The 57,671-nt window shown below is 46.2% G+C and carries 47 protein-coding genes and 3 pseudogenes (2 of these 50 only partly in view); 16 read left to right on the forward strand and 34 right to left on the reverse strand.

Annotated features, from left to right (window positions below; genetic code table 11):
- The 3 genes from BST85_RS09615 to BST85_RS09625 form a co-directional block, all read right to left on the reverse strand.
- Nucleotides 1-950, reverse strand: the 5' portion of a protein-coding gene (locus tag BST85_RS09615; protein ID WP_104813976.1) for an OmpP1/FadL family transporter. It extends 301 nt beyond the left edge of the window; only the first 950 of its 1,251 coding nucleotides appear in the window; the start codon lies at nucleotides 948-950; its stop codon lies beyond the left edge, outside the window.
- Between the two features lie 104 nt (nucleotides 951-1,054).
- Nucleotides 1,055-1,816 (reverse strand): alpha/beta fold hydrolase, encoded by a 762-nt coding sequence (locus BST85_RS09620; RefSeq protein ID WP_181040001.1) that lies wholly within the window; start codon nucleotides 1,814-1,816, stop codon nucleotides 1,055-1,057.
- Nucleotides 1,813-2,529 carry a pyridoxine 5'-phosphate synthase gene (locus tag BST85_RS09625; RefSeq protein ID WP_104813047.1) on the reverse strand — a complete coding sequence of 239 codons (717 nt, stop codon included), beginning with the start codon at nucleotides 2,527-2,529 and terminating at the stop codon, nucleotides 1,813-1,815. The genes BST85_RS09620 and BST85_RS09625 overlap by 4 nt, the downstream gene beginning before the upstream one ends.
- An 84-nt stretch (nucleotides 2,530-2,613) precedes the next feature.
- On the opposite strand from BST85_RS09625, the gene BST85_RS09630 reads away from it, so the two are divergent.
- From BST85_RS09630 to murI, 8 genes are all read left to right on the forward strand, one after another.
- Nucleotides 2,614-3,270 carry a CBS domain-containing protein gene (locus BST85_RS09630; RefSeq protein ID WP_104813048.1) on the forward strand — a complete coding sequence of 219 codons (657 nt, stop codon included), beginning with the start codon at nucleotides 2,614-2,616 and terminating at the stop codon, nucleotides 3,268-3,270.
- A complete protein-coding gene (locus BST85_RS09635; protein ID WP_104813049.1) occupies nucleotides 3,270-4,154 on the forward strand; it encodes an NAD kinase in 885 nt (294 codons plus the stop codon). Before BST85_RS09630 ends, BST85_RS09635 begins: the two co-directional genes overlap by 1 nt.
- 98 nt (nucleotides 4,155-4,252) lie before the next feature.
- A complete protein-coding gene (porG, locus tag BST85_RS09640; RefSeq protein ID WP_104813050.1) occupies nucleotides 4,253-4,945 on the forward strand; it encodes a type IX secretion system protein PorG in 693 nt (230 codons plus the stop codon).
- Nucleotide 4,946: 1 nt separating this feature from the next.
- Complete coding sequence (locus tag BST85_RS09645; RefSeq protein ID WP_104813051.1) at nucleotides 4,947-5,690, forward strand: undecaprenyl pyrophosphate synthase; 744 nt, start codon at nucleotides 4,947-4,949, stop codon at nucleotides 5,688-5,690.
- 7 nt (nucleotides 5,691-5,697) lie between these two features.
- Nucleotides 5,698-8,265, forward strand: a complete 2,568-nt coding sequence (locus BST85_RS09650; protein ID WP_245917674.1) for a BamA/OMP85 family outer membrane protein — start codon at nucleotides 5,698-5,700, stop codon at nucleotides 8,263-8,265.
- 35 nt (nucleotides 8,266-8,300) lie between these two features.
- Complete coding sequence (locus BST85_RS09655; RefSeq protein ID WP_104813052.1) at nucleotides 8,301-9,155, forward strand: OmpH/Skp family outer membrane protein; 855 nt, start codon at nucleotides 8,301-8,303, stop codon at nucleotides 9,153-9,155.
- Nucleotides 9,156-9,211: 56 nt separating this feature from the next.
- Entirely contained in the window at nucleotides 9,212-9,721 is a 510-nt protein-coding gene (locus BST85_RS09660) for an OmpH/Skp family outer membrane protein (protein ID WP_104813053.1), read from the forward strand.
- Nucleotides 9,722-9,790: 69 nt separating this feature from the next.
- Nucleotides 9,791-10,582, forward strand: a complete 792-nt coding sequence (gene murI, locus BST85_RS09665; protein ID WP_104813054.1) for a glutamate racemase — start codon at nucleotides 9,791-9,793, stop codon at nucleotides 10,580-10,582.
- A 253-nt stretch (nucleotides 10,583-10,835) separates the two neighbouring features.
- Here the strand turns inward: murI and BST85_RS09670 are convergent, their stop codons facing one another.
- From BST85_RS09670 to BST85_RS09680, 3 genes are read right to left on the reverse strand one after another with little or no spacing between them, the layout of a single operon-like run.
- On the reverse strand, nucleotides 10,836-11,360 hold the full coding sequence (locus tag BST85_RS09670; protein ID WP_104813055.1) for a gamma carbonic anhydrase family protein: 525 nt from the start codon (nucleotides 11,358-11,360) through the stop codon (nucleotides 10,836-10,838).
- A 1-nt stretch (nucleotide 11,361) separates the two neighbouring features.
- Nucleotides 11,362-12,093, reverse strand: coding sequence for a LytR/AlgR family response regulator transcription factor (locus BST85_RS09675; RefSeq protein WP_104813056.1), 732 nt, complete (start codon nucleotides 12,091-12,093; stop codon nucleotides 11,362-11,364).
- Nucleotides 12,094-14,301, reverse strand: coding sequence for a histidine kinase (locus BST85_RS09680; RefSeq protein ID WP_104813057.1), 2,208 nt, complete (start codon nucleotides 14,299-14,301; stop codon nucleotides 12,094-12,096). It abuts the gene before it with no gap.
- 195 nt (nucleotides 14,302-14,496) lie between these two features.
- On the opposite strand from BST85_RS09680, the gene BST85_RS09685 reads away from it, so the two are divergent.
- Entirely contained in the window at nucleotides 14,497-15,648 is a 1,152-nt protein-coding gene (locus BST85_RS09685) for a vWA domain-containing protein (RefSeq protein WP_104813979.1), read from the forward strand.
- Nucleotides 15,649-15,696: 48 nt separating this feature from the next.
- Here the strand turns inward: BST85_RS09685 and BST85_RS09690 are convergent, their stop codons facing one another.
- Nucleotides 15,697-16,701, reverse strand: a complete 1,005-nt coding sequence (locus tag BST85_RS09690; protein WP_104813058.1) for a PorP/SprF family type IX secretion system membrane protein — start codon at nucleotides 16,699-16,701, stop codon at nucleotides 15,697-15,699.
- A 152-nt stretch (nucleotides 16,702-16,853) separates the two neighbouring features.
- On the opposite strand from BST85_RS09690, the gene BST85_RS09695 reads away from it, so the two are divergent.
- Both BST85_RS09695 and BST85_RS09700 read left to right on the forward strand, forming a co-directional pair.
- Nucleotides 16,854-17,762, forward strand: a complete 909-nt coding sequence (locus tag BST85_RS09695) for a NifU family protein (protein WP_104813059.1) — start codon at nucleotides 16,854-16,856, stop codon at nucleotides 17,760-17,762.
- 51 nt (nucleotides 17,763-17,813) lie between these two features.
- Complete coding sequence (locus BST85_RS09700) at nucleotides 17,814-19,919, forward strand: thioredoxin domain-containing protein (protein ID WP_104813060.1); 2,106 nt, start codon at nucleotides 17,814-17,816, stop codon at nucleotides 19,917-19,919.
- A 4-nt stretch (nucleotides 19,920-19,923) separates the two neighbouring features.
- On the opposite strand, the gene tsaB is transcribed toward BST85_RS09700, so the two are convergent.
- The 15 genes and pseudogenes from tsaB to cyoE all read right to left on the reverse strand — a co-directional run bounded on the left by tsaB (nucleotide 19,924) and on the right by cyoE (nucleotide 32,992).
- Nucleotides 19,924-20,580: a tRNA (adenosine(37)-N6)-threonylcarbamoyltransferase complex dimerization subunit type 1 TsaB gene (tsaB, locus tag BST85_RS09705; protein ID WP_104813061.1), complete on the reverse strand. Its 657-nt coding sequence runs from the start codon at nucleotides 20,578-20,580 to the stop codon at nucleotides 19,924-19,926.
- Nucleotides 20,580-21,872, reverse strand: coding sequence for an efflux RND transporter periplasmic adaptor subunit (locus BST85_RS09710; RefSeq protein WP_104813062.1), 1,293 nt, complete (start codon nucleotides 21,870-21,872; stop codon nucleotides 20,580-20,582). Before BST85_RS09710 ends, tsaB begins: the two co-directional genes overlap by 1 nt.
- A 12-nt stretch (nucleotides 21,873-21,884) precedes the next feature.
- Nucleotides 21,885-23,330, reverse strand: coding sequence for a TolC family protein (locus BST85_RS09715; protein WP_104813980.1), 1,446 nt, complete (start codon nucleotides 23,328-23,330; stop codon nucleotides 21,885-21,887).
- Nucleotides 23,331-23,392: 62 nt separating this feature from the next.
- Nucleotides 23,393-24,553, reverse strand: a complete 1,161-nt coding sequence (locus BST85_RS09720; protein ID WP_104813981.1) for an efflux RND transporter periplasmic adaptor subunit — start codon at nucleotides 24,551-24,553, stop codon at nucleotides 23,393-23,395.
- A 28-nt stretch (nucleotides 24,554-24,581) separates the two neighbouring features.
- Nucleotides 24,582-25,850 carry an ABC transporter permease gene (locus tag BST85_RS09725; protein ID WP_104813063.1) on the reverse strand — a complete coding sequence of 423 codons (1,269 nt, stop codon included), beginning with the start codon at nucleotides 25,848-25,850 and terminating at the stop codon, nucleotides 24,582-24,584.
- Entirely contained in the window at nucleotides 25,843-27,090 is a 1,248-nt protein-coding gene (locus BST85_RS09730; RefSeq protein ID WP_104813064.1) for an ABC transporter permease, read from the reverse strand. The genes BST85_RS09725 and BST85_RS09730 overlap by 8 nt, the downstream gene beginning before the upstream one ends.
- Nucleotides 27,083-27,790: an ABC transporter ATP-binding protein gene (locus tag BST85_RS09735; RefSeq protein ID WP_104813065.1), complete on the reverse strand. Its 708-nt coding sequence runs from the start codon at nucleotides 27,788-27,790 to the stop codon at nucleotides 27,083-27,085. The genes BST85_RS09730 and BST85_RS09735 overlap by 8 nt, the downstream gene beginning before the upstream one ends.
- Before the next feature lie 161 nt (nucleotides 27,791-27,951).
- The gene (locus tag BST85_RS09740; RefSeq protein WP_104813066.1) at nucleotides 27,952-28,170 is read right to left on the reverse strand and encodes a hypothetical protein; all 219 of its coding nucleotides are present in this window, start codon (nucleotides 28,168-28,170) and stop codon (nucleotides 27,952-27,954) included.
- On the reverse strand, nucleotides 28,167-28,694 hold the full coding sequence (locus BST85_RS09745; protein ID WP_104813067.1) for a DUF420 domain-containing protein: 528 nt from the start codon (nucleotides 28,692-28,694) through the stop codon (nucleotides 28,167-28,169). The genes BST85_RS09740 and BST85_RS09745 overlap by 4 nt, the downstream gene beginning before the upstream one ends.
- A gap of 2 nt (nucleotides 28,695-28,696) precedes the next feature.
- A complete protein-coding gene (locus BST85_RS09750) occupies nucleotides 28,697-29,317 on the reverse strand; it encodes an SCO family protein (protein ID WP_104813068.1) in 621 nt (206 codons plus the stop codon).
- Nucleotides 29,318-29,319: 2 nt separating this feature from the next.
- Complete coding sequence (locus BST85_RS09755) at nucleotides 29,320-29,970, reverse strand: hypothetical protein (protein ID WP_104813069.1); 651 nt, start codon at nucleotides 29,968-29,970, stop codon at nucleotides 29,320-29,322.
- A gap of 117 nt (nucleotides 29,971-30,087) precedes the next feature.
- Nucleotides 30,088-30,470: pseudogene (locus tag BST85_RS09760) on the reverse strand (cytochrome C oxidase subunit IV family protein).
- Nucleotides 30,471-30,487: 17 nt separating this feature from the next.
- Nucleotides 30,488-31,470 (reverse strand): annotated as a pseudogene (locus BST85_RS09765) (cytochrome c oxidase subunit 3).
- A 44-nt stretch (nucleotides 31,471-31,514) separates the two neighbouring features.
- Complete coding sequence (locus tag BST85_RS09770) at nucleotides 31,515-32,099, reverse strand: cytochrome c oxidase subunit 3 (protein WP_104813070.1); 585 nt, start codon at nucleotides 32,097-32,099, stop codon at nucleotides 31,515-31,517.
- The gene (cyoE, locus tag BST85_RS09775; protein WP_104813071.1) at nucleotides 32,099-32,992 is read right to left on the reverse strand and encodes a heme o synthase; all 894 of its coding nucleotides are present in this window, start codon (nucleotides 32,990-32,992) and stop codon (nucleotides 32,099-32,101) included. The genes BST85_RS09770 and cyoE overlap by 1 nt, the downstream gene beginning before the upstream one ends.
- Nucleotides 32,993-33,105: 113 nt before the next feature.
- Here cyoE and BST85_RS09780 point away from each other — a divergent pair, with 113 nt between their 5' ends.
- On the forward strand, nucleotides 33,106-34,113 hold the full coding sequence (locus BST85_RS09780; protein WP_104813072.1) for an MBL fold metallo-hydrolase: 1,008 nt from the start codon (nucleotides 33,106-33,108) through the stop codon (nucleotides 34,111-34,113).
- Between the two features lie 18 nt (nucleotides 34,114-34,131).
- On the opposite strand, the gene BST85_RS09785 is transcribed toward BST85_RS09780, so the two are convergent.
- The 8 genes and pseudogenes from BST85_RS09785 to BST85_RS09820 all read right to left on the reverse strand — a co-directional run bounded on the left by BST85_RS09785 (nucleotide 34,132) and on the right by BST85_RS09820 (nucleotide 48,926).
- Entirely contained in the window at nucleotides 34,132-36,219 is a 2,088-nt protein-coding gene (locus BST85_RS09785; RefSeq protein ID WP_342750426.1) for a gliding motility protein RemB, read from the reverse strand.
- 137 nt (nucleotides 36,220-36,356) lie between these two features.
- Nucleotides 36,357-37,079: an energy transducer TonB gene (locus tag BST85_RS09790; protein WP_104813073.1), complete on the reverse strand. Its 723-nt coding sequence runs from the start codon at nucleotides 37,077-37,079 to the stop codon at nucleotides 36,357-36,359.
- Nucleotides 37,080-37,164: 85 nt separating this feature from the next.
- The gene (locus BST85_RS09795; protein ID WP_104813074.1) at nucleotides 37,165-37,893 is read right to left on the reverse strand and encodes an energy transducer TonB; all 729 of its coding nucleotides are present in this window, start codon (nucleotides 37,891-37,893) and stop codon (nucleotides 37,165-37,167) included.
- Between the two features lie 21 nt (nucleotides 37,894-37,914).
- A complete protein-coding gene (locus tag BST85_RS14780) occupies nucleotides 37,915-38,307 on the reverse strand; it encodes a VanZ family protein (RefSeq protein ID WP_104813075.1) in 393 nt (130 codons plus the stop codon).
- Nucleotides 38,279-38,656: a glycine cleavage system protein GcvH gene (gene gcvH, locus BST85_RS09805; RefSeq protein ID WP_104813076.1), complete on the reverse strand. Its 378-nt coding sequence runs from the start codon at nucleotides 38,654-38,656 to the stop codon at nucleotides 38,279-38,281. The genes BST85_RS14780 and gcvH overlap by 29 nt, the downstream gene beginning before the upstream one ends.
- Before the next feature lie 23 nt (nucleotides 38,657-38,679).
- Nucleotides 38,680-45,953: pseudogene (gene sov, locus BST85_RS09810) on the reverse strand (T9SS outer membrane translocon Sov/SprA).
- Nucleotides 45,954-45,956: 3 nt separating this feature from the next.
- Nucleotides 45,957-46,538 carry a Holliday junction branch migration protein RuvA gene (gene ruvA / locus BST85_RS09815; protein ID WP_104813077.1) on the reverse strand — a complete coding sequence of 194 codons (582 nt, stop codon included), beginning with the start codon at nucleotides 46,536-46,538 and terminating at the stop codon, nucleotides 45,957-45,959.
- 78 nt (nucleotides 46,539-46,616) lie between these two features.
- Nucleotides 46,617-48,926 (reverse strand): NADP-dependent malic enzyme, encoded by a 2,310-nt coding sequence (locus tag BST85_RS09820; RefSeq protein ID WP_104813078.1) that lies wholly within the window; start codon nucleotides 48,924-48,926, stop codon nucleotides 46,617-46,619.
- Nucleotides 48,927-49,279: 353 nt separating this feature from the next.
- Between BST85_RS09820 and BST85_RS09825 the strand changes: the two genes are divergently transcribed.
- From BST85_RS09825 to BST85_RS09835, 3 genes are all read left to right on the forward strand, one after another.
- Complete coding sequence (locus tag BST85_RS09825) at nucleotides 49,280-49,696, forward strand: hypothetical protein (protein ID WP_104813079.1); 417 nt, start codon at nucleotides 49,280-49,282, stop codon at nucleotides 49,694-49,696.
- 5 nt (nucleotides 49,697-49,701) lie between these two features.
- Nucleotides 49,702-50,109: an RDD family protein gene (locus BST85_RS09830; RefSeq protein ID WP_104813080.1), complete on the forward strand. Its 408-nt coding sequence runs from the start codon at nucleotides 49,702-49,704 to the stop codon at nucleotides 50,107-50,109.
- An 89-nt stretch (nucleotides 50,110-50,198) separates the two neighbouring features.
- Nucleotides 50,199-51,350, forward strand: coding sequence for a hypothetical protein (locus BST85_RS09835; RefSeq protein WP_104813081.1), 1,152 nt, complete (start codon nucleotides 50,199-50,201; stop codon nucleotides 51,348-51,350).
- On the opposite strand, the gene queG is transcribed toward BST85_RS09835, so the two are convergent.
- Genes queG through ruvB form a run of 3 tightly spaced genes read right to left on the reverse strand, consistent with a single transcriptional unit; the run spans nucleotide 51,347 to nucleotide 54,653 of the window.
- The gene (gene queG, locus BST85_RS09840) at nucleotides 51,347-52,270 is read right to left on the reverse strand and encodes a tRNA epoxyqueuosine(34) reductase QueG (RefSeq protein ID WP_104813082.1); all 924 of its coding nucleotides are present in this window, start codon (nucleotides 52,268-52,270) and stop codon (nucleotides 51,347-51,349) included. The genes BST85_RS09835 and queG overlap by 4 nt on opposite strands.
- A 3-nt stretch (nucleotides 52,271-52,273) precedes the next feature.
- Nucleotides 52,274-53,620 (reverse strand): cytochrome P450, encoded by a 1,347-nt coding sequence (locus tag BST85_RS09845; RefSeq protein ID WP_104813083.1) that lies wholly within the window; start codon nucleotides 53,618-53,620, stop codon nucleotides 52,274-52,276.
- A gap of 10 nt (nucleotides 53,621-53,630) precedes the next feature.
- Nucleotides 53,631-54,653: a Holliday junction branch migration DNA helicase RuvB gene (gene ruvB / locus BST85_RS09850; RefSeq protein ID WP_104813084.1), complete on the reverse strand. Its 1,023-nt coding sequence runs from the start codon at nucleotides 54,651-54,653 to the stop codon at nucleotides 53,631-53,633.
- A gap of 120 nt (nucleotides 54,654-54,773) precedes the next feature.
- Here ruvB and BST85_RS09855 point away from each other — a divergent pair, with 120 nt between their 5' ends.
- Nucleotides 54,774-56,966, forward strand: coding sequence for a DUF5916 domain-containing protein (locus BST85_RS09855; protein WP_104813085.1), 2,193 nt, complete (start codon nucleotides 54,774-54,776; stop codon nucleotides 56,964-56,966).
- A gap of 2 nt (nucleotides 56,967-56,968) precedes the next feature.
- On the opposite strand, the gene BST85_RS09860 is transcribed toward BST85_RS09855, so the two are convergent.
- Nucleotides 56,969-57,671: the 3' portion of an MATE family efflux transporter gene (locus BST85_RS09860; protein WP_104813086.1), read on the reverse strand. It continues 689 nt past the right edge of the window; only the last 703 of its 1,392 coding nucleotides appear in the window; its start codon lies off the right edge, out of view; its stop codon occupies nucleotides 56,969-56,971.

Below are 57,671 nucleotides of genomic sequence, written 5' to 3' on the forward strand. Positions count from 1 at the left end.
AATCCAAAACGGTAGGTTGAGGCGTTCTTGTAGTTTCTTGGGTTCACCGAATCAGGAATGTTCGGATCGGCAAAATCGATGTCCAGGGACTCGTATACATCCCAGAAAGTTCGGTTAAAGTCAAAGGCAAAGGTCCATTTGTCACAGAACTCGTAAGAAAGCCCAACTGTCATCTCGGCCGGTAGCGGTAGCGATGCGGAGATGGCCGTGTCATTGAACGGTGTCAAAGGCGAGTTTGGAATATTCTCAAACTCTGCTGTTCCGTCGTCAGCATCCAGGATGATCTCTGAACGATAGGTCGCACCTATAGTTAGTTGCTCTGTTGGCTTTAGCGTTGCACTGGCAACCCAACCCCAGTTAGTTACTCCAGAGGCATCGATAGTAACCTCAGAACGGTTCCCCTCCAGATCGGTCAGGGTACGGCTCAGATTTCTGTTGAAATTAACATTTCCGGTTACCCAGATCGGCCCTCCACCGATACTAAAGTTGTCCGTGATCTTGAACGATACGGTAGGCTGCACAAAGATGGCTCGCAATTCGATGTTGTTCACCAAATGAGAACCGGCCCAATCATCTTCGTATTCAACTCGGCTTCCGTAAGGAGTGTAAACTCCAAGTCCAAAGGTCAACCAGTCGTTAGCCTGGTAAGAGGCATACAAATAAAAAGGAGTCCCTACCGGACTGTCCGTCTCGGCAAAGGCTCCGGTTGAGGTATTTTGATAAGCCACATTGGAGAAGACACCAGAAACTCCGGCAGAGATATGCAGTTTGTCTTCCAGGAAGGCTAGTCCTGAGGGATTAAAAAATACGAGTTCACTGCTGTTGATCACAGCTACTCCCGTGTGACCCATAGCCAAGGCCTTTTGCCCTTGTAAGCTAACCCGATATCCCCCTGCAAAAGCGAAGGTACTGGCAAGCACAAGAACAGCACTCAGAAGTACTTTCTTCATAATGATTTTGGTTTGAATTAAGTTTTCGTTTAGGTTTTCAATTCCGCAAAAAGCGGTCACAAATTACGATTTATTATGCGTACATAATAAATTTCGGTACAATTTTATAAAAATTTCGTAACAATACGGTAAAATTCGTCTGGTTTTTCAGCATGAAGCCAATGACCGGCATCATTTATTGTATCTAGCTCATAATCAGCAAAGTGATGGCCGATCCCCATTTCATCTATCTCTAATATATAGGAAGAACGTCCGCCTCTGAGGAATAGTGTAGGCCCGGTATACATGGAATTCTGATCTAAAGCTTCTCCCACTTGGCCGGCATATTGTGTTAAAACAGGCAAATTGATCCGAAGACCAAGCTTGCCTTTTTCCACCCAATACAGATTTTTCAGCAAGAACTGCCTGACTCCCGGTTCCTTTAAATACTGAGCCAGTGCCTTATCCGCTTCCCCCCTGCTTTTGATCTGATCAAAATCCAGGGAACTCAATGCCTTTAGTATATCCTGATGATGAGATGGATACTCCTTGGGTGCTATGTCGGCTACAATCAATTTTTCCACCCGTTCCGGATGCTGTACCGCAAACTCCATGGCTGTTTTCCCTCCCATGGAATGCCCCAGCAACATGATCCTGCCTAGCCCATAATGATCCAGGTAGGTCAATAGATCCGTTGCCATTACACCATAATTGAATTCCGGGGAGTGGAAACTACGGCCATGATTTCGTTGATCCACTAAATGGACCTGGTAGCCATCTGCAGCAAACCGATTCCCGAGGGTTTTCCAATTATCCCCCATTCCCAGGAAGCCGTGAAGGATAACCAGTGGTTCTCCCTCACCCATGATCTGGCTATGAAGAATCATTCGGCCAGCCTTTTCAGATATTGACCAATGACTGTTTCCAACCCGTGATAAAGGCTTTCACAGATCAGCGCATGCCCAATGGAAACCTCCTTTAAATGAGGGACCTGCTGAGCAAAATAGGAGATGTTGTCCAAGGAAAGATCATGACCGGCATTCACACCCAGTCCAAGCTCCTGGGCCAATAAGGCACATTGAGCATATGGCCTGACCGCGTCAAAGTTTCCTTTGGCATACTCTGTGGCAAAATCCTCGGTGTAAAGCTCGATCCGATCCGTACCTACAGCTGCAGCGCCGTCTATCATCTCCGGTACTGGGTCCACAAAGATGGAGGTTCTGATTCCCTCTCGCTTAAAAACGGAGATCACCTCGGTCAAGAAATCCTTATTAGTCAAGGTGTCCCAGCCAGCGTTCGAGGTGATGGCATCAACCGCATCCGGTACCAAGGTTACCTGTTGAGGTTTGACCTCAAGAACCAAGTCCATAAAAGACTTGATAGGGTTCCCCTCTATATTGAATTCTGTGGTCACTACCATTTTCAGATCCCGGGCGTCCTGGTATCTGATATGCCGTTCGTCCGGCCTGGGGTGAACGGTGATCCCTTGAGCTCCAAAGCTTTCGATATCTCGAACACATTGCACAAGATCCGGCACATTGCCTCCCCTGGCATTGCGCAGGGTGGCTATTTTATTCACGTTGACACTCAGTCTTGTCATCACTTCAATTTGCCCGCAAAAATACGAACTACTTCCTCGGGTTTGGCCCAGATTTTGCCTATTTTGCATAAAAATTAACGCCTTTTGAATACCCAGGATTACATCATTAACGACGTTGAACCAATTGGTCTTGAAGCGAGCATTGCCAGTGTGCAGGACACCTTCAATCAATTGACCTATTCGCATGTGGCCATTTTGGAAAATGGTGAATACTTGGGCTGTTTGATGGACACCGATGTGCACTGTTTTGATGCAGACAAGACCGTTGCCGATTACCGATATGCTGCCGAGGCCTTCTTTGTCTTAGAAGACACGCATTGGCTGGACATATTGGAAGCCTTTGCCGTTTATGGCTCTAACATCATGCCTGTATTGGACCCGGACCACAAATACCTGGGATATTATGAGCTTGCAGACATCATGCATCTCTTTAACGACACTCCATTTCTGAGTGAAACCGGAGGTATAATTGTCGTTGAGAAGGGACAAAGGGATTATTCCTTTAGTGAGATCTGCCAGATCGTCGAAGCCAATGAAGCGCGTTTGTTAGGTGTCTTTATCTCACATTTAACGGACGACATGGTGCAGGCCACGCTTAAAGTCGGTCATTCCGGCATCAATGAGATTGTGCAAACTTTTCGCCGCTATGACTACGAGGTGATCTCCAGCCACGATGAGGATAAATTCATCGAAGACCTGAAAGAGCGTTCCCGTTACCTGGACAAATACCTGAACATATAATGAAGATCGGTATCTACGGCCAATTTTATCATTCCGAATCGGAAATGTACATCCAGTTGATCCTGGACTCCTTGCAGCACAAGGATGTCGAAGTGGTGATCGAGGAAAAGTTCCTGGATATCATCGATAGGAATCAACATATATCGGACTCATTTTCCAAGTTGTCCACCTTCACAGAATTAGACAGCAGTTACGATCTGTTCTTTAGTATTGGTGGAGATGGTACGCTTTTAAAAGCTATCACCTTTGTACGGGATATGGGTATCCCCATCGTCGGGATTAATACTGGTCGGTTAGGATTTCTGGCCACCCTGCAGAAAGAAAAGATATCGGAGGGTCTGAATCAGATCATCAACGGGCAGTATACTGTTTCCGAGCGCAGTTTGATCTCCTTGGAGACCGATCCACCAGTTGACGAATTCACCCCCATGAATTTCGCCCTGAACGAAGTAGCCATAAACAGGCGGAATACGACCTCCATGATCCGCGTGGACACTTATGTGAATGACAATTACCTGACCTCTTACTGGAGTGACGGTCTTATCGTGGCAACTCCTACGGGTTCTACAGGATATTCACTGAGTTGCGGTGGACCGGTAATAGATCCCAATGCCAAGAATCTGGTACTGACTCCAATTGCCCCGCACAACCTCAATGCCAGGCCCTTTGTGATCCCAGAGGACAGCAAGATCACTTTAAAGGTAAGTGGAAGAGAACCCACCTACCTGGTTTCACTGGATTCTCGGATAGGAACGCTGACCAACGAAACCACCATGAACCTGCAACTGGCACCCTTCCGAATCAAGTTGGTACAACTAACGGCAGACAGCTTTATAGATACCCTCAGACAGAAATTACTTTGGGGCGAAGACAAGCGCAATTAGGCAATATTTCGATGGAATTCTAGTTTACCTCATAGTCATTCCCTATCCAGAGGTAGAGGAGTTCAGTTTATTGTTATATTTGCAAACTTTCAGGGAGAATGAGGTATTTTTTATCGGCTATTTTATTGGTAAGCATTTCGTTTTCAGGGATCTCTCAAACCTACGAGGTCGGACTGCTGGCCGGTGGTGCTAACTACATTGGAGATGTAGGAAGGACCAACTACATCCTTCCCAATGAACTGGCCTTCGGTGGGATCTTCAAATGGAACCGCAGCCCTCGACACTCTTTTCGTGGTAGTATTATGTTTGCTAATATCAGCGGAGACGATAGTAAGTCTAGTGACGCACGGCGGGTAGAACGAGGTCTAAACTTTAAGAACACCATTACCGAATTCGGATTGGGCTTAGAATATACCTTTTGGGAATTCGACCTGCACGCTGGAGAACCTCAATCCACTCCTTATTTATATTCAGGAGTTCATTATTTCCTATTTAAAGAGTTGAGACGATTGGGAGACGAGATCAGCGACTACGATAGCAATTCCTCTTTTGCCATTCCAATAGCTCTTGGTTATAAAGCCACAATTGGCACCCGCTTCATCTTGGCCGGGGAGATCGGGGCCAGATATACCTTTACAGACAACCTGGATGGGAGTAATCCAACAAAAGGGGCTCCGGGCAACAATGATGACATCAAATTTGGGAACCTGAATAATAACGACTGGTACGTTTTTACCGGGATAACCCTTACCTTTGCATTCGGGCGACAGCCTTGCTACTGCAACTTTTAACATGACCTTTCTCGAACAAATTGATCGCGAACGTTTACCTGTTCATCTCGCTGTAATTATGGACGGCAATGGACGGTGGGCTAGCCTGAAGGGCTTGTTCCGTGCCAGTGGACACGAACGAGGTGCTAAGGCCGTTCGGGAAATTGTTGAGGCCTGTGGTAAAATTGGCATCCCTTATCTGACCCTTTTTGCCTTTTCTACGGAGAATTGGACCCGCCCCAGACTGGAGGTGGAGACCTTGATGAAATTGCTTGTTTCTTCCTTAAAAAAGGAGATCAAAACTCTGCAGGAGAACCAGATTAGATTGAATGCGATCGGCAACCTGCAAGCCTTGCCCAAGGCAGCGCACAGGGAGCTGATGGGGGTGATAGAGCAGACAAAAGGGAACGATAGTATGACCCTGACCCTAGCGCTTAGTTATGGTTCCCGGCAAGAAATCACAAAAACTATTAAAGAGATTAGTCTTAAAGTTAAAAATAACCTAATTTCGCCCGCGTCTATTGATGAAGAGATGATTAATAATCATCTTTACACGCGTGATTTACCGGATGTTGATTTGCTTATCCGTACCAGTGGAGAACAGCGAATTAGTAATTTCCTTTTGTGGCAGATCGCTTACGCCGAACTGTATTTTACGGAAACCTTATGGCCGGATTACACCAAGGATCATCTTTACGAAGCAATTGTGGATTATCAAAGCAGAGAACGCCGCTTCGGAAAGACAAGCGAACAACTTAAACAATAGTAAGGTATTGAGTCTTTATAGGAAACTATATTCTACCCTCCTTCTTTTTATTCTCTTTGTTTGCCTGGGACAGGCCCAGGAGCAGCAGCTTGATGCAGGAACAAGGTACACCTTGAACTCGATAAAAGTAACAGGGGCTCAGAGTTTTAACGAAAACACGGTGATCGCCTTTACCGGTTTAAAGAAGGGCGACCAGTTATTCATCCCTGGTGAAAAACTGAGTGCAGTGACCAAAAAACTTTGGGAGCAAAATCTCTTTAGTGACATTGCGTTCTATGTAACAGATATCCAAGGCAATCAAGTTGACCTGGAATTGTATATCGTGGAATTACCCAAGCTGGGTGAGATCCGTATAGAGGGACTGAAGAAAGGGAAAGTCAAAGAGGCCATCAAGGACAACAATCTGGTTGCCGGTGTGAAGATCACCAAGAACCTGATTACCACCACCAAGAACTACATCCGCAACAAACTTCGTGAAAAAGGTTACTTCAACAACAATGTAATCGTTACTACTACCCCGGTCGTGGATAGTACGGGCCAGGAAACCGCTCAGAACATGCGTATCGTGGTCGATAAAGGACCTCGAGTCAAAGTAAAGAAGATCGAATTTGTAGGAAACGAACAATTCTCTGACGCCAAGTTGAAGGGCGCCATGAAGAAAGTAAAGCAAAAGAACCCGGCCCGTTTCTGGAAGAGATCCAAATATACCGAGGAGCTGTTCGAAGAAGACAAGGCCTTGATCATTGAAAAGTATAAGGCTAGCGGTTATCGAGATGCACGAATCACTCAGGATTCCATTATCGATATTGATTCCAAGAACATCGCCATCCAGATGAACATGGAAGAAGGTCAGCAATACTATTTTGGTGACATTCGCTTTATAGGTAATAGTGTCTACACCGACGCGGCCTTGAGACAGTATTTGGGGATCCGTCGCGGAGAAGTATACAACGGGGTGTTATTGCAAGAACGAATTGCTGACGCTAGCGACCCTGAAGCTCAGGACCTGACCAACCTTTATCAGAACAATGGTTATCTCTTCTCTCAGATCAACCCTGTGGAAGTTGCCGTAAGAGGGGACACTATCGATTTTGAGATCAGGATTAGAGAAGGTAAACTGGCCTACTTCAATCACGTGACAGTAGTAGGTAATGACCGGACCAATGACCATGTGATCTACCGCGAGCTCAGAACAAGACCGGGACAGAAATACAGTAAACGGAATGTTGTACGGACTATCCGGGAATTGGGACAGCTCGGATTCTTCGATGCGGAGCAACTTAGCCCGAATTTCAAGAATGTTGATCCAAATTCTGGTACGCTTGACCTGGAATATTCTGTTGTAGAAAAAGGTTCCAGCCAGATCGAACTTCAAGGTGGATACGGTGGTGGTGGATTTGTAGGTACACTCGGATTGTCATTTAACAACTTCTCTCTGCGTAATATATTTAATGGTGAGGCGTATAAACCTTTGCCCATGGGAGATGGTCAAAAATTGAGCCTACGCGCCCAGGCCAGTAGTTTCTATCAGACCTACAGTATTTCCTTGACCGAACCTTGGTTAGGTGGTAAGAAACCTGTGCAGTTGAGCACCAGTTTCTCACATACTATTCAGTATCTCTTCGATTTCAACACTCGGGAGAGAGACAGCGATCGTCGCTTCCTGATTACGGGTGGTTCCATCGGATTGGCCAAGCGACTGCAATGGCCAGATGACTACTTCCAGTTATCTCAAGCGATCAGTTTCCAGCATTACAATCTTAAAAACTACAATACTGGCTTATTTACCTTTGGAGATGGTTATTCCAACAACCTCGCTTATACCATCGGTATTACCAGGAATAATACGGCCACTAACCCGATCTACCCGACCTTGGGATCGGAATTCAGTATCACGGCCAAACTGACCTTACCCTATTCCGCCTTCAGTAGCAAGGACTTTAAAGCCCTCAGAAACGAACGTGAAGAACTAGAAGACTTCCTTTTGGAGAACCCCGGAGATGTGGACGCAACCGAAAGGATAGCCGAGATCGACCAGGATCGTTTCGATTGGCTGGAGTATTACAAGATCAAATTCAAAGGGACCTGGTACACCACTCTGGTGGACAAATTGGTATTGCGTTCCAATGCCGAATTCGGATTCCTGGGTGCATATAACAATGCCCGTGGAATAGTACCATTTGAACGATACTTCCTTGGAGGTGATGGGCTGGGAGCATTCTCATTAGATGGTCGAGAGGTGATCCAGTTAAGAGGGTATCCAAACCAGTCGCTTTCCCCTATAGATGGAAATACCATTTACAACAAATTTTCGTTAGAGTTAAGATACCCGATCACCTTGAAGCAATTGGCCTCGATCTATGCACTGACCTTTGCTGAAGCAGGGCAGTCTTATGACGGCTTTAGAAATTACAATCCCTTCGATGTCAATAGGTCTGCTGGCGTAGGATTACGTATATTTATGCCCGCATTCGGTCTGCTAGGTATCGATTTTGGATATGGATTCGACCCTGTACTGGGCGGAACCGAGCCCAATGGTTGGGAAACACACTTTATCATTGGACAGCAATTTTAGATTTGGCACGATATTTTCTTAAACAACCGACGAAGATGAGAACCACATTCCTACCCTGGTTGGTATGTGTTTGCCTTTTAGCAATCACTACTACCCAAGCCCAACGTGGTACCCGTATTGGTTATGTCGATATGGAGTACATTTTGGAGAACGTTCCTGATTACCAGGAAGCCAAGACCATGCTGGATGGACGAGTACAGGGATGGAAGCGGGACATCGAACGGATGAACCAGGAGATCGACCAGATGAAATTGAACCTGGCCAACGAGCGGGTTCTGCTTACTCCGGAACTGATCGAAGAACGAGAAGAGGAGATCCAGATCAAGGAAGAAGAGATGTTGGAATATCAGCAAAACCGCTTTGGCCCAGGCGGAGACCTGGACATTCAAAGACGGCAGCTGGTCCGACCCATCCAAGATCAGGTTTTTAACATCGTTCAGGACATAGCCGAAAGCAGGAAGTATGATTTTATCGTAGATCGGTCTACAGACCCATCTATGCTATTCGCAGCCAAGAAAAACGATGTGAGCGAGCAGGTGATCAGACAGATCAACCGTGCAGCCAAACGAGAAGAGGTCAGCTCTAAAAAGGAGAAAGAAGAAGTTGAAGCACGTGATGCATTGACTGTAGAAGAAGATGCGGCCATCACCGAACGCGAAGAAGCTGTTCAGGCGAAAAAAGATGAAAGAGAAGCTCTTTTGGAGGAACGTCGCCGGGTAAGGGATTCTATCAAAGCTGCTCGGAAAGCAGAATACGATGCCCGCCGGCAGAAACTGATTGAAGATCGTCAACGCCGCAAGGATTCGATCGAACAGGCTCGCCAAAATGGCAACAACCCGCCAGATGGTGAAGGTGAAGGAGAGGACGGAGATAACGGAAATGGCTGGTAAGCCCAAGATTTAACTAAATAAACACCCTAAATAATTCTATTTAAATTATTACAATGATGAAAAAGTTCAGACTTATCGCGGTAGCTGCAATGCTGTTTTTTGGAGCAACTACCCTGACTCAAGCTCAAGACAAGGTCGCTCACATCGATACCCAGGCGCTTGTTGAAGCAATGCCTGAGATGAAAGCTGCCGAAAGTCAGCTGGAAAAACTGCAGAAGACCTACGATACTGAGATCAAGGCTATGGCCAAGGAATTGGACGCCAAACTGAAGCAGTATGAAGTAGAGGCAGAAAGCAAGACCGAAGAAGAGAACAGAAAGCGTTTCGAAGAAGTACAAGGTATGCAGACCAACATTGGCGCCTATCGTCAGCAGGCCCTGCAGGATCTAGATCAGAAACGAGTAGATCTTTACACACCGGTTCTGGAAAAAGCCCGTACTGCCATTCAGAAGGTGGCTCGTGCCCAAGGGATCCAATACGTATTTGACTCAACTCAAGGTAGCGGAGTCATCTTGGCCGACGGAACAGACCTGATGGCCGATGTAAAGAAAGAACTGGGAATCTAAGTCGAGTCCCACCACAATACTAAGCTGCCCATCGGAAACGATCGGGCAGTTTTTTTATCTTGCAAATCCGTGAAAAAAACTGCTCCCATTGGCCTTTTTGACTCCGGGATCGGGGGAACCTCCATCTGGCAGGAGGTACATACTCTCCTGCCACAAGAGAATTCCATCTACCTGGCAGATAGTGCTCATGCCCCCTATGGAGAACGCAGCAAGGAAGAAATCATCAACTTGAGCAAAAAGAATACCGAGCTGCTAATTGATCTAGGTTGTAAGTGTGTAATTGTGGCTTGCAATACGGCAACAACCAATGCAATTTCCACACTAAGAGCAACCTATGAGATTCCTTTTATCGGTATAGAACCTGCTATTAAACCAGCAGCCAAGAGCAGCCGTGTTAACCGTATAGGAGTTTTAGCAACTCAGGGTACGCTGAGCAGTAGTCTGTTCCACACCACCGCACTGGATCATACCTCAGGGGTGGAAATGATAGAGGTGGCGGGGATCGGATTGGTACAACTAATTGAATCGGGGAAACTGTATAGTCCTGAGATGACAAGACTACTGACCAACTACAGTACGCGGTTCAAAGAAGCAGAAGTAGACCAGGTCGTACTGGGCTGCAGTCATTATCCCTATTTGATCCCGCAACTGCAAGAATTACTGCCAGATAATATCCGCATAGTGGATTCTGGCGAGGCGGTAGCAAGGCAGGTCAAGAACGTACTTACTCAATCCGATTTACTCAATACTGAGCTCCAAACTCCTGAATTGCAATTTTATAGTAATGGTGAGATCGAGGTACTGCGGAATATTTTAACAGGCGTAACTGATCCGCTGAAGGTGGATTTTTTGGAGTTTTAAAACTTACTCCCTCGCTTAACGCTTAACCCTTAACGGCTAACACATTTTTCCACCTTGGGGCCCCTATTCCCCTTCCGGGGGCAAATTAATCCTTATCCATATCGATGCCAAGAACAACTAAAACTGATGTAGTCAATTCATAAATTGTGTAGTCCAGATTCTTGTAAAGCCCCTAGGTAGTAGGTAGTAGGTAGTAGGTAGTAGGTAGTAGGTAGTAGGTAAAGTAAGTTTTTCCTTGCTCACTGCTCACCGCTCACTCTTCACTAAACCAACTGGAATATTTCACATAGTTATTGGCGATCCGATCGATCTCTCCTTCGATCAACTCCGCAGAGATGTCCTTTACCTTTTTGGCTGGGACCCCGGCATAGATCGTTCCGGACGGTACATGCGTGCCTTTGGTCAATACGGCCCCTGCTGCAATGATGGAATTAGACTCCACCACACAATCGTCCATCACTATACTTCCCATCCCGATCAGTACATTATCATTGATCGTACAGCCGTGAACGATAGCGTTATGGCCGATGGACACGTTATTGCCAATATTGGTTGGTGACTTCTGGTAGGTGGCATGGATCACCGCACCATCCTGTACATTGACCTTATTGCCCATTTTAATGTAGTGAACATCGCCACGGATAACGGCATTGAACCAAACACTGCATTGATTTCCCATCACAACGTCTCCCACGATAACGGCATTGGCCGCCAAATAACAGTCATCTGGTATCTGAGGACTCTTGCCTCTTACGTCTTGAATAATTGCTTTTGACATACTACTCGAAATATGATAACAGTTCTTTCTTCCGGGCAGGACTAACCATGATCTCCTTGCCGTTATTCAACACTACACTACCTCCCTTTCCCTTCCGGTATTGGGTTATGGCTCCCACATTGACCAGATAGGATTTATGCACACGGACAAATCCATTACCATTTAAAGCATCTTCGAAATACTTCAAGGTCTTGGAGACCAATTTCTTCCTGTCCGTAGTGAAGATATGGGTGTAATTATCGTCAGCCTGGCAATAAAGAATATCTCCAATTTCCAATACTTCAAATCCCGATTGAACCGGTATGGTCATCTTGCCCGATGTAACCTCAGATTTTGGCTTAAGGACCTTTTCAGCCAATTCGGCCTCCTTCTGCCTAATGGCCTTGACATAGTCTACCGCTTCGATCAATTTGTCGATCGATATGGGCTTGAGCAAATAGTAGGCAGCATGAGCGTTTAATGCGTCAATGGCGTACTGATCATAAGCCGTAACAAAAATGGTCTCAAAGCTGCGCTCTCCAACTTGATCCAGCAGATCAAAAGCATTTCCATAAGGCATTTCTACGTCCAAAAAGACCAGATCAGGGCTTGTACCACGGATCAGTTGCAGGGCCTGTTCTACATTTTCCGCCTCGCCCAAAATCTCGACCTGTGGGCAGTATTTCCCCAGATAACCCTTTAAGATCTCCCTGCTGGTAGCCTCGTCCTCTACGATAATGGTCTTCAACATCATTTAGTCTTTCTTTAAAATTAAGGTAACCTGGGTGCCACGACCGTCACTTTCCAGATCGGATATGGAAACATCCACTTTATCGCTATACATCGTATTGAGGATGGCGATTCGCTTCTTGATATTCCCCATACCTTTGGAATTCTGTTTCTTTTGATGGTCTGTTTTCAAAGCTTTGGAGTGTTCTCTACCAATGCCGTCATCCTGTATCAACACCTCTACTCGTTCAGTGTCCAGTTGGCGGAAACGGATCAACAGATTGCCCTTTTCTTCTTTATATCGCAAACCATGCCATACCGCATTTTCTACATAGGGTTGCAACAACATAGGCGGAATCACAAACTGATCAACCTGCAAGTTCGGGTCCACCTCGAAGTGATAATCAAACTTATCCGTAAACCGAAAGTGTTCCAACTTCACATAGAGTTGCAAAAGCTCGATCTCCTTGGCCAGGGGAATAAAATCCTCTTCACTGTTTTCCAACACGGCCCTCATTAGTTGGGAGAATTCGCTCAGGTAACGATTTGCCGCACGCTCATCACTTTGAGCGATATAGCTGTTCACTGAATTCAGCGCGTTGAAGATGAAATGCGGATTCATTTGAGTACGCAAGGACTTCAGAGCCAGGAGGTCGTTGGCATAACGTTGCTGTCGTGCTGTTTTACGCTGTGTAAAAGCCGTATAAAGCAGCAACAACGCAATAACTACCAAAGAGCCTATGATCCACTTTTGTATCCTATTGTTCTTTTGGATCAACTCCTGGTTGTCTACGGCCAGCTGATACCGACTCTCGTTCAGCTCTCTCTCGTTCTCCAGACTGATTATTCGATTTTGCCGAAGCGTGATCTCCCGGTTAAAACGAGCCGCCTGAGACAGTTCCTGTTCCTTCTGAATGTAGAGCTCGTCTACCACCGAAACATATTGCTGATAGGTTTGAGCAGCCTTATCCAGGTCGCCAAGATCGCGGTAGATCTCCGAGAGCTTCCGTGTGGCATCCTTTTGGACGATCAGATCTTGTTTCTGATCGGCTTCGGAGATACTCTTCTCCAAGAAGGGGATCGCTTCGTCGTATTTATCCTGGGCTACATAAGCATTCGCGATCTTATAATTCTGATTTTGGACCGTCAAGGGATTAATGCCATTGGCATCGATAATTGAATCACCGATCTCCTCTATATCGTCTAAGGCTTCTTGCCGCAGCTGAATCTCTTTGTCAAAATTCTGATTGGAATTGTAGAAGTCCGCAACTCTGTTCTTTTCGGCAGCAGACCGCCTGGTGTTCTCTCTTCCCGCCAGGTCCAGGGAGTTATCAAAGAAGGTAATGGCCTCCTCCAGCTTTCCTTCCTGTGCATAAGATTCCGCGATTTTGGAATTCAGGTCGGTAATCTTGGGTGTAATTTGCCTGGAATTGGCAATCCGAAGCCCTAACTGATAATTCTTCAAGCTCTGTAAGGGATCTGAGATGGAAGCATATACATCACCCAAACCTTCATACACTTCAATTTGCTGGTAGGGACTAAGTTCCAGGTCAAGCAGGCGTTCAAACTCGCCAATACTTTCCTGGTAATTCCCATTTTGACGAAAATTATCAGCCAATTTGATGCGTACGGCCTTGTCTTCTGCGTATTCCAGGCTGCGTTTGTAATTGGAAATGGCCAGGTCATTTTGACCCCAAAAGGCATTGATATCGCCCAGAGTTGAAAAGGCTATGGCATTGCGGTCATCATCTCCACCTCCTTGTATGGATTCCAGAGCCAGGGTCACAAACTCTATGCTCCTTCCAGCATCGGATCTCAAATAGGCCTTGGCAGAGTCAATTGCAGTTTCAAACCCCAATGGATTGCTCGCTTGTTCTGCCAGTTTCTTTTCTGTTGAGGCAAGGGTTGGAATAGGCTCAGCCCGGACCATGACCCGTTGTCTGTCTACCACCTGATAGTAAACCGTTTCGAAGGCATCTGAGCGGAAGATCAGTTCGTCACCCACCGATGCACGGATGCTAAACTCTCCAGCCCTATTGGTCGTGGTGTATTCCTTACCGGCAATCTCCACATTGACCTTGTCAATAGGTTGATCGGTTTCCATATCCACCACCTCTCCCTTGAGCATAAAGGTAGCTGGAGCCTCCAACTCTACACCGATCCCGGACTCCTCCTGGGCGCAGAGTTGTGAAGCAAGTGATAGAAATGACAATATGAATAAACAAAGCCTCATGGACTGTAAACATACATACTTTAAGGGGTTTTTAGAAATAGGTTACAGGCCAAAACCACCGGAAACAGGACCAAAATGACCCTTTGGCTAATCGTATTATTCGCTTTCCTCATTCAAACGGACAGTTCCCTCAATACGACTATTTATGGCAGAATTCTCGCTGTAGGTTAGGTGTCAAATACTAAATCATTCATCATGAAAAATTGGAAAACACTGGCATTAGCCTTTTCACTTCTGGGTTTGGTCGCATGTAAAGCCGAAACTGAAAAACCCATCGCCCAACTGGCCGAGATCGAAAAATCCCCTATTACAAAACAGCATTACATACGCGTAGCCCTGCTGCTGGATACCAGTAACAGTATGGACGGACTTATAGACCAGGCCAAAGCTCAACTCTGGGAGATCGTTAATGAACTCTCCTATGCTCGCTGCCGTAACCAGCGTCCTGATCTGCAAATCGCACTTTATGAGTACGGAAACGACAACCTCAGCTCAGGAAGTGGATATATCAGGAAAATACTCGGGTTTACCTCAGACCTGGACGATCTCTCCAAGGAATTATTCTCTCTGACCACCAATGGTGGTAGTGAATTCTGCGGTACGGTCATACAAGCCTCTCTGAAGGATTTGGACTGGGGTAATGATGACGATGATCTGAAGATGATCTTCATTGCAGGTAATGAGCCTTTCACCCAAGGCAATGTAGACTACAGGGACGCGGCCTCCATGGCCAAGGAGAAAGATGTGGTGGTTAACACCATTTTCTGCGGTGATTACCGTCATGGAGTGGATACGCATTGGCAAGATGGTGCCCGCTTGACATACGGAGACTATATGTCTATTGACCACAACCGCCAAACTGTTCATATCGACTCTCCTTACGATGACCTCATCCTTCAGCTAAATATAAAACTGAACAAAACCTATGTTCCCTACGGTATTCGTGGAAAAGAGAAGGTGGCCATTCAGGTTGCCCAAGATGCGAACGCAGAATCTTACGGCAAGGCCAATGCCGTGGGCAGAACCATCAGCAAAGGATCCAAATTCTATAAGAATAGCAGCTGGGACTTGGTAGATGCCATGGAGGAAGAGGCAATCGTCATCTCGGATATAGAGTCTGATAACCTGCCCGAGGAATTACAGGACATGAACGAAGAGGAACTTACCGAGTATGTGAAAGAAAAATCTGCCGAGCGCGAGGCTATTCAAAGTGAGATCAACGAACTGAACGAGAAGCGTCGGAAATTTGTAGCCGATAAGAAGAAGGCTACGGACAACGGACTGGAAAGTGCCTTGATCAATGCCTTGAAAAAACAAGCCGGTAAAAAGAACTATACCTGGCAATAGGCAGCTGCCGCAGGCCTTTGGGTTTATGTTTGTTCCCGGAGGCCTGTTCTAATTTATGGCCGGACAGTCGCAATCGTACGGTTCCCGGCTTTTGCCAAAGTCGTATCCCAAGGTAAGCTGATGAAATCCGCCACTATCAAACCGAACATTGCCAATCTGATAAGAATAGGTATAGGCGAATAGGAAGTTCTTGTAATTCACTCCCAATACCGGAGTGATATATTGCAGTCGCTGATCCTCAATAGCTGTTCCATCCACATATTCCGCCCCATCGAAACTGGAACGATAGGACAATCCGCCCCACAGGGTCCCGAAGTCCAGGGTTCTGTAAACTTTGGCATTGATATCAACAAAAGATTCACCGGTACGTTCTACCAACTGGAACATCGCAGAAGGTTCTATATCCCAATCCCCTTTATCGATCAGGTAAGCGGCAGACAGTATATAGCGTCTCAGGTTACTGGATTCAAATTCTTCCGTAAAATTATTCCTGTTCTGAAGCAGCACATTCTTTACCGTAAAATGTCCAGAGAAGTTGAGGTAGTTGTAAGAGGCTCCAATATCGATATTGAAATAGGAACTACTTTGAAGGACACCGGAGATAACCGGGTCAAAATCGTTTATATCAAAGGAAGATTCATCCAATTGCGATTGTACCAATCCTACATTGATTCCGAAGGAGAGTTGATTCAGATCTACCGGGGATCTGGAGAACATGATGTGGTGAGCATAGGTTAGATAACCACCGGTCTGGGAATGGAACCCGTTCTTATCGTTAAAGACGATACCCCCTATTCCCGATTGTTCTCCAATCCGCGCATTAACCGAAAGGGTCTGCATATTGGGAGCCTCGTTCTGATCAAACCACTGTTGACGAGCAGTCAATCGGATCTGATTTCGAGCTGCGGCACCAGCCATGGAAGGGTGCAACAAGTATAGGTTATCCGCAAAATAGTCGTGGTAAACCGGAATACCCTCTTGGGAATGCAACAAGCCAATCCATCCAATAAAAAAAATGGCGAACGCTCCTCGAAAATTAATGGGTGCTTTCATTTAGATCCTAAATATAAATCAATCAAAGGAACGCTCGGGTAATCGCTTATCGGAATTGACTTATTAGGTTAACGTAGCGGTCTGTTCGATAATTGTTAATTTGTAGTTGATAGCGCCAATCTTTTGTAATTTTGCAGCAAAGGAAAAATGCTATGAAAGATCAGGGGATACAGATCCAACCGACCTCCAACCCATCCATTGTAAAATTTGTTACGGATCGCTTTCTAACTCAGGCAGAAAGCTTCGAGTTCGGCAATATTGACGAGGCAAAACCCAGCCCGTTGACACAACAGTTATTTTATCTGCCTTTCGTTAAGACGGTCTACATTTCTCAGAATTTTGTCGCCATCGAAAAGTTCGATATCGTCCAATGGGAGGACGTGCAGGAAGAAGTAGCCGATGCCATTTCTGACTACCTGGAATCCGGACAAGCTGTTGTTAACACCGACCAGGCTCCTAAGAAAATTCCGGTGACTGTCTATGCGGAGAGCACCCCAAATCCAGGTGTAATGAAATTCGTGGCCAACAAACCATTGGTCGACGGAACCTTCGAATTCAAGAATATCGAGGAGGCAGTTCATGCTCCTTTGGCGAAAGAATTGTTTGGATTTCCCTTTGTGAAAGAGGTCTTTATCAGTTCGAACTATGTATCGGTGGCCCGCTACAATGTGGTGGAATGGGAAGAAGTGATCATGGAGTTACGGGAATTCATTCGCTCCTACCTGGAAAAGGGCAAAGAGATACTGTCCGATGCAGCACTCGCTCAAAAGCCCGAAACCGGTGTAAACGGTTCCACGCCGTCCTCTCAACGAGAATACAGCGATATCGACCAGGAGATCATGGCCATATTGGACGAATACGTAAAGCCAGCAGTAGCTGGTGATGGTGGCCACATCGCCTTCGATTCTTTTGATCCCAACACCCAAACGGTACGGGTGATCTTGCAAGGGGCCTGCAGTGGTTGTCCTTCTTCTACAGTGACCTTAAAGAATGGTATCGAGACCATGCTGCGCGAGATGATGCAAGGTCGTGTAAACCATGTGGAGGCCATTAACGGTTAAGTCAAAACGGCTTAACTGAAAAAGGTTATTTTTGGACTCAATCCCGGCATTATGCGTTACCTGACCTGCTTGATTCTATTGGCCTTGGTTGCCTGCAATACGTCAAATTCCGATCCTGTGAAAACCTATGCTTACACCAACGACCTGATCAACGAGACCAGCCCCTACTTGCTTCAGCATGCTCACAATCCGGTAAACTGGAAGGCCTGGAACCCGGAAACCCTGCAACAAGCGAGGGAAGAAGGGAAATTGATGATCATTAGCATTGGCTATGCAGCCTGTCACTGGTGTCACGTGATGGAGCGGGAGACTTTCGAAGATTCGACCGCCGCTACGGTAATGAACGACAATTTTATCCCGGTGAAGGTAGACCGGGAAGAGAGACCGGATGTAGACCAGATCTACATCAATGCTGTCCAATTGATGACCGGAAATGCCGGATGGCCGCTTAACGTGATCACTCTACCGGACGGAAGACCCATCTGGGGAGGCACCTATTTTAAAAAGGACGATTGGATCCAAGCCATTACACAGATACAGGAGCTATACGATGAAGAGCCACAGCGGCTGGAAGAATATGCCAGCCGATTGGAGGAAGGGATCAAAACGGTAGACCTGGTCAGTCTGAACACGGCACAGGTAGACTTTAAACAATACGATTCTGCGGGAATTTTCGAGCAATGGAGCGGGCAGTTTGACACCTTATATGGAGGCTTCAAACGAGCTCCAAAATTTATGATGCCTAACAATTGGGCTGCGCTAATGCGGCAAGGCGTTCAGCAAAAGGATGATGAAATACTGGCCCATGTGAAATTCACCTTGGATAAGATGGCCTATGGCGGAATCTACGACCAGGTTGGTGGTGGTTTTGCTCGCTATAGTGTGGACGAAAGATGGCATGTTCCCCATTTTGAGAAAATGCTCTACGACAATGCCCAGTTAGTGAGTTTGTACAGTGCTGCTTATCAGTTGACGGGAGATCCACTTTACCAGCAGGTCGTTGAAGAATCCCTGATCTATATCGAGCGGGAAATGACTCATCCGGACGGAAATTTCTATTCCTCCCTGGATGCTGACTCTGAAACCGAATCAGGAGAATTAGAAGAAGGCGCCTACTACATCTACAGCAAGGAGGAACTTCAGCAACAGATCGGAAATGATTTCGAACTGTTCGCCAATTACTACAATATCAATGATTACGGTCTTTGGGAAGAGGAAGGGAAATATGTCTTGATCCGTACCAAAAGCCATGTGGATGTGGCCCAAGAGGCGGGAATAAGCGCGGATGAACTAATGGCCAAGGTCAATTCCTGGAAATCTACTTTGTTAAACTTCAGGGATCAGCGGATCCGGCCACGTTTGGACGATAAGTCCCTGACCTCTTGGAATGCGCTTATGCTTAAAGGGTATGTTGACGCTTACAAGACCTTCGGCAAGGAAGAACACCTTCAAACGGCCATTAAGAATGGGCAATTCATCCAGGAAAAGCAACTTCAGCAAGATGGCCGGCTATGGCACAGTTATAAAGACGGACAAAGTACCATCAATGGCTACCTGGAAGACTATGCCGCCACCATCGAGGCCTTTATTGCCTTGTACGAGGTAACATTGGATATGAACTGGCTGAACCAGGCCAGGTCCATGGCCAATTATAGCTTTGATCATTTCTTTGATGCGGAAAGTGGAATGTTCTTTTTTACCTCAGACCAAGATGATGCCTTGATGAATCGTACCATCGAATACAGGGACAATGTGATCCCGGCCTCTAATTCGACCATGGCGAAGAATCTCTTTGTTCTGGGGCACCATTTTGATGAGACCAGATATGGAGAAACGGCCATGCAAATGCTAAAGAATGTACAGGCGGATATGGAAACTTATCCAAATGGGTTCTCGAACTGGTTGGACCTGCTGATGAACTACCAGGAGAACTACTACGAAATTGTTACGGTAGGAGACGATGCCCAGTCCATCTTAAAGGACCTGAACACTCGTTATATCCCCAACAAGCTGATCGCGGGAAGTACCTCAGCAAGCCAAGCCTATCTGTTGGAAGGGCGATTTGTTCCCGGTAAAACCTTTATTTACGTCTGTGTGAATAACGCCTGTAAGCTTCCGGTAATGGAAGTGGATAAAGCCCTGGAATTGTTAGAATAAGGGTCTAGCCCGGCATAAAGTCCTTGAGGTAATAGGGCTCAAAATAAGCGACATCCTCAAAACGTTCGGAATCGAAGAACTTTTGAGCTTTAGAGGCCATAGCTCTGGCTGATGGTTGGAGTTCTGTATTAAAAACTGCATTTGGATGCTCACAGATCTCCTTAAACTTTACAGCACCACCACCTAAAAAGGTCATTTTTCCTTTCTCTAGTTGATCAGAAAACGAATCACCCCCTAATACCTGGGCTCGTGTGGGCTCCAAAATTTGATGGTCCTGATCGTAAACTGCAGTATAAACTTCCATTCTGCGCGCATCCAACATAGGAACAATTAGTCCCTCGGCATCTACTTGCATAGCCAGGTTATCCAGGGTAGGAATGGCGATCAGAGGTATGTCCAAGGAGAAGCACAGTCCCTTTGCCGCCGAAACACCAATACGCAGCCCAGTATAAGAACCAGGGCCTTTGGAAACGGCGATAGCACCCAGTTCAGATAGGGACACACCTGCCTGGTCCAGCATCTGCTCTATAAAGACGTGCAGGCTTTCCGAATGCGAATAGTTGCGGCCATTGTCCTCCTTAAACGCAGCAACGCTTCCATCTACTGAAAGCGCTACTGAACAATTCGTACTGGCCGTCTCCAGACAAAGGATACGGGTCATTATTCTTCAGTGTTTTCCTCCTCTGTGGCAGGCTTGTTGTCTCCCTCCACACTGATCTTATCTCCAGTCTTCAGTAACTTGGTTACCGTGTTGTACGGCCCGGTGATCACCTCGTCCTCTTCGGACAAGCCGGTAACCACTTCGATATTGCTGTCGTCCTGAATTCCTGTGGTTACCACACGCAACTTCGCCTGGTCGCCATCACGGACAAACACACATTCAAATTTTTCGTCAAGGACATTCTCGTCAGAGGCTGCGTTTCTGCGCTGTCCGGTAGTATCATTCTTGATCACGATAGCACTTATTGGCACCCCGATCACGCTCTCTTTCTTGTTGGTAATTACATCGACTGTGGCCGTCATACCTGGTCGGAAAGGCGAATAGTAATCCGGCTTACCTTCCGTTAGGTCTGCATAAGATTCTGGAACGATTCGAACTTTCACCTTGAAATTGGTCACCTGGTCAGCGGATAGTACATCTTCCGCAGAGTTAGCGATCTCCGTCACTATTCCTTTGAACTCTCTCTTGAGATAAGCATCTACTTCTACAATGGTAGAATCGCCAATGGAAACCTTGACAATGTCATTCTCGTTCACATCAACCTCTACTTCCATATTGTTGAGATTGGCAACGCGGATAATTTCGGTACCCGCCATCTGGGCTGTACCCACAACTCGCTCTCCAAGTTCTACGGACAGCTTAGAAATGGTTCCGCTACGCGGAGCAAAAATTGTGGTACGAGCCAAGTTATCACTGGCTTGCTTTACATTGGCCTGTGCGCTTTGCACGCTGTAGTAAGCCGACTCACGATTGGCCTGGGCAATTTCATAGTCTGCTACAGAACGGTCCCATTCGGCCTTGGAGATAACCCCTCGGTCGAACAGGGATTTATTCCGGTTGTAATTAAGTTCGGCATTCTTCAGATTGGCCTCTGCCTGGCTTAACTGAGCTTTGATATTCTGCAAAGTAGCCTGGGTCTGGTTCAGACTGGATTGGATCAGGTCGGGGTTGATGCGCACCAACAGATCACCTTTTTCTACCTGTTGCCCTTCGACAACCGGTAATTCGATAATCTCACCGGAAACTTCGGAAGATAACATTACCTCAACCTCTGGCTGTATCTTTCCTGTAGCCGCAACGGTTTCTATGATATCGATCGGTTCGATCTTCGCAGTAACAACTTCCTTTAGATTAGTGTCCTTTCCAAACCACCCGGCCTTCTTACCACCAATCAGAACGATCAGTAGAACAACTGCCGCGGCGACGATCCAGATTACTTTTTTATTTTTCATGATAGTGGATGGTTAAAACTTCAGCTCTGTGGCCGGAATCCCGAAGTAAAGTTCCAGCACCTTCAAGCGGAAGATATAGTCGTATTTCGAACGATTGGCTTCTACAAGCGCATTGTCATAAAGCAGTTTAGCCTGACTGAAGTCAAATGAGTTGGTCAAACCAACATCGTATCGTTGTTGTGCATATTCAAAGGCCAGTTGCTGAGATTCCAGGGCAGTAGAAGCAGCCTCAAAGGCCTTCATGGAGCCCCTGGCGTCTACATAAGCCTGGTAAATGTTGGATTCCAAGTCCAATTTGGCCTGTTCCAGCAGATACTCTTGTCTCTTCACATTGACCTTGCTTCTTTTTACATTATTTCGAGCAGAGAGTCCATTAAATATAGGAACATTTAACTGCAAACCATATGAAATACCATCGTTACTCCAAAGCTGTTCCCAATAAGGTAAAGGAGAAAGTTCAACCAAAGAGGAGTTGGGTACTTCCGCGATAACGGCATCACCAGTGGTTTCTACCACCCCGATCTGAGTTGTGATTGTCGGGTTATCCGGATCGATAAAAGATCCTATTCTCGCCCTATCAGATTCCCTTGTGTTATAGTTAAAGAAACCATTTATTGTAGGGTAATAAGCACCTCTGGCCAATTGCAGGTCTTTCTCTGCCAGGTCATAATTAGTCTGGGCGATCTTCACTTCCGCCCGGTTCTCCTGAGCCGCAGCGATGATCTCAGAAATATCCTTGGCTGCGATTCCTTCATCTATGATATCGTATCCCTCATCCTGAATATCGAAAGCCTCATAGTCCTCGATCAGTAAAAGCTGAGCCAGGTTGATCAGTGAAATGCGAACTGCATTCTCACCTACCACGATATTTTGCTTTTCACTGGCATCGGTCGCCTTGATGTTCAGCAGGTCTCCTTCCGGCAGAACTCCAGCGTCTACCAGTTCCTGGGTACGCTCTATCTGCTCCATGGTCACAGCATTTTGCTGTTTGGAGGCTTCCAGGTTCGCTTTGTTAAGCAGTACTTGCAAATATGCGTTGGCCACAAACAGGGAAATATCGTCAGTCATCTTCTTCAGGCCATATTGAGCACCCAATTGGGCGATCTCTGCACGCTGCAGGCTTCTGAGGTTTCTCAAACCACGGAAAATGCTCAAACCTACTGTTGCGCTGTAAGAAGAGTTTCGGGAAGTCTGGTTGACTAGGACCCCGGTTACTACGTCCTGGGTAAGACCCGTATTCCAGTTATTACCTATGGAACCGTTTAGAGATGGCAGGTAATTACCAATGGCATCCGATTTTCCGATATCAGCCTCTTCGATGGCTAATTCCGATTGTTTGATCGAGATGTTGTTCTCCAGGGCGTATTCCACGCATTCCTGTAAGGTCCATTTCTTATTTTGACCAAAGGCTGTTACAACAGCCATTAGGGCTATCAGCAATAGGGTATGCTTCTTCATAAGACTCATAGTTGATGAATTTGTCTTGGGAAGGACAAAAGTGTTACAATAAAGTGTTAAAATTATCGGCGGCCGAATTGTTGGGCAGGCTTAATTTGGTTCCAGACCTTGATCTTATCGTCGGCTGTGATCCCACTTACGACCTCGACCAGGATACCATCGCTGATGCCTAATTCTACATCGCGACGCTCAAATTGCTGGTCACCTGTCTCTACCTCAACAAAAGGTTGTTGTGTCTTGGGATCGTACTGTACCAGTGCCTCTTTAATGGTCAGAACACTGTCTGCTCTGGCCAGGATGATGGAGGCGTTGGCACTCAGTCCTGCCCTAATAAAGGTGGTGTCGTTCATGGCCAGGGTACCTTTGATATCAAACTGAATGGCTCCGTTCTCGCTAACTCCCTTTGGAGCGATATAGTCCAGAACAGCATCAAACTTTTGGTTCTCGATGGCTCCAACGGTGATCTCAAGTGGAAGATTTTCACTGATCTTTCCAACTTCGGATTCGTCCACCTTACCTTCAAAGATCATCTTATCGACGTCCGCAAGGGTCGCGATGGTAGTACCATCGTTAAAGTTGTTGGCTTCGATCACCTGGTTTCCTGTTTTCACTGGTACATCCAGTACCATTCCGGACACAGTGGCCCGGATCTCCGTAGTCGCCGCAGATCCCAAGCCGGCGGTCGTACCAGTACGGATGATATCGTAATTCTGACGAGCTGCGGTCACATTGACGCGCTCCTGCTCATAGCGTTGTTTGGCCTGGTTGTATGTTAACTGTGCCTGATCGAACTCATTGGCAGAGATCACTCCCCTATCGTAAAGTCCTTTCTGACGATCGTAGATACTTTGCTGATTCTGATAAGCCAACCTCGCGGTTTCCATGGCGGTTTCCGCCGAAGCAATTCCGTTCTTGGCGCTGGTCAGGGAAGCTACATTTGGCACCACTTTTACTTTGGCGATCAGATCACCATTTTGAATGATATCCCCCGCTTCTACCATGATCTCATCGATAATACCAGAAATATTGGGTTTGATCAGTACTTCTTCCTTGGGCACTATACTCCCGGTAGCCACGGTCTTCTTGACTATGGTTCCTTTTTCGGCAGTCTGAGTGGTATATACTACAGGATCCTCCTGGTTCTTTTGCCACAGGTAATAGAGCGATATGGTAAAGACTACCGCAATGCTGACAAGTATAATGATGGTTACTGACTTCTTCATGATTGTTTTATTGTAGTTGTTGATGAATTTATTCTGTTCGTAAGGCGTCCACAGGTTTGACGCGAATTGCATTTTGGGCCGGGATGAATCCCGCAAATAATCCCGAAACGATCAGGATGATCAGCGCGGTCATGACCACCGAGATATCTACACTGGGGTTCATGAACATATCCACTGGGCCGGTTGCATCCAATACACTGTTAATCGCATAGATCACCAGGGCTCCCAAGGAAATTCCGGCCATACCGGAGATAATGGTCAAAAAGATGGACTCCAATAACACCTGACCACGGATGGACCAAGGCGTAGCGCCTAATGCGCGTCTAATTCCGATCTCCTTGGTTCTTTCTTTTACAACGATCAACATGATATTGGAAATACCTATGATCCCGGATAGTAGGACCAGGGTCCCAACAAAATAGGCGATGATCTTCAGGGCAAAGAATAGTCCCTCGATCCGACTGTATTGCTCGTAGAGGTCAAAGTTTCCTATGGCCCGATCGTCATCCGGGTGGATGGTATGTCGTTGTTTTATCACATCGAAGACCTGAGTCTTCAGTTCTGTAATGGAAGAGCCGTCTTCTGCCGTAATGGCCATCCAGCCTACTCGATCTCCCCGGTTGAATGCCTGGGAGAATGAGGTGAAAGGAACATAGATCTCTTTCTGGTCTTCCTCGGAGTCGCCTCCCTGACCTTTTTTCTTATAGGTGCCTATTACAGAAAAATTGACCCCGTTGATCTTGATATAAGTCCCTATGGGATCTTCTCCGATCGCATACAAGGAAGTCTTAACTCCTTCTCCGATAACGGCTACTTTTCTTTTCTCGTTGATATCACCATAGTTGATAAAACGTCCACTGGTAATATCCATGGGTTGCTGCTCGATGATCTCCGGGTAATCTCCATATACGTTGAAGGCACCGGCATTCAAACCTCTCACCACATTGTTACTCCCGCCAAATCCACCTAATTGGTTTCGAGGGGAAACAAAGCGCATATTGGGAACATTGTCCTTGATGGCCTGAACATCTCCGATCTTATAACTGAATCGACGTCCTTTGGGCAAACCTTTGTAGGGCTTCGAAATGGTCTGTGTCCACATGAACATGGTGTTGGTGGCAATGCCATCGAAGTCGGACTTGACTCCGTTCTCCAATCCCTTTCCTGCAGCAAGAAGGACTACCAGGATAAAGATCCCCCACAATACACCAAATGCCGTTAATATGGTTCTGAACCAATTGGTACTTAGAGCCTCTAGTATCTCCGACCAGCTATCTCTGCTAAATAAACTACTCATCGCGTAAGGCTACTATAGGTTTGATCCTAGCTGCCCGCCAGGCCGGGAAGAATCCAGCCAAGGCACCTGCCAGAATTAGAATGAATACAGTGGTAACTGCCACCTGGAAGTTTACCGAGGGGTTGACTATATAATCGATCTCAACGTTTGGTCCGATAATCTCCAACAGGCCCATACTGGTGATCAGCCCCAGGAAACCTGCTATAGCCGTTACAAAAATACTTTCGTGAAGCACCATCATGATAATGGACAGCGGCTGGGCTCCAATGGCCTTTCTAATCCCGATCTCCTTGGTGCGTTCCTTGACAATGATCAACATGATATTACTTACCCCGACCACCCCGGCTATAATGGTACAAATACCAACTACCCAGAAGAATAGTTTGATCATGGCCATCAAATCGTAAAATCGCTTGGCCTCTTCTAAGGTGTTGAATACATTAATGGCTGAGGGATCTTCAGGCGCAACGATATGTCGTTCCTTTAAGAAACTCTCGATCTCCTGAGAGAAGGTAATGGACTGCTGCAAGGCCGCCGCAAAATTCTCTTGTCGTTGCAGGGTAAAGCCCAGGTTACGGACCTTATTCCCTCCGTTGAATACACGTTGGGATGTAGAAAGAGGTAGGAAGATTCGTTGCTCTTCACGCTCTCCTCCCGGATCGGTATAAACTCCAATTACTTTGAAGTTGATTCCATTGAGCTGTATTTGCTCTCCAACGGCAGATCCTCCTTCTGTGAAAAGGTCTTTGTATACTTTTTGACCAATAACAATCACCTTTTCGTAATTGTCCTGATCGTCATAGTTCAAAAATCGGCCTTGGGTGAGGGAAGCGTTCTCAATAAACTGGTAGTCCGGATATACTCCTTCTACCCGGTAGCTTCCATTTTCATTCTTGTAGGTTGCAGCCCCACTCCATATACGGTATACAGAAGATTTGAATTCAAGATCATCCTCGTATTTCTTGATCAGATAATCGTAATCCTCGTTTTCCAGTTCGATAAATCGACCCGGATTAAGGCCTTTATGCTCAACGGTGGTAACTCCGGTCCAAACCGCGATACGGTTAGTGGCGTCCTGTTCGAACTCCTGGGCAATTCCATTCTGCATACCCTGTCCAAAACCTAACAGAATTACCAGGATAAAGATCCCAGAGGCCACAGAAAGACCTGTCAGGAAAGTTCGCAACTTATTCTTGCGAATGGTATCAAAAATCTCCTGCCATCGTTCGATATTAAACATGAGCTACTGGTTTTGCAGGAACTTGATTTACAACCGAATCGTCGATGATCACTCCATCTTTCAAATTGACTATACGCTTACACATATGGGCGATATCGTCCTCGTGGGTAACTATAAGTATGGTCTTTCCTTCCTCATTGATCTTCTGGATGATATCCATAACCTCATACGAGGTAGTAGAATCCAGGGCACCTGTCGGTTCATCGGCAAGTAAGACCTTGGGGTCACTGGCTAATGCTCTCGCGATAGCTACCCGTTGTTTTTGACCCCCGGATAATTCATTCGGCAGGTGATCGGCCCAATCTGCCAGGCCTACCTTCTCCAGGTAATGCATGGCTCGCTCTACACGCTGACTTCTTTTAACTCCTTGATAATACAAAGGCATGGCTACATTATCCAATGCATTCTTGTAAGTGATCAGGTTAAAGGACTGAAAGATGAATCCGAGAAATTGGTTGCGGTAACGCGCTGCCACCTTCTCGTTCAGATCTTTGATAATCTTACCGTCCAGGGTATAGGTACCCTCATCGGCCTCGTCCAGCATTCCTAAAATATTCAGTAAGGTAGATTTTCCAGAACCGGAAGATCCCATGATGGCGACTAATTCGCCTTCGTTGACGTTAAAGTCAATTCCTTTAAGCACATGAAGGGAATTGCTCCCCATCTGATACGACTTTTGTAAGCCTTTGATCTCTATCATAGTAAACAGTTCTCATGCAAAGTAACTCCCTTTTAGGGCCTTACATTGCAAAATTCTTGTTAAGACTTACCGTGTATGGTTAGTGAAAGTCTTCGGGTATAAGACTGTTTCAAAAAATTAATGTTACAGTAGCGAACGTGAAGAAACTGTTAATTTTCCTCCTATAGAGCCCGTTTACGCATTTTGTAGATAGCATAACCTATTCCTCCAACCAATAAATAGGGAAAGATCATCAGATAGATGATACCATTATTGATCCCTTTCGCGGCCTCATTGCCTTCTTCACTCTCCAAAACAGCCCGGCACATGGCACATTGAGCTTCGACAGGCAGCACAGCAAGTAGCAGCAAGATTAGCGATATGATCAAAGTGCGTATCATGCAGGATAATAAGGCGAGATCATTAAATAGACGATAACCCCCGTAATGGCAACATAGAGCCAGATAGGAAAGGTGATCTTAGCGATCTTCCGATGCATCTCAAATTTTCCGTTCAAGGCCCGAACATAGGTGATCAGTACAAAGGGAATCACCCCGATAGACAGCAGTATGTGGGTGATCAGTATAAAGAAATAGACATACTTCATGGCCCCTTCTCCGCCATAAGCTGTAGAATCTGAGGTCATGTGATAGGCCACATACATTACCAGGAAAAGCGCGGATAGCAGGATGCAGGTCTTCATCAGACTCTCATGCCTCTTCCGATTACCCTTCTTGATAGAAACCACTGCCGCAATCAAAAGGACGGCAGTTAGGGCATTAATACTGGCATAAATGGGAGGGAGAAAGCCCAAACGATCCACACCTGGTATCCGCACCGAAAAGAGAATGGCCACGGCCAATGGGATCAATATAGAAAGTATCCAGATCCACTTGTTGTAATTTTTTTCTGCCGTTCTGTCCATCCTTATAATAACTTTTTAATGTCTTCCATCAACATTTGAATTCCTTCATCTTCCAGCCCGTCGTAGTAGATCAGGGGATTTCCATTTTCATCATATCGAGAACGAATCTGTCCCTCTTGATCAATAAGTGCAAAGAAGCCCGAGTGTTCAAAACCACCTTCCACTTCCGGAGCCTGTCCTACATAGAGATTGAACCCCTCATTGGCCAGTTTGAAAATATCCTCTTGCTGGCCAGTCAACAGATGCCAATGCGGGTTGCTGATCTGATAGCTGGTCGCGTATTCTTTCAATATCTCTGGGGTGTCGTATTCCGGGTTAATACTGAATGAAGCAATTCCAAGACCCGGATTGCCGTAAAACTCATTCTGGATCTTCACCATATTCCGATTCATGATCGGGCAAATGGATGGGCAAGTGGTAAAGAAGAACTCCGCCACGTACACCTTCCCACTGTAGTCGGAGTTGGTGATGGTTTTTCCATCCTGGTTGGTGAATTCGAACTCCGGTACTTGTCCAATCACTGCCAGGTCCGGTTCAGAAAGTGTATTCACGATCTTGGGTACTGCCCAGATCCCGAAAACCAGAATGACAAATGAGATCCCGATATAGGAGTAGTTCTTCATACTTAGATTTCGCGGTTTGATTTGTATTTCTTCAAAGCCAGGCGATACTCTGCCAAAACCACTTTGATATCGTCCCCCATTTTGTTGTTGATCTCTGCATAATCACTGGCGTTGAACCCATATAATAGGGTCACATCCTCGTCATCGTCCCTTCCTCTAAGCGAGCGTTCTTTATCGATGATGAACACAAAGTCGCTGGACCAATTCTCATCCAAGGCATAGGTGCTTTCCAGGGATTGGAATACCATCTCTATCTGCTCCGGACTTCCGATTGCAAACTTCCAATTATCCGTCTTCTCTATCTGTTCTAATTCCTTCAATAAAGCCGCTACCTGGTCCTGTTGATCCTCAGTCACCAAGATGACAAACTGGAACTCGTCAAACTGATGATTCTTCTTGTAGATCTTATGGGCCAGATTAAAGGCATTGGCCCTTTTATTACCTACATCGGAACCGAAGAATCCCAATACAGTAATCTTATTCTGTAAGCGCGGACGTTCCCCTTCGATATCCTGGAAACCATCAAGTTCTGCAACCGAGGTGGTCAAAACTGGAAGCTTGACAAAATTGTTCACTCCTGTCGCAAAGAAAATGTATACCAGCAGAGGTAGCAGGAACAGAACTGTAAGGACTATATACTTTTTGACTTTCAAGTGATTGAATTTCTTGCAAAAATACAACCCAATTGGGCCTTGGGCAAAACCAACTCCTTAATTAATGCACAAAAAAACCCGGCAAATAGCCGGGTTCATATTTCCTAGAGAATTCGACTAGAAATCGAATTTCACATAATTCGTCTTATATACTTCGAAGATATAATCTCCTTCGATAAGCAGAATGAGGATCAGGTAACAGATCAGGAATACTCCCGTCCAGACAACTGATCTTCTCAGGGACTTCTTTTCATCGCGCATGTGCATGAAGTCCCAAGTGATATAATAAGCCTTAACCAGGGTCAGGATAATGAAGATCCAGTTGAGGAGCTTCATGGCCAAAAAGCGGTTATCGGTTAAAACCTCAGGTTTGATAATCCCCAGTGCAACCTCTATGATCGTAACGATAGAGAGAAAAATAAAAACCCCCAGATCTTCTGAACGTTAGACTTGAATTTAAGTCTTCCGCGAAATATTTCCAATTTGTGATCGTGCGCCATCAGATACTAATTTATGCTTATACCAGGTAGAAGAATGTAAATACAAAGACCCATACAAGGTCTACAAAGTGCCAGTAGAGTCCAACCTTTTCAACCATCTCATAGCTGCCTCGTCTCTCGTAGGTTCCAAGGATACAATTAATGAAGATGATAAAGTTGAAGACCACCCCGGAGAACACGTGAAATCCGTGGAATCCGGTAATAAAGAAGAAGAAATCGGCAAAGAGCGGGTGACCGTATTCATTCCGCTGCAGATTGGCTCCTTCGACCACCAACTTTCCATCCGCTACCAGCTTGGCTACAGACTCTTCTCTGGAAAGCACGGTTGGCTCACCATTCTCGTCCAGGTATTGTGTCCGGATCAGTAGGTTATCGTCAGCCAGGAAACCTGCCTTTACTTCCTCAAAGGTAAAAGTGGTCAGGGTCTCCGGTTCTACGTCATACCAGATACCGTTTTTTCTTTCATGTTCTATTCGCTCGGTGGGGATACTGGTAGCAAACGAACTAATTGCCACTCGCTTTCCATCGGTATCCAGGAACTGCAATATCTTCCCTCCTTTGGTCTCTACAGCCCCGTAGTCTCCCTTGATAAAAGTAGCCCACTCCCAAGCCTGGGAACCAACGAAAATCAAACCTCCAATAATGGTGAAGAACATATACCAGATCACCTTGGTCTTCTGCATCTTGTGCCCTGCATCCACGGCCAATACCATGGTCACAGAAGAGAAGATTAGAATGAAGGTCATGAAAGCCACATAGTACATCGGGCCGGCACACCGTGTAAGAACGGTACGTGAGTAAATACCTCATCGGCAATAGGCCAGGCATCGATGAACTTGAATCGGGAGAATCCATAAGAGGCAATGAATCCGGAGAAGGTCAACGCATCGGAGACGATGAAAAACCACATCATCAACTTACCATAACTCGCATTGAGTGGACGGTTACCTCCGCCCCAAACTTTTCCCTCTGTTCCCGTTTTCGCTACAGTAGCTTCCATAGGGTGATCTTGGTGTTAATTTTTGCCAAAAATACGATTAATTTTTATCTGACGAAATAGAAAAATAAAAAGAGATATATCCACAAAATATCGACGAAATGCCAGAAGGTACAGGTCAGTTCCAATCCCAAGGTATTTCCTTCAGAATAGCCATTTCTAAGCTGCTTGAACAGGGTAATCAATAAGGCGATCAGGGCTACAACGACATGCGCTATATGAACCACAGCGATCAGGTAGATAAAAGTGGTCTTTGGGTTGCTGGTGGCACCGGTAAAATTATATCCGTAGGACTCAATGATCTGTGAGAATCCCGCAAACTGTAGCCAGATAAATACACAACCCAAGACGAAGGTTGTCATCAACAAAGCTGTACCTACCTTCTGAGAGCTCCTTATAATGCTTCTTTTGGCAAACTCCATGGACAAACTACTCAGGACGATCACCAATAAACTGAGGGTAAAAGCCTGCGGTAATTCGAAATCTGCCAACCAATCCGGCCGCTCCCTACTTACCACATAAGCACTCGTAAAAGCGGCAAAGCTCATGGCCAGACTGATGATACCAAACCAGAGCATCATCTTCTTGGCCCTTCTGCGTTTCTTTTCTTCTGTTCCTTCTGTATAATCCATTAACGCACAAATTTATCGACTACAAAGATCACTTGTAGCAGCGTGATATAGCTAACACTGACCAACATCAATTGACGTGCGGCCTTGTCTGTTCGCTTTCTGTATAATCTGATGGCATAGTACACCATCCATATCCCCAATCCAAGTACCAGTATGGCCGCTATGGGGCTTAAATAAAGAGAACCGGTCATACCCGAGGCGGGAACCAGAGATGCAAGTACAGTCCATACACTGTAAAGTACGATCTGAATAGCTGTATTCTTGTCCCGCTTTCCGGTTGGTAACATTTTAAATCCGGCCCGCTCATAGTCATCGTACAAGAACCAACCTATAGCCCAAAAGTGTGGAAACTGCCAAAAGAACTGAATCATGAACAAGGTTCCCGGCTCGATACCAAACTCACCTGTGGCAGCAACCCAACCTAGCATAAAAGGTATGGCTCCTGGAAAGGCCCCTACAAATACAGCCAAAGGACTTTTTGTCTTAAGCGGTGTATAAAGACTTACATACATAAAGATGGAGATGGCCCCAAATAAGGCCGTCTTGGGGTTGATGGCATAGAGCACCGCAATCCCGATGACGGTCAGTAAAGAAGCAAGTATGAAAGCGGCATTAGAAGTCATCCTCCCGGATGGCAATGGCCTCATTTTAGTCCGTTCCATTAAAGCATCGAGATCCTTCTCTATGATCTGATTGTACACATTAGAGGCGCCAACCATACAATAACCACCCAAGCACAATAAAAACAAGGTGTAGAAATCTACTTGGGGAGCAGCCAGTAAGTAGCCCGCAACCGAAGAGAAGACAACACTCACGGACAGTCTGGCCTTGGTGATTTCGGCAAAACTACCGATCAGATTCTGCACTTTGGTATTCGAAGTATTGACACTCATAAATTTGGATGTGCAAAGATACGGCAACAGCTATATTGTTCATAGCATCTTTCCACCTAATTTTACTAGACTTAAGGAGTATTTTACTAATTTAATCCCCCTAAAAATTAAGGATGAATCGAATATTTAAAGGGCTATTATTGGCCTCTATAGCAGCACTGCCCCTAGGCGCACAGGAAAATCAACCCAATGAAGAGATCGAAGTGGTCAAAGTCCGGGATAGCATTTACATGCTCCAGGGTCGTGGCGGAAACATCGGATTGAGTTTGGGAGAGGACGGAATCTTTATGATAGACGACAAGTTTGCCTCTTCAACGCCTAATATTCTCAATGCCATTTTAACCTTGAGTAACGCCTCTGTCCAGTTTGTGATCAATACCCATCACCACGGGGACCACACTGGGGGAAATATTAACCTTAGAGGGCAAGGAGCGACCATTTTTGCACATGAGAATGTCCGCTCCAGGCTGATACAGGTAGCCCGAGACAAATACAAACAAGACATTGAAAAATCCGCGGAGGACGCCAAGGAAAGGGGAATTGTGGATGACAAGTTGGAGCAACGCCGGGAATCTGCTATGGCTCGCATAGATGAGGAGCTGGACCTGGACCCACATTCCTTGCCAATGGTGACCTTTGGAAACAACCTGCACTTTTACTATAACGGAGAAGAAATTGTTGTGTTTCATGTAGCTAGAGCTCATACAGATGGGGATGTAATGGTCTACTTTACAGAGAGTAATGTACTACAGACCGGTGATGCCTATGTAAAAGATGCCTACCCATTTATCGATTCGAAAAATGGAGGCAGTCTAGCCGGTTATATTGCGGGTTTAAGCCGGGTGATGTCGATGATAGATGAAGACACCCTTATAATACCCGGACACGGTGATATAGCAACTCAGGCAGATATTCGATACACCTTGTCCATGCTCACGTTTATTCGGGATAGAATAGCCTTTCATTTGGTAGCTGGAAAATCCAAACAGGAGATCATGGCTATGAGTGAACTCACAGACCAATTCGATCAAAAAGGATTTGGCGACGGATTTATAAATACCCAACGTTTGTTAGAGAGCGTCTTTCCGGAGATTGAAAAGAAATTCAAGGGAAAGAACTAAAACTCTAAGCCGTAATCATTAGAAGTCGTAGTACCAGTTGAATAGATCGGTTCTCACACCCAAATTGAACCAGGTTGTCTGATTGGAAAAGACGTCGGCAGTATTGACCTGGGGCTGGAAATCGCGATAGATCAATGTAGCGTATATCTTTAAGTTGGTCGCAGGATTGATCAAATAACCAGCCGTCAATTCGGTATGGAAGAAATCGGTCGTATTTCCCTGGGCAAGATCATTGCCTTCGTCCGAGATCCGATTGTCCTCAGTTCCATAGATGTTACCGCCATAGAAGAAACTGTCTTCTGGAGTGTTGAATTCAAAACCACGCTTGGCGAAGATGAACTTGGCATCCCCAAACCAGCGGCCATTCTGATAACGTGCGATGGCCAGGGCCTCCCAGAAGTTGGCATCCATCACATGCGCCATGGACTGATTGGTATGCCCGTAATTCAGAACTACAGTGTTGTGAGAAAATGTATAGGGCCTTACCCGGTTGTATTCTCCCTGAAGGAAGAGCCCTTTCAGTCCAAAGGCGTCGTAATATTTTAAGCCTATTTGATAGGCCTGCTTGTTCTTGTAGCTGCCATTTGCACCGAAGAAATCTCCGGAGGAAAACTCATCGATCAACCATTGACCATATACATTGACCCGATCGCTAATCTTGTATTTACTGCTGATCCCGATCAAGGCATTACCTCCTCTGGATCCCGTAGAGAATTCAATGGCTCGCAGAAAGATGACCGGGTTTATGTAGTTAAAATCGAAACCTCGATCATTGTCATTCTCCCAGATAACAGACTCGAATAATCCCAGATTCCAGCGTTTGGTGATATTCACGCTCAGGTAATGATGAGCCATCCATTTGGTGCGGAATGACCCGTCTTCCGTTACCTCGGATCGGACATCCCTCAGGGACATCCAAGTATTGGTGTACTTGAGCTTCCAGAAGGTGGTGTTGATCTTAAAGAAAGGGTAAGGAGCAGCAAAATCACTTAGGAAAAGTGAACGGTAGCCGTCACCAAAGAAGTTCTTACCATGCCCCAGCTGGAAGTTAAAGTACTTGGAGGGAGTAAATGAGATATATCCTGTTGCAACCGGGTAGTCATAGGAGTCAGACTTAAAATTCTTAGCAATTCCTCTTCCGGGTATGACTGCTGGATTTCCTCCATCGGGAGCCCTGGCCTCGGCATATCGGTTAAAGTAATCGGCGAAGCGGCCCTGGCTTTCATAGACCACTGCAAAAAAGTTGAACTGTTTTCCTATCCCACCTTGAGTATAGAGCAGGCGCGTATTATTATAAGTATCAACATCGGCCCCAGTGTCCTTACCCACCTGCAGGTCCACTCCGGGATCCAAAGTGACCCAGAAATCCTTTCCCTTCCAAGTGACCAAATGTTCATTCCACCATTTTCTGCCCCACCAGGAAGTTTTGTTCTTCAGGATCTTCTGGTTGTTCTCCTCAAAGTTGTAATACCGATTGACCTCGGCATAGGTGTATGGTTTTTGTGCTGTATGATTATTGGTTCCAACCTTATTCATGGCTGCATCAAACAAATAGTAATTGTGATGAGACAAGGGAATATTCAATTGGCTGGTGTATTCTTCATTGGCATAGGGTAGCTTTTCCTGGGAATCATATTCGGAAGCAGGATCGCCCAAAGTAGCAACGACGGTTACCTCAATGGGCTGAGGGGCCTGGGGTTCCACCAACGGAATTTGCAAGGGCAGGGTAAACTGCATATAGGTCGGATTACCGTTATAGGTTGCTGGCGTAATGGTTGGCAACAGCTCGAAAACCCGGTTCACTTCATCCTTTAGCTCATCGTAAAACGCATCAACATATAGCACCTTGAACTCTCCTTGCTTGTCTACTTCAAAGAGAATAGATAGCGTACCGGAATAGTTCTCCTGGCCAACGATCTCCGGAGTTTGGAAGTTAGCGTAGATGGAGCGCTGTAAATTATATCGGAAGCAGGATTCCAGTTCGGCTAGCTGTACCTCCTCGCATTCAGAAAAAACAGGGTACTTTTCAAAGGTGGATGAGGTCTGCTGCGCCAGGGATAACACCCCACTAAACAGCATACTGACCAGGGCCAGGCGTTTCATCATAAGATTGGGATAAGATATCCGAAAGATACAAATTCTGAGCAAGTAGCAACAAGCTGGGAAAACGTGTATTTCACAACAGGTTTAATAAAAAAACGCCTCCCGAATAGGGAGGCGTTTCTTTTGTGATATGGTGTAAATTAATTCTCTACTTGGAAAAGGATCGGTAGAGAGTACAGTACTCCAACCGGCTTCCCGCGTTGCTGTCCAGGAGTCATCTTGGGCAGCGAACTTACCACGTCAACAGCTTCTTGTTCCAGACGTGGGTGCGGAGCTCTTGCACGTACGTTTACAATATTTCCTTGACGATCGATCTTAAATTGTACGGCTATACGCTGACGCCCTTCTAAACCTAAATCTCCAGCCAGGTCTGTATTGAACTTTCGCTGAACATACTTCTGTACTTTCTCGGACATACACTTCTTACGTGCAGCATTGCCCTTTTCTTTCTCACATCCAGGATAGATGGGTACATTCTCGATTACTGCGAAAGGTACATCTGCGATCTCCTCTTCTACAGCTTCCTCGATCTCCTCGATCTCAACGATCTCGGTATCAGCATCAGTCTCGGTAGACTCAATAATGGTCTCTTCTACTTCTTCTTCATCTTCTACAACCTCGATTACCTCCGGTGCTGGCGGTGGTGGCGGTGGTGGCGGTGGAGGGGTAATCTGCTGAGTAATTGGGATTTCCTCATCTAGCTCATCACCTACATCGACCATGCCGGTATCTATATTACTCCTGTCATAGGTCTTCCATTCGATGGCTTGCCAGGCTAAAAATAGCATGACGATCATCCCGATCTGGAAGAAGAGCATACTTCTTTTGGTTAAATCGGCTTTCGGGTTCTTCTTCGGTTCCATATATAGCGTATTTAGAGATTTGCTAATGTATATAAAAATGGTTGCAAAAGAAAACGAAAACCTAGATTTAAGATTTCTCCAGAACCTAATTCTCCACCTTAAATAAAATAGGCAAAGAATAGATCACGCCGACCGGTGTACCCCGCTGTTTTCCTGGAATCATTCGAGGTAAACCTTGAATTAAGGCTACTGCCTCTTGCTCCAGTCGCGGATGCGGCGCACGGGCTCTCACCTCACACACATCACCTTCTTTGTTGATCTTAAATTGTACGTTGATCCGTTGGCGACCTTCAAGTCCAAGTTCAGTAGCTAACTCAATATTGAAATTACGCTGAACATAGGCCATCACTTTGTCGGACATACATACTTTTTTTGCTTCCCTGTCCGGCTTGTCCTCACAACCCGGATAGATCGGTACTTCCTCGATCACTGCAAAAGGAATAGAGACAACTTCCTCCTCTTCTTCCTCTTCGACGATCTCGGCAATGTCATAGATCTGATCATTCTGGTTGGTCTCACTGGATTCTATCACAGTTTCTTCTACCTCCAGATCATTATCGACTGCAACGATCACCTCTGGTGCCACCTGTGGAGGTGGAGGTGGAGGTGGGGTCACATCGATTGGTTCTGTAACGGGGATAACTTCTTCCAGGTCCTCGGCAATCTCTGCCAGACTGGTATCATTGGCTGCCTTGTCCTCGGTGGTCCATTCCATTGCTCTCCAGGCAAAGAAAAGCATTACGATCATTCCGATTTGGAAGAATATCAAACTACTTCTTCTCAAGTCGTACTTGGGATTCTTCTTAATTTCCATATCCGTGATTTATGATTGAACTTAGAAGACGAATCTTCTTTTAATCTGTTCGTACGTTAGGAAACCTATTATTCCACCGATTCCGTTGGCAATTATGTCAATGATGTCAAAAGTTCTCGTATCCGTGAACCAGTGCTGAAAGGCTTCAATTACTATGCCATAAAACAGGCATGTAACCAAAACTAACACAGGTCTACGAGAAAAGATATGATATCTGTCAGTTGTAGAGAAAACAACTAACCAAATGAAAACCAGCCCAAAAAAGATCAAAATATGAGCTATTTTGTCCCAATAGGGCCCGTCTGTTGTTGGCAGATCCGGCGAAGGAGCCAACATGATAATCGTAATAAAAAGGGTATACGCGAGTGCGATTAACCGAATAAGGTTAACCCACCAACTCCTTGTAGCTCGCATCGCTCATTAACTGATCCAGCTCGGAATCGTCCGATATCCGGACCTTGATCATCCAACCGGCTCCATACGGATCGGTATTGACCATTTCCGGCTCGTCTTCCAGCGCTTCGTTAAATTCGATGATCTCACCGGACAATGGTAGGAAGAGATCAGAAACAGTCTTAACCGCTTCCACGGTACCGAAAACTTCATCCTTGTCCAAGGTCTCGTCCAGGGTCTCCACCTCGACATAAACGATATCACCCAGTTCTCCCTGAGCAAAATCGGTAATACCAATGGTCGCAACATCACCTTCGACACGAACCCATTCGTGATCCTTGGTGTACTTTAAGTCTGATGGAATGTTCATAGTACTTTTTTATATGGTGTTATTTAGTTTCCAAAGTTATATCTCAAAGTGATTCCACTTCTTATGGTGGTCTGTGGGAATGCAGTCGATACCGCATATTTGGAGAAAGTATGGTCGTAATAGAACAAGGCCGTCAGGTTCTTGCTCAGGGCATAATCTACCGTGAACTGAATTCCCCAAATGGTCTGCCCTGCCGTGGTTTGGTTGTTATTGATATCCAGGTATCGAATGATCGTTCGGTTATCCCTTCTCGAAACATCCAGCTGGAAGTTCAGATCACTCTTCAATATGGTCCGCTTACCGCCAAAGTTGGTTCCTATCCTCAGGTCGCGAATTCGATATCCGGCTCCGATGACGATCTCATCACCTTTCACCTCGGTAAGCAGATTGTTGGCAAAGCTCAAAGATAAGAACCTATCCTTTCTGTATTCCGCCAGAATCTTTACCGAGTTCTTCATTTCAAAATCGATACGGACCAGCGGACTGAATTGTTCCGTCAGGTTCACATTAGAGAAGATGTTCTGAGGTTTGATATTTCCATTGACATCCACCTCAGTAGGATCATTGCGATTGTAATCCAAGTTGGTCTGGAACTGGTTGACCGTATAATTGGCCCGATAACCATGCTGGATGGAGAACCTCCTGAACTTCTCTTTAAACCACTTAAGATTCATCAATCCAGTGTATTTCACATCCCAGTTGGGGATAGGGAAATCTCTGAGGAAAGTGGTCTTTTCCGTGGCAGGATCAGAATCTTTATACGCAGATAGGAAAGCCGGCAACAACACGTCCTGGCTGGTCTTACCAAATCCGACAGGGAATCCTTCTTCATCTCGAGGGAAATCTGCACTGCCATAGAATTCGGTAGCCAGGCGGTTGGCAATGACCAAGCGGTTCTCTCGGAAATCGTCAAATGCAGAAGACTGATTCTCGTCGCTCTTGGCAAAGGCCGTTCCGATAAGCATAGTGGAAATATTGAAATTCCCATAGGTGTTCGGTGTCAAAGAACGGTAAAGGCCATCCTGCACTATATAATTCTCTACGTAGTTCTCGGCATAGATTCGGCTACCATTCAGATCGATCTTCAGATCCGACAGCGGTTCAATATTCGCCTGGTAGTCAAACTGCCTGCTCTCAACCTCTGTATATTGCTCATTGAACTCCGGATAGACGGTCAGCCAGCCTCTTCTGGCCATCTCACGACGAATGTCTGCCTGGCTTCCAAAGACGAAAGCTCCTGGTCTCAGCGTCCCCATCATCCCTACAGAAGGCAGATAGCCCGGCAGGAAGGTTCCTTGGTTCTCCTGGTAATTCAATTGAATTCTTTTCACCATGGTAACAATATCCACCACCGTATTCTTCGCTTTATCACTAGCGGTCAGCTGGGACTGATTGGCATTGGGGCCTCCTTGCTGGTTGCCTTGCCCAAGGAGAGCCGGAGTATTATCTCTGGTCTGATTATCCCGGCTTGCTCCCTTATCTCCCCCACGGGTATTGCCGCCGTTCTTATCTCCACCAGCCGCCTGGTCGGCACGTGCCTCTCTCCTGGCCTTCTGGGCCTTGGACCTAGGAGTGACTTTGGTCAGACCGAGGTAACGGTAAAGATTACCCATGTCCAGGGTCGAATTGATCCTGTGCGAACTGGAGTTCTGAATGGTATTACCCAATCGGTAGGTATTGGTCGTACCATCCCTAAGTGTTATATCGATCTGATTGAACAGGTCACTGGTCTTGGTCCACTGAAAATCACCCTGATAAGTATAGGTAGCTTTGATAAACCGGAAATAGGGGAATTTATCAAACGGCAGGTCGTAATTCACCTGCAAGGTTTGGAAGTGCTGGTTGGCCTTTCCGACATCAAAGAATCCATCCCATATTCCAATGCTGTTGTCCACTAACCCGGCATCGTCTATGTAATTAGTCACGATGCTGTTGTTAGAGGCGTCAAAGTTAAATCTCAGGGAACGACTAATGTTGTAATTGATGGCATATTGCCAATCAAATAAATAATTGCGTTGGAATAAACGAGGCAGTCCAATGTTACCGGGAAGGGTATTAAGCTCACGGAATTTTTGCTCGGTATACTGCCTGTTGATATTAGAAGAGACCGCGATATTATTAGGCAAGTAATTGAAATTCAAGTCCTTGAGAAACTGCCAGTACTTGGAACGGAAAATAGAATCGTTCTCCTTGAATGGCTCATATGGTTTCGGACGGAAACTGTAGTTATAGGTTCCCCCAAACGGACATTCTGATCCAATGATTCCTCGATCTCAAAACTGGAATGATCCTCCTGGTTATAGGAGTAAGAGAAGGTAAAGTTCTCTATGTCATAAGGCATAGGTTTCTTCTCGGTATTGGTCCTGTCCTTTCGAACTCCGATGAAGTTGATACTTTGACGTCTGGTATATTCAATGGATTGATTCCTGATCTGATCCCGCTCTGCATCCGACGCAGCATTGTCCAAACGAGTATCCAATTCAATATCCTGGAACTCAGGGTCGAATTGAGGTGTGATCTCCTCCTCGCCAATTCCGTAATTGAAGGGTAACTGAACACCCCAGTTTGCAGGTAAAAGCTGCCCCAGGTTCAGGTTTGTAACCACATCATAGCCTTTTACGTCTTCTTGGGCCCGCTGGTTCGGCCCCTGCTCAATGGATCCGAATCCGACCGTAGACATACGACCTGCTGCGCTCACATTGGCAAAATCTGCCAGGTTTGCATCCAAACTGGCTATTGCCGCCCAGCCTCCTTCATTCTTCAATTCGGAAAGTCGCAATTCGTTGAACCAGGCCTCACCGCAAATATCGTTATTGGTGGCATTTCTAAGCCCCAACATGATCACCCGTACATTTCCAAAACTAGGGTTACCCTGAATACCGATCTTCAATGGGTTACCACCCTGAATGGATTCTGGGTCCAGTTCTTCCTGATCAAAGAAGATTAGTTCTGTGGGGTCTGAATTTGGATTTCCTAAAACCCTTGCCTTAACTTCCTGCAAAAGTCTCAATGGTAGGTTCAGCCGGTTCTCTAAAGGCCAGATCTCTTCGGGATTGGTAGTTCCAAATGGGGTCGTATTTAGTGGGATCCGAATTTCATAGAAACTATTGGTCAGGTCGTTACCCATCCGTACGAAAGCTTCCATATCTCCGTCTGCGATCATGGTTTCACCAACCAGCGATTCGGCGTGAATGAACATCTCCAAGTTCTCGTACTGACGCATGTCGATGTTGAAATTCTTATATGCCCCACGGCCGTCTCCAGGTTCCAGACCACATACCCTTAAGGCCAGTGACTGCTCATTTTGACGGATAATGTTGTTGTTATTGTTCAATTCCTCTCGGAATACACCTGGAGGCAGAACGTAAGGAATAGGCTCTCGCGTCTCATTGGCTTCAATGTTTACCGCCTCGTTCTCGAAGGTGGTATCGTCCAGCTCTGGGTCTTCGCCGGAATCGTCCAACGTACCTAAGAAACGTCTGTAGTCTCCACGGACTAGTTCTAGGGTTCCAAATCGGAGAACCGTATTTTGTTCGAATTCGGACAGGTACATTCGCATAAAGCGGATTGACCGCAAATCAGCGATTCCGTTTACGGCTTCATCTGCATCACTAATAGGCACGCGGAACTGAAGCCATCTAACCGGGATCACCTCGTTGGTCTGGGTAGTAACCTCTATCTCACGGACATCCTGTATATACCTGGTGTTTTCCTGGGTCATCCCGGGGAAGAGATCGATCTCGTATTCGAAATAACTATCTACCGTGTTCATGGTATTGTCACGGTTGATGTCCTCCACATCTGGCTGAGCAGTATTCCCCGGTCCGTATTAGTAACCTCGACGGGCGAATTCCCTTGGGACCCATTGTAGAGTTTATAGCGCTCCAGAATACTTCCGTCTGCCTGCAAGAAGTATTGATAGTTATCCCTGGACGGGTCGGGGTCACCGGAAAAGTTCGGGAACTTAGCTGCCTCTTCGGCATCGCTTAGACCATCGTACCCAATATCCTGATTGATCCTTTCCTGCCCTTCTGTATCAAAGGTGTAGATCAGGGACTGGTTAGTCGGTACTTTACCCCATTCCGTGGGAAGGGTATTGGCTGTACTAGCATCAGCAGGTAATCCGTTTTCGTATTGTTTACGTCCGTCCTTGAGTACATCTTCAGAGATGTTACCCAAGTTGAAATATAATTTACCCCATCGTTCCCGGCACTCTCGTCATAGATAAAGGGGTCCATTAGCCAAAACTGGATGTATTCTACGTTGGAACGCTCAAAGTCCGTTGTGTTCAACTGCCGAGAGATCCCACCGAAACGATCGCCTGGATTAGGCAGATCATTTCCACCTGCTGTCTGAGGGTTAAAGTTGTTCGGTCCTCGCTCTCCCGGATAATAAGCCAGGTCCAGGGTAAATAAAGCCTGGGTCTCCCCTTGGATTAGATCCTGGTTAGGGAAGATCTCGTCCCGGAACACCCGACGGGTGAAGGGAGAGGAAATATCTTCGTCAGAAACATCATCCGGCCGCTGAATGCTGTAGAATATCGGATCGATGGTATACCAGTTCATAAAGGCCCGGTTGTAATTGTAGGCCAGGTCGCCATTGGATAATTCTCCACCAAAACCGATCGGTGTGGAAGAGAGGAACCAGGTTTGTGGTAAACTCACATCCAAAGCGGTTTGGGAGGCTTCAAAATCATCCACATAAGAAGTGATCTTCCCATCAAAATCTGAGATCTTCGGTGCACCCGGGATCAGATAGGCAAATTCTCCTCTTACAGAGACGTTGGACTCCACCTCCGTATCCACATTGGGTAATTTATTGACCAAACGGGTCAAGAAAGGCACTTCAGTGGAGTAATTGGTGTTAAAGCCCAGAATGGTGTTATTGATGGGTTCCTGAGAAAAGGCCGATTTTTGAGTCAACGGCCGCTCATTAAGATTGAGGTAGGTGGCCCCACCTGGAAATCATCCGTGAATCTATGCTCCACATTCAGACCTGTAAACCTTCTGGTCTGCTGACCGAACAAGGCATTGTTCTCCGTGGTGATATTGATCGGAATATTGGAGTTAAGCAATGCAGGATCCAATATCTGTACCCGTCCGAGTTGGTAGTTTACCGTGTAATCCACTCCCTCGACCAAGGTACGACCACCTGCCGTGACGGTGACTGATCCCTGCGGAATATTAAAGGCCCCGATGGGGATACCATCTGCCCCAGTTGATTTATAACTTCCCCTTAGTTGGAATTTGTTCTTGTCGCTGTCCTCCTGTTCCGCCTGAATCTTGGTGGTTCGATACAAGCTTCTGAATACGTATTTGTTCTGGTTGGCGTTGTAACTGCCTGGAATGTCGTAATTCTCCCCGCCACTGTCTGCGAGTTTGTCAAAGAGATATTCTCCAAAGGGCTCAACAGAAGTAAAGATCACGCGCCCATTTTGGGCATCTACCGTAATTCCCGGAACAAAATCGAAGAAACCGTCCCCGTCCTGTTGAGGGTCATTGTTGAAGTTCAATTGGTCCCAATTGAACACACGCAATAGAACAGTATTATCCACATCCTCCGGTAAAGGCAAAGCCGGGAAACTAGGAGAATCCGGGGCTGGAGTAATATAGTTCAATGGGGAGGGATCCAAATACAGAATATTTAGCCTGAAATCCTCCCGTTCCAATTGGAACCCTCCAATCGGATAGATGTTTTTCATCATGATGTCCCAAACAGGTTCATCAACTATGGTGATGTTACTTTTCAACATCTTCACCACCAGGTTCTGAGGTATCCCTAGCACCTCATCGTCAGGGTCAGGATCAGGATCGGGATCCGGGTTAGGGTCGATCCCACCACCTATCTCTCCATTGGCCTGTACCCCGTCGGTGGAGAATTCACCTACCTGGAAAACATTTCCATTGACCGTATACTGGAAGGCAACACCCAGGACCTCGTCATTATTCAGTCGTTGATTCAGGGAGATATATCCCAATTGGGTATTCAATTGGTATTCTCCTGGATTTAGCCTACGTGCATTCTCTTGCACCACATAATCCACACCATCGGTCACCGGTATCCCAAATCCTTGGGAGACAGTAGCAACGTCCCGAATTTGCTCATTTAGAATGGTTGGGGCAGTCCCTTCACCTAATCCAAGTGGGTTGAAGTCGTTATTCCCGTTATCCGGGAATGCACCAGGAGCCGCATTGATAAAGCCTCCAGGTATCACGTCCAGACCAATATTGGTCGGGTCGGATTCCCCTATGTCCTGAACAGCAACTATGCTTCTGACATCTTGGGTATTGTTGTTACGGTTGGTGATCCACACCTCGATCCTCGTGATCTGCACATTGGAATTCACAAAGGGATATTGCTGCAACACACGATCGTAATTGTCCCGGAAATAATGCGACAGGAAGAAGTGTCGATTCTCATCATAGTCCAGAGCAAAGAGTTCAAATGGAGTGACGGTAGCTCCTCCTTCTGCGGTAACAGAGCGGGTTTCGGATTGTTGCTCGGAAAACACACCGGTAATGGTTGTATTTCCAAACTGTAATTCTGTTTTGACCCCAAAAAGACTTTGAGCACCCTGGATCAAGGTACTGTTGAGCGGCATAGAAACATTACCTACTTCGATCTTTTGAATGATGTCGTCCTCGGTCGGGGTGTATTCCAATTTGATCTGATTCTGGAAATCGAAAGTGGATTGGGTGTCATAATTGGCTGTGATCTGCAGACGCTCACCTACTTTCCCCAGTAAACTCAAACTGATCCTTTGGTCAAAATCGAAGGATAGATTAGACCTGTTTCTGGGAGAAAAGGTCGGGTTATCCTGTTTTGTAAAGAGAACCCCAAGATCCATTTCTACCGTTCCTTGTGGAATGACCTCGATGGTATTTCCTCCAAAGATGGTCTCGAAGAAATTAGAATTCACGTAGAAGGTCGGCAATAGGTTCTTCTGGGCGTCCTCGGACCCTTCCTTTCTTCCGTCTGCGGCATCTATCTTCTCTTTGAAATAAGACCTCATCTCCTCCCTGAGTCTCAACTCCTCGTATTCCTCCGGAGTCAAAATGATAGGGTAGCTGATATTGAAACTTCCCAGGGTTTGGGTGTAGATATAGCGATCCGTAATGGGATCGTAGGTGTAAAGGTCTTCTATACTTGTTGGAATGGGCAGATCCATTTGACCCTCATCATATCCAGCAGGAACAGAATCCTGGGCCTGGGATGCGAACAGGCCGCCAAAGAAAAATATCGAGAGAAGTAACAGCCGACCAAAGGCCTTATGGTAATCGTAATTTTTGATGCCCAAACTCTATAACTTTTTTAGCGCTGCTTTAATGATGTCCTCAACAGAGGCATCAGGTTGTTCTTTGACAATGGCATTACAGACTTTCTCGGCCGCCTTTCTGGCAAAGCCAAGGGTCTCCAATGCAGATAACGCTTCATCCCTGTTCGTATTGCTTGAAACCACCGAAACATCAGTCATTCCGTATGTTTTTAAGATGCGATCCTTCAGGTCTACGATCACTCGCTGAGCAGTTTTAGCACCTATCCCCTTGATTGATTGGATAGTAGCAACATCTTCCGCTGCAATCGACTCCCTAACTTGCTCCGGGCTTAATGATGAAAGCATGGTCCTGGCCGTGCTCGCCCCAACTCCGGAAACCGAGATCAACATCCGGAACATCTCCCGCTCGAAAACACTCGAAAATCCATAAAGGATCTGAGCGTCTTCCCGCACCAAAAAATGAGTGAATAAACTAACGTTTTCTGTGTCCGGGAGCTTCGAAAAAGTGTTCAGCGAGATCTGAACCTCATAACCTACTCCATTACATTCGATCACAACTACAGTAGGGTTCTTTTCGACAAGTCTTCCCTTTAAATGAGTAATCATCTATAAAGGCAGGTTAAAGCCCCAAATATAGTATAATTATTCGCTTCAACTAGCGGAAAAATGACCAAAATTTAAGGACTATTTAACGGGATTTTTCCTGCGTGCAGCGTCCATTTCCCGGCGCTCTTTTTGTTGAGCGTCTACCACTACAATAGCGGCCATATTGACCATCTCTTCGACACTTGCACCCAACTGAAGTATGTGAACCGGTTTGCGCATGCCTAACATGATCGGCCCGATGGACTCTACCCCTCTTGATTCTTTCAAGGTCTTGTAGTTACTATTGGCAGAATCAAGGTTAGGAAAGATCAAGGCGTTGACCTTTTTTCCGGCTAATTTGGAGAAAGGATAGGTGTTCTTGAGCATCTCCCGATTGAGCGCAAAATCTGTCTGAACTTCTCCATCTACGATCATATCCGGGTTGGATTCATGTAACATAGCCACAGCCTCTCTTACTTTGGCCGCATGGGGGTCCTTGGAGGCACCGAAATTGGCATAGGAGATCATCGCGATCACCGGGGTCAGGCCAAACATCTTGACCGTGTAGTTGGTCATCTGTGCAATATTGGCCAGTTCTTTAGCCGTAGGGTTGATGTTGATGGACGTATCCGAAATGAATATCGGGCCTTTGTTGGTCAGCATCAGGTTGGTCGTTGCCACCTTGTCCACTCCATCAAATTTCCCAATGGTCTCCATTACAGGTTTAAATACTGCAGCATAAGCCCGTGCATAACCCGCGATCATTCCGTCGGCATCTCCTTCGTTCACCATCATGGCTGCGAAGTAATTGCGTTCCCGCATCAATCGCATTGCATCGTATTTGGTCACACCTCTACGTTTGCGTCTTTGCCAGTACTTCTCGGCATAACTGAGCAATCGCGGCAATTCTGCATCCGATTTAGGGTCAATGATCTCCAGTTTAGAATCAAAGCCCAACTCCTCCATCAGTTCCAGGATCACAGATTCCCTACCCAGCAGGATAGGAATAGCCATACCTTCCTCGTAAGCGATTTGTGCGGCTTTCAATACATCCAGGTGATCGGCCTCCGCAAAGACCACTCGTTTTGGGTCTGACTTGGCCCGGTCCATGAGTAATCTGACCAGTTTATTGTCACTACCCATCCGCTGGTAGAGGTCCTCGGTGTAAACATCCCAATCCGTGATAGGCTCAGTGGCCACTCCACTTTCCATTGCCGCCTTGGCAACAGCTGGAGGTACGGTGGCTATCAATCTGGGATCAAAAGGTTTAGGAATTATATAGTCCTTACCAAAGGTCAACCTAGTCTCTCCGTAGGCAATGTTCACCTGTTCCGGGACTGGTTGTTTAGCCAGATCGGCCAGGGCCTTGACCGCAGCCATCTTCATGGGTTCGTTGATCTTCTTTGCCCTAACATCTAAGGCTCCACGGAATATGAACGGGAACCCTAGCACATTGTTCACCTGGTTGGGATGATCGCTTCGGCCGGTAGCCATGATGATATCATCTCTGGTTTTACATGCCAGGTCGTAATTGATCTCCGGGTCCGGATTGGCCATGGCAAAAACAATTGGTTTGGCCGCCATGGAAAGCAACATTTCAGGGCTTACGATGTCTGCAATGGACAAGCCTACAAAGACATCGGCATCTATCATAGCCTCTTCCAGGGTGTCGATCTTTCGAGCCGTCGCAAATTCGGATTTTTCAGGTGTTAGTTGCTCCCTGTCCTTCCGGATCACCCCCTTGCTATCTAACATGACAATATTTTCGCTATCGGCTCCAAATGCCTTGTACAAGCGAGTACAGGAAACTGCTGCTGCCCCTGCGCCACTGATCACTATTTTTACCTTGTCGATCTTTTTCCCCGTGATCTCCAGGGCATTGAGCAAGGCTGCAGCCGAAATGATGGCGGTTCCGTGTTGATCGTCGTGCATCACCGGAATATCCAGTTCTTCCTTTAATCGACGTTCGATCTCGAAGGCCTCCGGCGCCTTGATATCTTCCAGGTTTATCCCTCCAAAAGTGGGAGCAATACGCTTGACGGTCTCTATGAATTCATCTATGTTTTCTGTATCGATCTCGATATCGAAGACATCGATATCAGCAAAGATCTTAAACAGCAAGCCCTTGCCTTCCATAACCGGTTTGGACGCCTCCGGCCCAATATTACCGAGTCCTAAAACGGCAGTTCCGTTGGAGATGACCGCCACCAGGTTACCCTTGTTGGTGTATCGATAAACATCGCTTTCACGTTTTTCGATCTCAAGGCAAGGTTCGGCAACACCGGGTGAATAAGCCAAGGAAAGATCTCGTTGTGTGGCGTATTTCTTGGTAGGAACGACCTGGATCTTACCAGGTCTTGGTTTGGCGTGATAGAGCAGTGCTTCTCGCCTTCTGCTTTGCTTACTCATGCTTGACAGGCTTGAACAAACAAAGGTAACGGACTGCCTCCTATGTTAAAAACAATTGACCAATTAGTTTTACTTCATAGGATGTGCCAAAAGAACATTCTTGAATAACCGGTCGATATTCCCGAATCACCCTAAACACCGTTTGCAACTGCTTGGAAGGAGCCCATATATTTGTCCTGTCCTCCCCTCCATCACACTTCAATTGATCACTTCCGAAATCGATAGCTGGTGTCAGCATCAGACCTGATGGTCTTTCATGAACACCTGGCCTATCCCTTCTGAGTGAGCCTTCACTTTAAATAGCCGCGGAAACCGAAAAGCGAACGAGTAGGTAATCATTAATTCTCTCTACAATGAAAAAGTCAATCATCATTTCTTGCCTGATCCTCCTAAGCTGGTCTTGCCAAGACCTATTGGCCCAGGAATCCATCATTACCGATAACCTGGCATCGGTCCTGGACCAGAAAAAGAGCAACTCCAGGGATCTGGATGTCTTTCCCTGGAACGGTTGTAATGATTTCGAAGTCACCATCGATCTGGAGTATGTGCAGGTGACAACGACCATTATGGTCTGTTGTGCGATGGGTATCTGTATTCCACACGGAACCGTATCAAATAGGGAGGTGACGCGCTTTCCCGCAACCATAGAAATTGTTTCTTCCAATTATGTTGATTACAACGGGCAAAAGATCAGCATTGCCCTGGGCACCTATGCGATCGATTCCAGCGGCAAACTGCAGGAATTGAGGTATAAAGTGATCAAGCCCTAGCGTTTGTGAAATCCCTTAAGCGAGACCGTATTATCGCGTTGATCATCGATATGCTTATTGTGCTGATCGGATACAATCTGCTGATCAACTTACTGAACATCACTACTGAGGAACGCCATCTTTGGCATCTCAGGATCAAGATCTATTGGAAAGCCATCTTACTAGGCTGCTCCTACCTGTTCTACTTCTGGCTTATGGATGTTTTCCTGGCTGGAAAGACTTTAGGCAAGACCTTACTTAAAATACGCGTTGTCTCATCGGAAGGTCTACCACTAACATGGAAAACGCGACTGATACGAACGGTACTGAAAGTGATAGGGATCCTAATCCTACCGGTGGCTGCTGTGCTCTTTCTATGGGCGCGAAGCTTCACCGTACAGGATCAGGTTCTGGGAACTCGAGCCATTCGGTAAAGCTGCAATTTCATGTGCTTTGTTTGTGAGATCGGGCCCTGTAGTCGCAAACTGTAGGGCTCGAAAAACTCAAAAAACACCCCAAACCAATGATAAAATACTTCCTTATTGCATTCTTCTCTTTCTTCATCGTGGACGTATCCATCGCCAGATCGAATGGTTCGCGCATGGACTCTCTTCTCAATCGTGCTCTTCTGGAAATAGAGCAGTTGGAACTACGCTGGAAATCCCAGGAAGAAGCGCTTCAGGATGAACTTTACAAAATAGAATCTAAGATTAAAACAACCAGTGACGCCAATGTATTGATCACTCTTGTGCTGAAACGAGATTCCATCAAAGACCATTGGGAAAGGCAAAACCTGGTTCGGACTAATGAAATCAGGAAGATCCGATACTTAAAAGGAGTACAGATCATCAATCTACTTTATCAAAAGACTCTTGCTTTGGACCATCATTTTAGCTCCGTGGCCACCTTATCCGAGATACACCGTATGTCCAACCCCAATGAGTATCCTGAATTTGTCCGTATCCAGGACCGTCTTAAGCCCTCCAAACGTTCCAAACCAGGTTTCGACCCACAACCTATACTGCAGAGCAACGTATATACTTCGGTGATCTACTCGCTGGTAGAAGCTTTTATTCAGCCTAAAAAAGAGAAAAACCTGACTGAACAGAACTCAGTAGATCTAAGTTGTATCATCGACTTTACCTCTCGTATGCATCAGGACCTTAAAAATATCTATTACGAGACCTTCTATTTAAAAAGGAGCAATGCTATCATTAGCCAGGACATGGAGCAGTTATTCCTTGACTTTACTCGGCCAATCGGTTTTGAGACCTCTCTCTACCTCTGCTATACAAATGATCTGTGGGAAGAACTGCAGACCAAACTCAATGACTATGTTGACAATATGCATCAACTTGCCAAAGAACAATCCTTGTCGTCCAAACTGGACCGTATGCAGATAGAACTGGACTTTCCCATAGACCGGTTGATGCAATTTCTTTACAGTTATAACTCCTTTATTGAAGAAGGAACCAGATTCTATGAGAAATTTGGCAGCATGCTGGATGATTACCAGAACAAGAAACAGTGTGAAAACCAGGTTCCGCTTTCCTATCTTAAACTAAAGGACCAGATTAGAATTGCCGTAGAAAAATTCAGGACCGCCTACCGCCCGGTGGAGATCAATGGCAGTAAGTACAAAGAACTGCTGTACGGTTTGAATGAATTTGATTAAGTCTCGTCCGCAAAGCGAATGTTCCGCCTCAGCCCTTCATAACCCGTTCGTTTAACCGCAGATCTGGGAAAGAGCTCTTCAAAGACATCATGGGTCAGATCCATCCAATCTGTCCTCGTCATGGACAGCAACTGTGGCGATGCATTAAACAATGGTTCCCTGTGTGACTGGCTAAAGCGATTCCAAGGACATACATCCTGACAGACATCACAACCAAAGATCCAATCGTCCATTTTACCTCTAAACCCCTCTGGTATGGACTCCTTCAGCTCTATGGTCAGATAGGATATACACTTGCTTCCATCTACCACGTATGGCTCGACGATGGCCTGAGTGGGACAGGCGTCTATACAGGCTGTACAACTACCACAATGATCGGTCACCGGAGTATCGTAGTCCAGATCCAGGTCGATGATCAATTCTGCTATAAAATAGAAGGACCCCATTTGTTTGGTGAGCAAATTGCTGTGTTTTCCCATCCATCCAAGACCACTCTTGGCAGCCCAGGCTTTATCCAGAACGGGAGCGGAGTCCACAAACGCACGCCCATCCACTTGCCCGATCGACTCTTGGATGAACCGCAACAGGGCTTTCAACTTTTTTCGGATCACTTTGTGGTAATCTACACCCAAGGCATATTTAGAGATCTTCGGTCCATTCCATTCAGGCTCTTTATCCGGGTAGTAATTGTATAACAAGGAAACTACACTTTTTGCACCGGGAACCAATAATCGAGGGTCTAGTCGTTTATCAAAATGGTTCTCCATATAATTCATAGAACCATGCATGTTCTGTTCCAACCAATTCTCCAGACGCGGAGCTTCCTCTTCCAGGAATTCGGCCTTGCTGATACCACAAGCCAAAAAGCCCAGGCGCGAAGCTTCTTCCTTGATCAGTGTGGTATAATGCGACTTGTTCATTGATTAACGTAAGGTCCAATCGATCTTCAGATCGACTGGTTTTAAGGTTATCAGCGGATTGAATTGAACAGTACTTCCTGCTGAAGACAATCGAAATTTAAGAACTATGGCAGTAACCACCAACAGCATTTCAGAAATAGCAAAGCCCATTCCAATACACATCCTGGGACCTGCGCCAAATGGGAAATAGGCCTCGGCCGATTTAGCCGGAAGACCATCTAAGAAGCGTTTGGGCTCAAACCTTTCAGGATCATCCCAATAATCCGGGTTGCGATGAAGCTCGTAGAAGGAAACCCCGATCAAGGTGTCTCTGCGGATGGAAAATCCAGCTACTTCATCGTCTTCAAGATTTTCCCTGTCCGTTATCCAGGCCGGTGGGTACAATCGCATGGCTTCGTCTATTACGGCTCGAGTAAAAGGTAGCGCTCTCAAATGATGAGCCGAACTAGAGTTATCCCAATCTAATCCCGAAACTTCTTCATAAACCCTTTCTTGAATTTCGGGATGTTCTGCCAAGAGAAATAAGGTGAAGGTCAAGGCATTAGCCGTGGTCTCGTGTCCAGCTACAAACAAGATAGAGATCTCATCGATCAGCTGCTCCATCTCCATTGGTTCACCCGTGTCCTCGTATCGGGCGTCCAACAGCAGATCCAGTAAATCTTCTCTTCGAACGTCCTCTTCCTTCCGTTGCTCTATGATTGATTGGATGATATCCCGCGATTCCTGCGCTAACTGCTTATGCCGGGCGGTTTCACCGATCAGCTTAAACCACCAACGTTTATGAGGAAGCCTGATCTCTTTGACCAAAAAAGCTTGAATCTGTTCAATGATACTTTGCAAACGTTCCAGGGTTGACGGGGCAATTTTAACATCGAACAAACTATTAGCCACCACCTTGAAGGTCAGGGTATTCATCAGAGGATATGGATCGATCCCTTGACCCTCATGCATAGTTTCCACCTCTTTGTTCACCGTACGGTCAATCAATTTGACGATCTGGACCATCTTGGATTTGTGGAAAGCTGGTTGGATCAATCGGCGCTGTCGTCTCCAACATTCACCCTGTGAGGTCAGCAGGCCGTTCCCCAAATATTTGGACAGGAAGTCAGTTTGTATCTTGGACTTCTTATAGTTCTTTTGATTCTTCTGAAGAATATGCTTGACTACCTCCTTGTCTCGGCTTAGCAAGACGTATTTCTTCTTCCCGATCTTGACTGAAAAGGTATCTCCGTATTCAGAAAAGAACTGACGATGATAGGGAATAGGATTCTTCCGAATGGATTCGGATAGCCAGAAGAATCGGACCAAGGGCAGTCTCTTGGGGTAAGTATAGCTCGGACTACCTCCCATAGATCTGCCTTTAAAAGAGTCCGCCCTGCTGCCCGCCTTTCACCTTCCCCAAGTGACGATAAGCCAACTCTGTTGCTTCCCTGCCTCTAGGGGTTCTGACGATAAACCCTTGTTGTATCAAAAACGGTTCATAAACCTCTTCCAGGGTTTCCGCATTTTCGGAAACCGCAGTTGCAAGCGTGGTTATCCCCACAGGGCCACCAGAGAACTTATCGATTAGGGTCAAGAGGATCTTGTTGTCCATCTCGTCCAGGCCATGCGCATCTACATGCAGTTGCCCCAGGGCAAAACGGGCGATCTTCAAGTCGATGTTACCATCTCCTTTTATTTGAGCAAAATCCCTAACTCGTCTCAGCAAGGCGTTAGCAATACGAGGGGTTCCCCGGCTTCGTCCAGCGATCTCGATCGCCGCTTCCATTTTGATGGGAACCTCCAGGATTCCTGCACTTCGTTCGATAATTGTGGTCAATAGGTCCGTGGAGTAATATTCCAGACGGGAAGAAATACCAAAACGGGCCCGCATGGGAGCTGTTAAGAGGCCAGAACGGGTTGTTGCCCCTACCAGGGTAAAGGGTGCCAGGTTGATCTGTACGGTTCTGGCATTGGGCCCGGACTCAATCATTATATCGATCTTGTAATCCTCCATAGCAGAATACAAGTACTCTTCGATGACCGGGCTTAGACGATGGATCTCATCGATAAAAAGTACATCGCGTTCATCCAAATTGGTCAGCAAGCCTGCAAGATCTCCTGGTTTGTCCAATACAGGACCGGAGGTCACCCGAATATTGGCATCGAGCTCGTTGGCTAAAATGTGGGCAAGTGTTGTCTTTCCTAAACCAGGTGGCCCATGAAATAAGGTATGATCCAAGGCTTCACCCCTCAGGTTGGCCGCTTGCACGAACACCCTAAGGTTTTCCAAGGCTTTGTCCTGACCGTTAAAATCTTCAAAACTCATGGGGCGCAATCTGCGTTCCATATCGAGCTCCTGGGAGGAGAGATGATCAGAGGATGGATCCAAGTGTTCGTTCATAACACAAATATACAAATCAGGACGTAGGCCATTTGGCTCTTTGACCGAAGGTTAAAAGCATCTTAAAAACGCTTTCTGAGCCTCTGATTTTTCTACATTTGGTCCACTTTCAACGTATCCATGCAGAAGCACATCGCGCTTTTTATCGTGCTTATATGGTCGGCTCTGTTATGGGGTCAGACCAAAGAGGTGACCGTCAAATATATAGACACACCGATCACACTGGATGGCTCTCTGGACGAACCGGCCTGGGAGGCTGTAGAACCCGCCACCGACTTCTGGCAGTATTTCCCAACAGATAGCGTCCAATCTCGGAATCAGTCTGAAATCCGCTTTCTTTTTGACGACAAGAATCTCTATGTAGGGATCAAGGTCAATGCTATTGGCAACGACTATGTTGTACCCTCATTGCGTCGGGATTTTCGCGCCGGGGGAAGCGACAATATCACACTGATGTTCGATACCTTTAACGATGGCACCAATGCCTTTTTATTTGGGACCAATCCCGAGGGTGTCAGGCGGGAAGCTCTTGTTTCCGGTGGAGGAACGGAATTGAGAGGTTTTACCACCTCTTGGGACACTAAGTGGTATGCCGAGACCGTCAAGTATGACGGCTATTATATCAGCGAGTGGATCATCCCCTTGTTCGCCTTTAAATTCAGAGAAGGTGAGACGCGTTGGAGATTCAATTCGTATCAATTTGACACCCAGGACAACGAGCGCAATACGTGGATCAATATCCCTCAGAACCAATTTATCTTTAACTTGGCCTATATGGGTGATATGGTCTTTGAAAGGCCATTAGGCAAGAATAAAAGTCCCATCTCACTCATACCCTACATCAATGGCCTAGCTGGCCAGGACCTGGAAGGCGATGACAAATTCACAGATTTCAAGTTTGGGGGAGATGCCAAATTTACTATAGGAAGTAGTTTGAATCTCGACCTGACCGTGAATCCGGACTTCTCCCAAGTAGAAGTGGATCAGCAGGTGACCAATCTGACTCGTTTTGAGATCAATCTTCCTGAAAGAAGGCAGTTCTTCATCGAGAACAGCGATCTGTTCGCCGATTTTGGTAATGCCCGTAATGCCAACCCCTTCTTCTCTCGTCGCATCGGTATTGCCCAAGATACTGCGGGAAATACCATACAAAATGATATTATTGCCGGTGCCCGATTAAGTGGAAAACTGAATAATAATTTCAGGATTGGACTGCTCAATGTGCAAACGGTTAGCGATGAGGAAAACGAGATCCCCAGTAACAACAATACGGTGGTTGCCCTGCAACAAAAGGTCTTCAGTAGATCCAATATCAGTTTCCTTTTCGTAAATCGACAAGCTACCTCGGATGAGGATTTCTTGGAGCCCGAAGAAGAATACAATCGGGTGGTTGGACTGGATTACAACCTGGCCAATGCAGATAATAGTTGGAATGGAAAATTCTACGTCCACAAAGCATTTACCCCAGGGGTGGATCAGGACGATTGGTCCACTGGTTTCCGCTTGCAATACAATAGTAATACCTGGCGTATACGGGGAAGTGCATTGTATGTCGGTGAAAATTTCAATTCGGACCTTGGCTTTATTCGTCGAAAAGACATACTGAGAGCAGATCCTCAGATCGAATACCTTTTGTTTCCAAAGGGTAGCTTTATCAACCGCCACACCTTTGGTATCGTCCCGATCGGTGTTTGGAGACCTAATGAAGACTTTAAACTGGCAGATTCCAACATTATCCTAAGATGGGATGCCGAATTGCGCAACACCGGTCAGATGAGCGCCCGGATCTTTAATCGCTATACTTATTTGTTCGGGGAATTCGACCCATCCATTTCGGATGGTATTCCACTTCCTGCCATGACAGATTACAGCTATACTTCTGTACAATTAGAGTATCGAAGCGACCAACGTAAGGTTCTGTCCTTCCGGGTCAATCCGACCTTTGGCGAATTCTTCAATGGGAACATTATTACCGTCCAGGGGGAGATCAACTACAGGGCACAACCGTATTTCAACCTGGCCATTCAGGCGAGGTACGATAAGATCGACCTTCCTCAACCTTATTCAGATAATGATATCTGGTTGATCGGACCCCGAATAGATGTCACCTTTAGCAAATCCATTTTCTGGAACACCTTTATCCAGTACAATTCCAATATCGATAATGTTGGGATCAATTCTCGTTTGCAATGGCGATTTGCTCCCTTATCCGACCTCTTCCTGGTATACAATGACAATTATTTTACTGGAGACGTCTTCTATCCCCGCTTTCGCACCATCAATTTAAAGGTAACGTACTGGTTGTATCTCTAAGATTAAACCACCACTTCTTTCCAACGTCCTTTTCTAAAGAGCCAGATCCCGATCACCGCAATAAAAACTTCGGCCACCGTAATGGCAATTAGTACACCCAAAGGACCTAAATCCAAACTGACAGCCCACAAATAGGCCACCGGCAATTGGAATAACCAGAAACAAAAGAAATTGATAATGGTCGGAGTACGTGTATCTCCAGCACCGTTAAATGCCTGGATTATTACCATACCATAAGCATAGAACACATAGCCAGCTGCTATTACCCTTAAGCTCAAAGCACCATACTCAACTATGGCCGGTTCCTGACTAAATACCCGCATGATACCCTCGGCAAAGAACAGGTAGAAAAGAGAGACCCCTATCATAAACCAGGCATTGTATTTACCCGTTTTCCAGACGGAACGTTCTGCCCGTTCCGGTTTACCCGCCCCCAAATTCTGACCGACCAGGGTTGCAGCCGCATTGCTCATACCCCAGGACGGCATGAGGGTAAACATCAGTACACGTATAGCGATGGTGTAGCCCGCTAGCACCTCACTGCCAAATTCGGCCATGATTCGCATCAGGAACACCCAACTGGAGGTCCCGATAATAAATTGCCCGATCCCTCCCAGGGAAACCTTGATCAGGTTCCACATAATGCCGGCATGGAAGGTAAATTGCCGTAATGCCACCTTGATCTTACTCCAACCGTAGATCAGG

This window comes from Aureitalea marina (assembly GCF_002943755.1).
Classification (GTDB): domain Bacteria; phylum Bacteroidota; class Bacteroidia; order Flavobacteriales; family Flavobacteriaceae; genus Aureitalea; species Aureitalea marina.

Bases quoted from the DNA above. Each gene is read 5' to 3' on its own strand.
- BST85_RS09625 (WP_104813047.1), bottom strand. From the start codon at position 2,529: ATGACAAGACTGAGTGTCAACGTGAATAAAATAGCCACCCTGCGCAAT.
- BST85_RS09675 (WP_104813056.1), bottom strand. From the start codon at position 12,093: ATGATGTTGAAGACCATTATCGTAGAGGACGAGGCTACCAGCAGGGAG.
- BST85_RS09745 (WP_104813067.1), bottom strand. From the start codon at position 28,694: ATGGACAGAACGGCAGAAAAAAATTACAACAAGTGGATCTGGATACTT.
- BST85_RS09750 (WP_104813068.1), bottom strand. From the start codon at position 29,317: ATGAAGAACTACTCCTATATCGGGATCTCATTTGTCATTCTGGTTTTC.
- BST85_RS09770 (WP_104813070.1), bottom strand. From the start codon at position 32,099: ATGGATTATACAGAAGGAACAGAAGAAAAGAAACGCAGAAGGGCCAAG.
- BST85_RS09780 (WP_104813072.1), top strand. From the start codon at position 33,106: ATGAATCGAATATTTAAAGGGCTATTATTGGCCTCTATAGCAGCACTG.
- BST85_RS14780 (WP_104813075.1), bottom strand. From the start codon at position 38,307: ATGCGAGCTACAAGGAGTTGGTGGGTTAACCTTATTCGGTTAATCGCA.
- queG (WP_104813082.1), bottom strand. From the start codon at position 52,270: ATGAACAAGTCGCATTATACCACACTGATCAAGGAAGAAGCTTCGCGC.
- BST85_RS09825 (WP_104813079.1), top strand. From the start codon at position 49,280: ATGAAAAAGTCAATCATCATTTCTTGCCTGATCCTCCTAAGCTGGTCT.
- tsaB (WP_104813061.1), bottom strand. From the start codon at position 20,580: ATGACCCGTATCCTTTGTCTGGAGACGGCCAGTACGAATTGTTCAGTA.
- BST85_RS09790 (WP_104813073.1), bottom strand. From the start codon at position 37,079: ATGGAACCGAAGAAGAACCCGAAAGCCGATTTAACCAAAAGAAGTATG.
- BST85_RS09635 (WP_104813049.1), top strand. From the start codon at position 3,270: ATGAAGATCGGTATCTACGGCCAATTTTATCATTCCGAATCGGAAATG.
- porG (WP_104813050.1), top strand. From the start codon at position 4,253: ATGAGGTATTTTTTATCGGCTATTTTATTGGTAAGCATTTCGTTTTCA.
- BST85_RS09835 (WP_104813081.1), top strand. From the start codon at position 50,199: ATGATAAAATACTTCCTTATTGCATTCTTCTCTTTCTTCATCGTGGAC.
- ruvB (WP_104813084.1), bottom strand. From the start codon at position 54,653: ATGAACGAACACTTGGATCCATCCTCTGATCATCTCTCCTCCCAGGAG.
- BST85_RS09715 (WP_104813980.1), bottom strand. From the start codon at position 23,330: ATGAAGAAGCATACCCTATTGCTGATAGCCCTAATGGCTGTTGTAACA.
- BST85_RS09855 (WP_104813085.1), top strand. From the start codon at position 54,774: ATGCAGAAGCACATCGCGCTTTTTATCGTGCTTATATGGTCGGCTCTG.
- BST85_RS09710 (WP_104813062.1), bottom strand. From the start codon at position 21,872: ATGAAAAATAAAAAAGTAATCTGGATCGTCGCCGCGGCAGTTGTTCTA.
- BST85_RS09645 (WP_104813051.1), top strand. From the start codon at position 4,947: ATGACCTTTCTCGAACAAATTGATCGCGAACGTTTACCTGTTCATCTC.
- BST85_RS09730 (WP_104813064.1), bottom strand. From the start codon at position 27,090: ATGTTTAATATCGAACGATGGCAGGAGATTTTTGATACCATTCGCAAG.
- BST85_RS09785 (WP_342750426.1), bottom strand. From the start codon at position 36,219: ATGATGAAACGCCTGGCCCTGGTCAGTATGCTGTTTAGTGGGGTGTTA.
- cyoE (WP_104813071.1), bottom strand. From the start codon at position 32,992: ATGAGTGTCAATACTTCGAATACCAAAGTGCAGAATCTGATCGGTAGT.
- BST85_RS09660 (WP_104813053.1), top strand. From the start codon at position 9,212: ATGAAAAAGTTCAGACTTATCGCGGTAGCTGCAATGCTGTTTTTTGGA.
- BST85_RS09845 (WP_104813083.1), bottom strand. From the start codon at position 53,620: ATGGGAGGTAGTCCGAGCTATACTTACCCCAAGAGACTGCCCTTGGTC.
- BST85_RS09695 (WP_104813059.1), top strand. From the start codon at position 16,854: ATGAAAGATCAGGGGATACAGATCCAACCGACCTCCAACCCATCCATT.
- BST85_RS09735 (WP_104813065.1), bottom strand. From the start codon at position 27,790: ATGATAGAGATCAAAGGCTTACAAAAGTCGTATCAGATGGGGAGCAAT.
- BST85_RS09720 (WP_104813981.1), bottom strand. From the start codon at position 24,553: ATGAAGAAGTCAGTAACCATCATTATACTTGTCAGCATTGCGGTAGTC.
- BST85_RS09700 (WP_104813060.1), top strand. From the start codon at position 17,814: ATGCGTTACCTGACCTGCTTGATTCTATTGGCCTTGGTTGCCTGCAAT.
- BST85_RS09690 (WP_104813058.1), bottom strand. From the start codon at position 16,701: ATGAAAGCACCCATTAATTTTCGAGGAGCGTTCGCCATTTTTTTTATT.
- BST85_RS09685 (WP_104813979.1), top strand. From the start codon at position 14,497: ATGAAAAATTGGAAAACACTGGCATTAGCCTTTTCACTTCTGGGTTTG.
- BST85_RS09620 (WP_181040001.1), bottom strand. From the start codon at position 1,816: ATGATTCTTCATAGCCAGATCATGGGTGAGGGAGAACCACTGGTTATC.
- BST85_RS09820 (WP_104813078.1), bottom strand. From the start codon at position 48,926: ATGAGTAAGCAAAGCAGAAGGCGAGAAGCACTGCTCTATCACGCCAAA.
- ruvA (WP_104813077.1), bottom strand. From the start codon at position 46,538: ATGATTACTCATTTAAAGGGAAGACTTGTCGAAAAGAACCCTACTGTA.
- BST85_RS09795 (WP_104813074.1), bottom strand. From the start codon at position 37,893: ATGGAAATTAAGAAGAATCCCAAGTACGACTTGAGAAGAAGTAGTTTG.
- BST85_RS09725 (WP_104813063.1), bottom strand. From the start codon at position 25,850: ATGAGTAGTTTATTTAGCAGAGATAGCTGGTCGGAGATACTAGAGGCT.
- gcvH (WP_104813076.1), bottom strand. From the start codon at position 38,656: ATGAACATTCCATCAGACTTAAAGTACACCAAGGATCACGAATGGGTT.
- BST85_RS09740 (WP_104813066.1), bottom strand. From the start codon at position 28,170: ATGATACGCACTTTGATCATATCGCTAATCTTGCTGCTACTTGCTGTG.
- BST85_RS09680 (WP_104813057.1), bottom strand. From the start codon at position 14,301: ATGAGGCTTTGTTTATTCATATTGTCATTTCTATCACTTGCTTCACAA.
- BST85_RS09655 (WP_104813052.1), top strand. From the start codon at position 8,301: ATGAGAACCACATTCCTACCCTGGTTGGTATGTGTTTGCCTTTTAGCA.
- BST85_RS09670 (WP_104813055.1), bottom strand. From the start codon at position 11,360: ATGTCAAAAGCAATTATTCAAGACGTAAGAGGCAAGAGTCCTCAGATA.